Origin of the sequence: Streptosporangium sp. NPDC050855 (genome assembly GCF_044456585.1) — a bacterium.
In the GTDB taxonomy this organism is placed as follows: domain Bacteria; phylum Actinomycetota; class Actinomycetes; order Streptosporangiales; family Streptosporangiaceae; genus Streptosporangium; species Streptosporangium longisporum.
Genome location: NZ_JBITFY010000005.1, coordinates 113,662 through 171,332, shown reverse-complemented (window position 1 = coordinate 171,332; position 57,671 = coordinate 113,662). Strand labels below are relative to the sequence as shown.

Here is a 57,671-nt window from a genome sequence, read left to right as displayed (position 1 = left end):
GTACGACGGTGTCTTCTCATCGGCCACGGACCCCACCTTAGATCGTCCGCGCCGCCTCCCCGCCCGTCCCACCGCCCGGTACGGCTGGCAGAATGCCCGGATGAGCGTTCGTGACGCGACCCTCGACGACATTCCCGAGCTGGTGCGGCTGCGTCAGATCCTGGCCGACAGGATGGCCCTGGACGGGAGCCTCCCGATCGAGGAGGACTGGCGACCGGCCTACGCGGAGAGCCTCGCGGAGCGGCTCGGTAGCGCCGACACCGCCGTCTACGTGGTGGACGCGCCCGGCAAGAGGCTGGCGGCCTGCGGGATCGGCCTGATCTTCGAGCGCATGCCCGGCCCCAGCCTCCCCGACGGGCGCTACGGCTACATCCAGGGCATGGCCACCGACCCCGGCCACCGGCGCAGGGGCCACGGCCGGGCCGTCGTCAACGCCCTGATGGAGTGGTACCGGCGGACCGGGGTCCGCCGGGTCGACCTGCACGCCACCTCCGACGCCGAGGCCCTCTACCGGGAGTTCGGGTTCATCGACGACGGCTACCCCTCGCTCACGTGGTGGAATCGCTCCTGACCGTCACCCGGTCGTCGGAGAAGCGCACCGTGAGCTCGTCGCCCGGGGAGATCTCGCTCGCCAGCCGTACGACGTCGCCCGAGGGGCGCTGCACGATCGCGTAGCCGCGCTCCAGCGTGGCGGCCGGGGAGAGCGAGACCAGGCGGGCGCGCAGGTGCTCCAGCGAGTCCTGGGCGCGGTCCAGGGAACCGGTGAGGGAACGCCTCGCCCGGTCCCTGAGCTGCTCGGCCTGCTCGGCCCTGCGCTCGACCTCGCGTACCGGATCGGCGAGGGCGGGGCGCGAACGGGCCGCGGCCAGCCAGGCCGTCTCGCGGTCCAGCCAGCCCTTGGCCACCCTGCGCCCCCGGTCACGGAGCTGGCGGACCAGCGTGAGCTGCTCGCCGACGTCCGGCACGACCTTCTTCGCCGCGTCCGTGGGCGTGGACGCGCGCACGTCGGCGACCAGGTCGAGCAGCGGGTTGTCCTGCTCGTGCCCGATCGCGCTGACCACCGGGGTACGGCACGCCGCGACCGCCCGCACCAGGGCCTCGTCGGAGAAGGGCAGCAGGTCCTCCATCGACCCGCCGCCCCGCGCGATCACGATCACGTCCACGTCGGTGTCGGCGTCCAGCCTGCGCAGCGCCTCGATGACCTCGCCGACCGCGTACGGTCCCTGCACGGCCACCGGTTCCACCGTGAACCGGACCGCGGGCCAGCGGCGCCGCGAGTTCTCCAGCACGTCGCGCTCGGCGGCCGAGTCACGGCCGCAGATCAGCCCGACCGTACCGGGCAGGAACGGCAGCCGCCGCTTCCTGTCCACCCCGAAGAGACCCTCGGAGGCGAGCAGCCGGCGCAGGCGCTCCAGCCGTGCCAGCAGCTCACCGACCCCGACCGGCCGCATCTCCAGCGCGGTGAACGCGAAAGAACCCTTGTTGACCCAGAAGTCGGGCTTGAGATGCGTCACGATCCGGGCGCCGTCGACCGGCCGGGGGACGGTGGCCTCGTAGACGCCGCGCGGGCAGGTGACCCGGGCCGAGATGTTGGCCACCGGGTCGCGCAGCGTCAGGAACACCGTGCCGCCGCGGGCGGTCAGCTCGGTGATCTGCCCTTCGACCCAGACGGTGCCGAGCTTGCCGATCCAGCCGCCGACCATCTGCAACACCGTGCGGACCGGAAGGGGCTGCTCAGGAGTGGACTTCGAGCTCATGGGCGGGAGCCTACGCGCCGGACGCGACTATTCCCCGGCCTCCAGCTTGGCCAGACGGTTCTCGTACATCCGCACGACGGCCTCGCGGGCGGAGGTGGCCCGCTCGTAGGCGATCAGTTCCCTGATCTGCTCGGCCGTCCTGCCGCGCATGCGCGCCCGCAGCGACGCCACCGTCAGGTCCGCGTAACCGGGCAGTGGTTCGGCCGGTACCGCACCGGCCGCGGCGACCACGTCGGCGGTCGGCGCGGTGACGGACCCGGCCGTCTCCGGGGGAGCGACCCGGGTGCCGGTCACCTCGACCAGCGCGGCGTCCTGGGTCTCCGGCTTCGCCACCTTGACCTCGGCGAGCTCGACCTTCGTCGCAGGGGGCGTCTCGACCACGGCGTCCACCGGGACGGGAGTGGCGTCCCCGGCGTCCCCGGCCTCCCTGACGTCTCCGGTGTTCCCGGTGACCTCGGAGGCGGTCTTCGCGTTCGCGGGAGCGGCCTTGGGGGCCTTGCGGGTCCTGGGGGTGGACGTGGCCGCCGTGGCGGGCTTCGCGGTGGCCCTCGTGCCGGTCCTCCGGGTGGCGGGCTTCGCGGTGGTGGCCTCGGACTCGGGCCGCGGGCTCAGGGTCTCGGCGGTCCCGTTCTCGACGGTCTCGGTCTCGACGTTCCCTGGCTCGACGTTCCCGGTCTCGGCGGTGCCGGTCTCGGGAGTCTCGGTGGCGGCGGGGGTGGCCGGGGTGGCCGACGTGGTCGGGGCCTGCGCCGATTCCTTGACGGCCTTGGTCGCCTTGGTGGTCCTGGGCTTCTTCGCCGCGGGCGTCGTGGTGGCGGTGGCCGCCTCGGTCTCGTCGACCTTGCTCTTGCCGGCCTTCGTGCCCCGGGTCTTCGCGCTTTCGGCCTTGGTCTCGTCGGCCTTGGTCTCGTCGGCCTTGGTCTCGCCGGTCTTCGTGCTCTCGGCCTTCGTGGGAGCGGCCTCCTCGGCGGGGGCGGCCTTCGCGGCCTTCGCCGTCTTCGCGGCCTTGACGGGCTTGGCGGCCTTGGGCTTCGCGGCGGGGGCCTCGGTGACGGAGGTCCCTGTGACGGAAGTCTCTGTGACAGAGGTCTCGGTGTCCGGAGTGTCGGCGACCGGAGCCTCGTCGGTCCGGGTCTTCTCGGCCGAGGTCTTGGCGGCCGGAGTCTCGGTGACCGGGGGCTCGGTGACCGGGGCCGCGGAAGCCGCGGCGGCCTTGGCGGGCTCGGCGGCCGGGGTCTCGGGCGTGGCGGCGGGGGTCTCGGCCACGGTCTCGGGAGCGGCGGTCTCGGGGGTGGCGGGCTTGGGGGCGGCGGGCTTGGGGGCGGCGGGCTTGGCGGGGCTGAAGATGACCGGCTCGTGGGAGGTCCCGGTGCCGTTGCTCTCGGCGGCGGGTGCCTTCTCAGTGATCTTGGACGGTCGCGGTGCGAAGATGACCGGCTCTCGGCGGGCGGGCTTCTCGGCCTCCTCCACCTTCCCGGCGGCGCTCTCGGCCGGTGCCTCGTCCGCGCTCCTGGAGGGACGCGGTGCGAAGATGACCGGCTCTCGGCGGGCGGGCTTCCCGGTCTCCTCCACCTGCTCGACGGCGCTCTCCTCGACGTCCACCGGCACGTCGGCGGTCGCCTCCCGGGACTCGTCGAGGTCGTCCTCACGGCCGGAGGAGCCCTTGATCTTGTTCCGGACCCGGTCGCCGAGGAGCAGAGCCTGGCCGACCCCGCTCAGGGCGGTCTGCAGCATGTGCAGGGGAAGATCTTTTGCTTTCTGTGTGACACTGCGGATCATGTCGGGGACTGACATGGCGTCTCCCTGGAGGTCTGTGTCGGGAAGGACAGATGTGACAAGTACGGGCCTGCGGGATGTTGCGCCGGGCTCATGGGACGTATGGGCCGTCTCGCGGACGCGTCCACGTAGCATAAGAGCATGACTTCCATGACCCCTGCGAACCGACGCGTACTGGTGGCGAAGCCCCGTGGCTACTGTGCGGGGGTCGACCGTGCGGTCCAGGCCGTGGAGAAGGCGCTGGAGCAGTACGGTGCGCCGATCTACGTCCGCAAGCAGATCGTCCACAACACCCACGTCGTCAGGACGCTGGAGGAGCGCGGCGCGATCTTCGTCGACGAGACCGAGCAGGTGCCCGAGGGGGCCATCGTGGTCTTCTCCGCCCACGGCGTCTCCCCGGAGGTCCACCGCGAGGCCGCCCGGCGCAGCCTGAGGACGATCGACGCCACCTGCCCCCTGGTGACCAAGGTGCACAACGAGGCCAAGCGTTTCGCCTCCCAGGACTACGACATCCTCCTCATCGGGCACGAGGGCCACGAGGAGGTCGAGGGCACCGCGGGCGAGGCCCCCGACCACATCCAGCTCGTCGACGGGCTGGAGTCGGTCGGCACGGTGCAGGTCAGGGATCCCGAGCGGCTGGTCTGGCTCTCGCAGACCACGCTCTCGGTGGACGAGACGGTCGAGACGGTCTCCCGCCTCAAGGAGCGCTTCCCCAACCTGATCGACCCGCCCAGCGACGACATCTGCTACGCCACCCAGAACCGTCAGGTCGCGGTCAAGGAGATCGCCGCCCAGGCCGAGCTGGTGATCGTCGTCGGCTCGGAGAACTCCTCCAACTCCAAGCGGCTGGTCGAGGTCGCCCTCGACCACGGGGCCGACGCCTCCTACCTGGTCGACGACGCCTCGCTCATCCAGGACGCCTGGCTCGAAGGCGTCACCACGGTCGGTGTGACGAGCGGCGCCTCGGTGCCCGAGGAGCTCGTCGCCGGGGTCCTCGCCCGCCTCGCCCGCAACGGGTTCGAGGACGTGCAGGAGGTCGAGTCCGTCGAGGAGAACGTGCGGTTCGCGCTCCCGCACGAGCTGCGTAAGAACCTGCGCGTCACGGCGGTCTGACCGGTCGTCCCGCGTCCCGGCCTCCGGGCCGGGGCGGGCCGGTGACCACCACCCGGTCCGAGGGCCCCGCCCGCGACGGCGGCCGGCCGGGGCCGCAGGGACGGGTCAGCGTTCGTCGCGCGGCGTCCCGTAGACCTTGGGCTCGAAGTACCCCTCGGGTTCGGGGGCGAAGGCGGTCTCCCCGCTTCTCGGGCGGGGCACGGACGCCTTGGTCGCCTTGAGCTCGTCGCGCAGCTCGCGGACGCAGCGGGTCAGCCCGCGACGCCAGGCGATCACCAGCACCAGGAGCGAGCCGCCGAACAGCCAGGGGGCGCCCTGGGACAGCGCGGTGTACATGCCCAGCCCGAAGGCCTGCAGCGGGGTGGCCGCGAACAGGGAGCGGACCGCCTCGATGAGCACGGTGGTCACGAAGAAGACCAGGGGCGGGGAGACCACCAGAGAGAGCAGCTCCCTCGGGTTGACCAGCGCCGTCGCACCCGCGCAGCCGATCACGAACGCCACGCCGGTCAGCGCGGACAGCCCCGACAGGGCCTGCAGCACACCTCCCAGCAGCGTGGCCACCAGCACGAGGGCCAGCGCGCCCCGGACGGTCAGCCGGATGCCGCCGGGCCGGTCAAGCTCACTCATGCGATCACCCCGCCGGGCGGCTGCACGCCGCCTCGCTCGTCCACCACTCGTCCCCTTGACCTCGGCCCCCGCGTCATCGGTCCCGTCGCCTCCAGTGTCCGGCCGCAGGCGTCCACAGGGATAGGTCTCAGGGCAGGTCGTTGGTCAACCTACCGTTCAGGCGGGACACGAGAGACGGGCTTGGCTCCTCTTCCGCGAGCAGTTCGGGTGAGGTCAGGGCGCGCGGCAGGTCCTCCAGAGGCTGCGGCCCCTCCAGTTTCTCCTCGACCAGGCCCAGGTCGTTGAGCTTGCGGGCGCTCACCAGCACCCGCGTCTCCAGCGAGCCGACCGTCCTGTTGTACGACTCCACCGCCCGGCTCAGCGAACGTCCCAGGGACTCGACGTTGCGGCCCATGCTGCTCAGCCGCTCGTACAGCTCCTTGCCGACCTCGAAGATCGCCCGCGCGTTCTCGCTGAGCGCGGCCTGCTGCCAGGCGTACTGCGCGGTGCGGAGCATGGTGATCAGCGTGGTGGGGGTGGCGATGTGGACCCGCCGCCGCATGGCGTACTCCAGCAGGGCGGGGTCGCGTTCCAGGGCCGGGGCGAGGAACGCCTCGCCGGGGATGAACAGCACCATGAACTCCGGTGCCGGGCTGAACGCCTGCCAGTAGGACTTGGAGGCGAGCCGGTCCACGTGCTCGCGCACGTGCCGGGAGTGGGAGTCGAGCCGGGCCGACTGGTGGTCCGGATCGGTCGACTCGGCGGCCTCCAGGTAGGCGGCCAGCGAGACCTTGGAGTCGACCACGATGTTCTTGCCCCCGGCCAGGCGCACCACCATGTCGGGCCGCAGGACGCCGTCCGGAGTGGTGACGCTGACCTGCTCGTCGAAGTCGCAGAAACGCTGCATCCCGGCGATCTCGGCCACCCTGCGGAGCTGGAGCTCCCCCCACCGCCCCCGGGCCTCCGGGCGTTGCAGGGCCCGTACCAGCGTGCTCGTCTGGGCGCGGAGCTGCTCGTTGCTCTCGCGGACGACGTCGATGTGCTTGGCCAGCTCGGCGTGGGCGGCCCGCTGGCCCGCCTGCGTGTCGCGCAGCTGCGTCTCGACGCGCGACAGGGTGTCCTTGAGCGGCTCGATCAGGTGCTCGACGGCCTGCTTGCGCTGTTCCAGCTCCCCGGCGGCCTCGGCCCGGCCCGCGGCGAGCCTCGTCTCGGCCAGTTCCAGAAAGCGCAGGTTGTTGACGTCGAGCGCGCGCGTGGACAGGGCCTGGAACCGGTCGGCGAGCTGTCCCTCGACGTAGGCGAGCTTCTCTTCCGCGATCTTCGCGCGGGCCTCGGCGTCGGCCAGGCGCGCGGCCATGTCGGTGGCTCCGGAGGCGGCCCGTGCCCGCCCCAGCAGGAACCCGATCGCGAGTCCCGCGGCGAGGCCCACCGCCAGCTGGAAGGAGAGCGCCATGACGTCCACCCCGGCATGATTCCAGGCCCGGCCCCTCCTGGCGCGCCGACACGCCTCCGAAATCGGGCCGATCGCCCCCCGTGACGGGTTCGTGTCGACCGGCTGACGGGTCCGTGGCGACCGGCACCGGGTCATTCCGCGTAAACTCGGCTCACGTGAGCCTGAGCATCGGCATCGTCGGATTGCCCAACGTCGGCAAGTCAACGCTTTTCAACGCGCTGACGAAGACCGCCAACGCCCTGGCGGCGAACTATCCGTTCGCCACCATCGAACCCAACGTGGGCATCGTCGGCGTCCCCGACCCGCGTCTTGAGAAGCTGGCCGAGATCTTCGGGTCGGCGAAGATCCTGCCGGCGAAGGTCGAGTTCGTCGACATCGCCGGGCTGGTCCGCGGCGCCTCGGAAGGGCAGGGACGGGGCAACCAGTTCCTCGCCAACATCCGCGACACCGACGCGATCTGCCAGGTCATCCGGGTCTTCGACGACCCGGACGTGACCCATGTGGACGGCGGGGTCTCTCCCGGACGCGACATCGAGACGATCAACACCGAGCTGATCCTCGCGGACCTGCAGACGCTGGAGAAGGCGATCCCCCGCCTGCAGAAGGAGTCCAGGACCAACAAGGACCGCAAGTCCGCGCTGGACGCGGCCGAGGCGGCCTTCAAGCTCCTCGACGGCGGCACCACCCTGTACGCCGGGGCCAAGGGCGCCGGGATCGACCCCGCGGACCTGCGCGAGCTGCACCTGCTGACCGCCAAGCCGTTCCTGTACGTCTTCAACCTCGACGCCGACGAACTGGTGGACGACGCGCTCCGCGCCAGGCTGTCGGAGCTGGTCGCCCCGGCCGAGGCCGTCTTCCTGGACGCCGAGATCGAGTCCGAGCTCGTCGAGCTCGACGAGGAGGAGGCGCTGGAGCTGCTGCAGTCCGTCGGGCAGCAGGAGTCGGGCCTGACCCAGCTGGCCAGGGTGGGCTTCGAGACCCTGGGCCTGCAGACCTACCTGACCGCCGGTCCCAAGGAGACCCGGGCCTGGACGATCCGCAAGGGCGCCACCGCTCCCGAGGCGGCCGGGGTCATCCACACCGACTTCCAGCGGGGCTTCATCAAGGCCGAGATCGTCTCCTACGACGAGCTGGTCGAGGCCGGTTCCATCGCCGCGGCCCGCCAGGCGGGCAAGGCCCGGATCGAGGGCAAGGACTACGTCATGCGCGACGGCGACGTGGTGGAGTTCCGCTTCAACGTCTGACGGAGGTCCGACGTCCGGCTCAGATCCGACGTCCGGCGAAGATCCCGCGTCCGACGAAGATCCTTGTCCGGCGAGGGGCCCGCGTCCGGCGAGGACCGAGAACACGCTCCGGCCCGGTCCGGCTCCACGCGAGCCGGGCCGGGCCGTTTCGGTCCCGGGAGCCCGCGCACGACTCGGCCCCCTGGAACAGGGTTTTTGTCGTTTGTGACACTGGGTGACGTATTTCGCGTTAAATGCGCAGGTCGCGACAGTCCGCGAACCGTCCAGTTAGCAATGGGTGGCGTTTGGGTAATCGACCCGCGCCCTGGCCAGGGGTAATACACATTCGGTCGGGCATCTGCGGCATCGGCGGCCTCGCCGGGGTTCCAGACCCGGTTTGCTCAGTCATCACGATGCCTGCAGCATAGGCGTGGCTTTCCTGGAAGAATCGGCGGGGCGGCTAGAGTAAGTGCGTCACCCTGGCCAACGGGATCGGCGGCAATACGACACCGCACCGGCCGGAAGTGACGCGAGCGGAGGCGTGATGGCTCGAAGGTCGACGGTCCAGCGTGATCCCCGGATCGCTGGCGACCCCGAGCTGTCGGCATACCCGGATTTTCCCGACGATCCCGACCTCGACCGTGTTCCGGCACGCCGCAGGGGCACGCCCCGCAACCGCTGGTCCGGCGGCGGAGGCCGCTGGCTGGTGTGGGCCGGCCGCGCCGTGCTCTGGGCACTGATCATCGTCATCGTGGTGAACGGGGTGCGCGCCCCCTTCGAGCGCTTCACCCAGCCGAACGCCCCCACCGGCACGGCCCCCGTCGCGGGGGAGGGCTTCCCCACCGTCCAGGGCTCGGCCTTCGCGGCCCAGTTCGCCGAGGTCTACCTGAACTTCGACGGGGCACGCCTGGAGGAGCGGGAGTCCAGGCTGGCCCCCTACCTGCCCGAAGGCGTCGAGTCGCAGTTCGGCTGGGACGGTCTCGGCCGGATGAGCGCTGGAGCGGTGCAACCGTACGGGATCGAGGTCGTCGACGCCGAGAACGCCGTCGTCACCGTCGCCTACCAGTCCGAGGACCGCCGCCAGCTGCTGTCGGTGCCCATCTACCACGACCGGTCGGCCAAGAGGTTCGTCGTCGCGGGACGGCCGGGCATCCTGCCCGCGCCCGGCGCGGCCGACCTGCCGCCCAAGCCCGCGCCCGACCGCGACCGCGCCGCCGAACAGGAACTGCGCCCCTCGCTGGAGGGCTTCTTCAAGGCGTACGCGGCGAGCGACACCGCCTCCCTGCGGCTCTACGCCGACGCCGGCACCACCCTGGAGGGTTTCTCCGGAGCCCTGACCTTCCTGCAGCTCAAGGACCTCTCGGTGCCCCTCCCCGCGGGCAGCACCCGCCAGGTGACCGCGACGGTCTCGTGGGGCGTCCCGGCGAAGACCACGACGTCCGACGAGCCGGAGCCCGCGGACCCCGGCCAAATGGGAGGCAAGCTCGAACAGGCGTACCTGCTCACCATGGTCAAGCAGGGCGACAAATGGTTCGTCAAGGACATCCGCGGCGCGTACCGATCCGTGGCGGGATGACTCATGATCGAATGGTGCCGGTCCATGGTGAGCAGACCCCCCCTGATCGACGATCCACCGGTCCGGGCCCCGGCGCGTACGCGTCGCGGGCCCGTCATCACCCGGCGGGCGCGATCGTGAGTACGGAGGACAAGAAGTGATTCTCAAGACCATGTTGCTGAGCGTCGTGGAGCTCGCTCAGCCCACAGCTCCTCCCGCAGGCGTCAACACCGAGGGCCTCGCCGACTTCCTCCGCAGCTTCTTCGCCCCCCTCTTCCTGGTCATCGTCTCGGTGGTGGCCCTCTTCTTCCTCTTCACCCGTGAGATCACCAGGTTCGTCCAGTTCATCATCCTGGCGATCGCCATCGGAGTGATCTTCTACGTGCCGAACATCATCGAGGTGACGGCCAAGGCGATCGCGGGCGCGCTGGGCATCTCGGGGGGTTGAGACCGCGCCCGAACGGTCACACAAGGAGAGGCGGAGAGGAGGATCACGTGGATCTGCCCACGTACACCAATATCTGGAGGATCGAGAAGCGGCTCTACAAGCTGTACGACCTACGGCTGCCGATGCCGCTCCCGATCGTCTGGATCGGTGGGTTCGTGGGAGTGCTGGCCCCGTGGTCGCTCCTGCTCTACCTGCTCGGTCTCCCCTTCGCGGCTCCCTGGCACGTCATCTACCTGGTGCCGCCCGGCATCGTCACCTGGCTCTCCACCCGGCCGGTGATCGAGAGCAAGAGGCTCACCGAGCTGCTCCAGTCGCAGCTGCGCTACGTGGGCGAGCCGCGTACCTGGTGCCGGATGGCACCCGTCTCCGAGCCCGCCGAGGTCGCGCTGAACGGCCGGGTCTGGCGTGCCTCGCCGCAGTACGGATCGGTCAAGGTCAAGGCGTCCCGCAAGGTCCGCCAGGCACAGGCCAAGCGCGCCGCGGCCCGCGAGGTGCGTCCGGCCGTGGCCGCCGCGGCCGCGGCGGCGGCCACCGCCCCGGTCGCCCGCGAGCGGATCACCTGGAGCCAGAGCCGCGCCCAGCGCCAGGGGGTCGCCCCGGCACTCGGCCAGGCCACGGCCGTCGAGACGGCGCCGGCCGTGCTTCCGGTCGCGATGCCGGTCACCGTGCCGTCGATGCCACCGATGCCTCCGCTGCCCGTCTCCGCGGCGGAACCGGCCGGGGGATCGGCCGCGGGGTCGGCCGGGGGACCCGTCGTGTCGGGTACGCGTCCCGAAGGTGTGGGCCGGGCGGGTTCCGGTCGTGCGGGATCGTCCTCCTCGTCCTCCTCGTCGTCCGTGAAGCGGACCGGTGAGGAGGAGCGCGCCCCGGCCGTGACCGCGTCCGCCGGGAACGACATCGCCGCCCTGGACGACACCGTCGAGGCGATGGGTGCCGGCCGGGCCGGGAGGGGCTTCGGCAGGACCGTCGAGGCGAAGGGCACGAAGCCGGAAGACAGGACGAAGGGCACGGACAACGCCAGGGAGGCCGAGGACTCCGGAGTCGCCGAGGGCTCCGGGACGGCCGGGGGGACGAAGGGTTCCGCGAGGGCCGGGGAGCGGGTCTCCGCGTCCTCGCCGTCCTCGCCGTCCCCGTCGTCCTCCGCGTCCCCGTTCCCGGTCGCCCCCGCGTCCCCGGTGTCCTCCGAGACGCCGGGGGCGTCCGGGAGGCCGTCGCCGTCCGAGGCGCCGGTGGCCGCCGGGGGGCCGGTGGCGTCCGAGGCCTCACCGGCTCCGTCCGCCCCCATCGGCACCGAGGCGCTGCGCCGCCTGCGCAGGCTGGCCGCCTCCGCCGACGCCCAGCGCGCCGCGGCGGCCCCGCAGGTCCCGCCGGCTCCGGTGCCGCCCCTGACCGATCCGCCCGCGTCGATCCCGCCCGCGTCGATCCCGCCCGTGTCGATCCCGTCCACGCCCGTCCCGTCCGCCTCCGTTCCGCCCGCCGTGCCGACCGCTCCCGCCGAGCGACCCGAGCGACCCGAGCCGACCGGCACACCGAAGCGACCCAAGGGGTCCGAGCAGACCGGCACACCGAAGCGGTCCGAGCGTCCTGAACGGCCCGAGCCGGCCGGGACACCCGGGCGGCCCGCCGTCTCCGATCCCGTGCGCGACCCCGCCGACCCGGCCGTCGCGCCCTTCGTGCCGAGGTTCGTCGGCCCGGCCCCGGCCGGGTGGCGGACCGCGGGGGCGACCGGGCTCCCCACCGACGAGACGAACACGACCGGCGAGACGAACACGACCGGCAGGACGCACGCGACCGGCGCGGCGAGCGCGGCCGACCCCGCGGACACCACGGATACCAAGAACACCGTGGACGCGATGGACGCAGAGGAGAGCGCGCGACGCCGGCACCGCAGGGGCCGTCCCGCCCCCATCGGCCGCCCGGCCGACACCCCGGGCACCTCGAGCACCCCGGGCACCCCGGGCACTCCAGGCTCCGCAGGCTCCGCAGGCTCCGCGGGCTCCGCGGGCTCCGCGCGGGCCTGGCCTCCCGAGCGGCTCGCGGGCGCGCAGACGGGTCCGGCCGACCCGAGCGGTGCCCAGCCGGGCGCCGGGATGTCGATCCGTGCCGTCCCCACCGGGGCGGCCAAGGCCGATCCGGTGACCCCCGCGCCTCCCGTGCCCGCCTCCTCGTACGGCGAGGCCGAGACCAGGGTCCGCAGGGTGGAGTCGGTGGTCGGCCGGGACTCCTCCGGCGGCTGGCGACGCCTGGCCCAGGTGGTGATCGGACCCGGCGGCGGTGGCCGTACGGACGGCTCGGAGATCGACGAGGCGCGGGCCAGGGCGGTCTTCAGCGGCGCGCGCCGGGTGGTGGTGCTGGGATGCACCGGCGGCGCCGGGCAGACCACGACCGCGCTCATGCTCGGTCACACGCTGGCCCGCTACCGGGAGGACCGGATCCTCGCGGTCGACGCCAGCACCGGCTCGCACGCGCTGTCCGGCAGGATCCAGGGGGAGTCGCCCGAGACGCTGAGCTCCCTGCTCGCCGGGCTCGACGGCGTCCAGGGCTACCTGGGGATGCGTGCCTACACCAGCCGCTGCGCCTCGGGACTGGAGGTCGTCGCCGGGGACAGCGACGCCGACGCCGAGAAGCGCCTGGCCGACCGCACGCTCTTCTCCGACCGGCGCCTCGGCCAGACGATGGACATGCTCGACCGGTACTACAAGATGATCGTCGTGGACCCGGCGGCGGCCCTGGCCGCCCGCGTCCTGCCCTACGCCGACCAGCTCGTCCTCGTCGTCCCGGCCAGCGAGGACGGGCCGGACGCGGTGGCCATGACCTACGAGTGGCTCGACGGGCACGGCTGCGCCGACCTCCGCCAGCGGGCCGTCATGGTGGTCAACGGGGTGAGCCGCCGCAGCATGGAGGACGTGGAGCACGCCGAGGCGGTCGCGCGGGGCAGGTGCCGGGCGATCGTCCGGATCCCCTGGGAGGACGCGCTGGCCCCCGGCAGGGACGACCGGGTGGAACCGTCCCACCTGAGGGCGCCGGGCCGCCGGGCGTACCTGGCCCTGGCCGGCGTCGTGGTGGCGGGCTTCGGAACGGTGCAGTCGAGCCGACCCAGCGAGGAGGAAATAGCCCAGTGATCCCCCGGGCACGAGGAGATGTGGTGAACGGGCTGGACCGGACGCGGGTGAGCGGGCCGTGCCGGCGCAGGGCGGGCGGCCCGGCCGAGGGCCGTCCGGGTACGGCCGCGAGCGGTGCGGGCACGGCCGGACGGTCGGCGGGGGAGGGACGGTGAGCCGCGCCTCCCGGGCGCGCAGCCGCCTCGCCGTCCGGTACTTCGACGACCGGATCCTGCTGACCGACTCGTCGGTCTGGGCCTACTTCAGGCTTCCCACCGTGAGTTACGAGTTCATCACCCCGGAGGAGCGGGAGGCGCTGGCCACGAACATCACGATCGCGCTGGCCGCGATCCGGATGCCCGACGCCGAGGTCCACCTGCGGGTGGCGCACCGCACCTACCCGGCCGCCGAGTGGGCGATGGCGCTGAACGCCACCTCCGACGAGGGACCCGGCTGGCGCGACTACCTGGAGGACATGTACCGGCACGTCTGGGCCAAGGACTTCTGGACCAAGGAGGTCTACCTCGGCGTGCGGCTCGGCCAGCGCGGGCGCCAGCTCGGGGCCGGGGTGCTCTCCCAGCTCTTCGGCTTCTACCAGCGCAGCGAGAAGGTCCTGGGCATCGAGGACGACCACGTCCCCAAGGCGGAGATCGCCAAGTGGTCCGAGCAGGCCGAGCGGCTGGGCAGGGCGCTCGCGGCCAGCTCCCTGTACGCCAGGCACGCCACCTCCGTCGAGCTCGCCTGGCTCTTCCAGCACGCCGCGACCGGCTCCCTGGGGGATCCGCCCGCCTCGGCGAGCCCCAAGCGCAGGTGGGGGCAGGGGGAGATCGAGTCCCTGGTCGAGGGGCAGATCCACAACGGCAGGGCGCTGCTGAGGATCGAGCAGCCGCACGGCGACTCGTACGTGGCGCACATGTCCTTCGCCCGGTTCCCCGACCTGATGCCGTTCCCCGACGGCGAGCCCTGGATGCACTTCGCCGACCAGCTCCCCTTCCCGGTGGAGATCAGCTCCAGGATGCGGCTGATCCCGCCGGTCAAGGCCAGCAAGGACGTGGCGCGCCAGCTCGCGCACGCCCGCGACATGGACATCCACATCCGGGAGGCCGGGGCGGAGGCACCGCTGGCGCTGGCCGAGCAGATCGACGCGGCCCGGATGCTGGAGCACGGCATCACCAAGGAGCGCCTGCCGTTCGTCTACGGCTGGCACCGCCTGATCGTGTCGGCCCCGACCGAGGAGATCTGCGTGCAGCGGGTCGAGGCGGTCGTGGAGCACTACCGCGACATGGGCATCGACATCGTCAACTCCACCGGCGACCAGTTCTCGCTGTTCTGCGAGACGCTGCCGGGCGAGAAGGTCCGGGTCAACGCCTACGCGCAGCGGCAGCCGCTGCGCACGATCGCGGGCGGCATGGCCACCGCCACCGTCGACCTGGGCGACCGGACCGACGAGAACGGTTCGGGCTGGATGGGCCCGTACATCGGGGAGACCCTGGGGCGGGCCCGCAGCATCGTGCACTTCGACCCGCTGGTGGCGGCGACGCGCAACCGGCCGACGGCCATCGCCATCACCGGCGAGCCCGGCGGCGGCAAGACCACGCTGGCACTGCTGATGATCTACCAGATGGCGCTGCGCGGGGTGACGGTCGCGGTCATTGACCCCAAGGGCGACGCCGACTCCCTGGTACGGCTGCTGCAGCAGCGCGGCAGGAAGGCGCGGATCATCCCGCTCGGCTCGGCGGCGCCGGGCCTGCTCGACCCGTTCTCGTTCGGCGACGACCTCGCGGCCAAGAAGACGATGGCCACCGAGACCCTCCGCCTGCTGCTGCCGCGCATGTCGGAGGAGCGCGAGTCGGCGATGATCCAGGCGGTCGCGGCGGTCTCCAACGCCGACGACCCCTCGCTGGGCAAGGTCGTCGACTTCCTGGAGCGGACCGACGACGCCGCCTCCAAGAACCTGGGCGCGGTGCTGCGCTCCATGTCGGACATGCATCTGGCCCGGCTCTGCTTCGACCCCTCCGGTGGCGACCAGATCGACACCGAGGGCTGGACCACGGTCTTCACCCTGGGCGGCCTGACGCTGCCCGACGCCTCCACCGGCCGCGACGACTACTCCTACGAGCAGCGCCTGTCGGTGGCGCTGCTCTACCTCGTCGCGCAGTTCGCGCGGGGCCTGATGAACGGCCTGGACCGCCGGTCGCCCAAGGCGATCTTCCTGGACGAGGCGTGGGCGATCACCTCCACGCCCGAGGGCGCCAAGCTGGTGCCCGAGGTCAGCAGGATGGGCCGCTCCCGGAACACGGCGCTGGTCCTGGTCTCCCAGAACGCCGGCGACCTGCTGAGCGAGCAGGTGACGAACTGCCTGTCGTCGGTGTTCGCGTTCCGCTCCACCGAACGGGTCGAGGTGGAGCACGTGATGGCGCTGCTCGGGGTCGAGCCGTCCGAGGAGCACAAGGCCGTGCTCCGCTCGCTCGGCAACGGCGAGTGCGTCTTCCGGGACCTGGACGGCCGGGCGGGCCGTATCGGGGTGGACCTGGTCTCGGACGAGCTGCTGCGCTGGCTGGACACGAATCCCACCCGAGACAGACCCGACGAGAAAGTGCATGATCTTCCTGGGGGCGGCAGAGTCGACGGTCCGGGGGCTGCGGCGCTGGAGGTGCGGTCATGAAAGGCTCCCTCAGGGGAATCACGGGCACGCGCGGGCGGGACCCGGGCGGGCAGGGCTCCACCCGCGGGCCCGGCTCACGGACGAGGCGCGTCCCCCGCAAATCAGGCGGATCTCACGGGCGGTTCCTGCGGCGCGGCGGCGAGGGCCGCGTCCGCGGGGGACGGCTCGGCAGGCGGATCGCCGTCGGGCTGGTGATGCTGGCCGCCTTCCTGGCCCTGCCGCTGGTCCTGCCCTCGGACACGTCCACGGCCGTGGCGGCGGCGCCCTGCGACATGTCCCCGGACCTGTCGCCGGACATCGTCGCGGGCGGCGTGGACGGGCTGATCAAACCGCCGGTCGCCGACCCCGCGCCGGGCACCCTGCCGGCGCAGGCCCTCGGCACGCAGAGCAACTACGCGACCTACGGCATGAGCGGCCAGTTCTGGCACACCCACCTGCTCGGCTGCGACGACATCGCGGCGGTGATGGGCAACGCCATGGCCAACACGGTCTTCCTGTGGGCCAAGGCGCTGGACCGGCTGACCATCACGACCTACCAGGCGGCGGCCACCGAGGGCCCGCTGGAAGCGATCAAGAACGTCGTCGACGACATCGTGATCCGGCTCGCCGACGCCATGTACTGGCCGTACCTGCGGCCGATCGTCATCCTCGGCGCCATCTGGCTGGCCTGGTACGGGCTGATCCGCAAGCGCGCCACCACCACCGCCGAGGGCGTCATCTGGATGGTCCTCGCGGTCACCGTGGCGGTCTGGTTCTTCAGCCGTCCCGGCGACCTGACCGGGGTCGGGAAGGTCGTCACCGACAAGACCGGAGAAGTGATCAACTCGGCCTTCTCCGGGCTGCCCGGGGCCGGTGGGACGTCCTGCCTACCGCGGCCGGGAGAGGCCGCCCCGCAGGCCCAGGGCGGCGGGTACGGCCAGAGCGGCGTGCCCGGTGTCGAGCAGAACGCCGACGCGCTCTGGTCCACCCTGGTCTGCAAGCCGTGGCTGATGGGACAGTTCGGCACGGCCGACGCCGACGCCCCGATCATCAAGCTGTTCGGCGCCAGGCTGCTGGAGATCCAGACGATCGACGCGGCCGAGATCAAGAGCGCCGAGATGCCCGAGGCCGGCTCCCACCAGGAACGGTACGAGACGGAGATCGCCGACAAGCTGCAGAACGCGCCCGTCTTCCCGCTCTTCCAGGGCAAGGACTGGACGAACCGGCTGGGGGTCGCGATCGGCGCCTTCATGGCCGCGGTGGTCGCCGGGTTGCTGATCTTCCTGGTGGCGGTCTCGCTGCTGGTGCTCAAGGTCGGGTTCCTGTTGCTGCTGATCCTCGCCCCGGTCTTCCTGCTGATCGGCGTCCATCCGGGATCGGGTCGGATCATCGCCATGCGCTGGGTGGAGATGCTGATCGGCACCCTGCTCAGACAGGCGGTGCTGGCCCTGGTCCTGGGCGTGCTCGTGTACGGCTACGCGCTGATTATCTCCACGGCGATGCCGTGGGGCCTTCAGGTCATGTTCATGGCGATCCTGACGATCGCGGTGTTCTTCTACCGGCGGCCGTTCCAGCACCTGTTCGCCTCCATGGACGGGCACACCCTCACCACTCGGATGCTGGGCGACGCGGCCACCGCGCCGACCCTGCAGCGGGCCGCGTCCGCGCTGCCGCCGGTGGCGGCGGCCAGGGTCGGACGGTGGGGCATGCGCAAGGCGGAACCGATGCTGCAGGCGGCCGCGATGGCGAGTGGGGCCTCGGTCGGCGCGGCGGCGGCCGCGGTCGCCCAGGGCAGGGTCCGCGGCGAGGAGGGCGGTGCCACACCGGCCACCCCGTCGGGCACCCGGGTCCCGGCCGGCGCGCAACCGGCCCCGCTCGACACCGACGCCCAGGCGGCCGGCCGTCGCAGGGGCACGGGCCGCCCGGTCACCACGACACGCCCCGGCGCCGCACCACCGCTCAACCTCTCCGGCACGGGTACGGGAGGCGGCACGCCCCCGGCCAGGTCCGGCGGCTCCTCGGCGCGGAACTCCGGGGGCTGGTTCGGCGGCCGTTCCGGCGGCTGGGCGCCGCAGGGCGGCTCCGGGTCCGCCCCGGCCGGTCGTTCCTCGGGCGGGCCCTCCTCCACGGGCAGGTCGTCCGGTTCCCCGTCGGTCAGGCCCTCGGCACCCCCGGCGGGCAGGCCCCCGGCGCCCTCCTCGGGTTCCACGGGCGGTGGCAGGCAGGGCGGGAGCATCTTCGGCGGCTCCTCCCGCGGCTCCTCCGGGTCCTCGGGCGGGTCCTCGTCCGGTTCCTCGCGGGGCGGCTCCTCCGGGTCCTCCTCGCGGGGCGGGTCGTCGGGCGGGAGCATCTTCGGCGGCGGCGGCGGCGGAGGCGGCGGTGGCGGCAGGAGCGGCGGCGGTCCCGCGGGCTCCGGCGGCCCGCGCAGTTCCTCGGGCGGCTCGCGGAGCTCCGGTTCCGGGGGCAGGTCCTCCGAGGCGCCCCCGCTGTGGATCACCAGGCGGTCGGAGCGCAACGGGGAGTCCGGTGAGGCGGCGCCACCGTTCTGGCTCCGCCCGTCGAAGCCCGGCAGGGACTGAGGCAGGGACTGACCATGACCGAGCTGGGCAACCGGCGGGGAGTCGTCTTCGCGGTGCTGGTCGCGCTGCTCGCCGCGGTGGGCGTCTACCTGACCATGGGGTCCGACCCCGGCGCGGGACCGGGGGGCCGGCCGGACCCGGCCGGTGCCACCCGCGGCGTGGCCGGGACGGAGGGGCAGGGCGACGCCGAGCCGGCGCGCCCGGCCGCGACGGCCAGCGACGCCCCGTTCGACGTCTACTCCTACCTGCCCATGACCAGGCAGGAGCTGGCCGCCGCCGCGGACTACGCGCGGCGTTTCACCGCCGAGTACGGCACCTTCGGCCACGACGAGGACCCGGCGGTCTACGGCGACCGCCTCAAGGGCTACACCACGGCCGAGTTCTCGGGCGTGCTGCTGCGGACCGTGACCTCACCGGGCACGATCGAGGCGAACAAGGCCGACGAGATCGTCTCGGTCGGGACGGCGCGGGTGAAGGAGATCCGGCAGATCGACAGCGCCTCGGTGGTGTTCGTGGTCGTCGGCACCCAGAACGTCACGGCCAAGAGCGGGAGCAGCCGGCGGACCGCGGAGTACGCCGTCACGCTCATCCAGGCCGGTGCGGAATGGCGGGTCCACGACCTCCAGCCGGCCGACTCCGGCCAGGAGGGAGACGACCAGCCCCTCGAGACCGGTCAGACCGGCGAGGCCGGATGAACGGCGAGGCCGGTGAACGGCGGGCCCGGACGAGCGGCGAGGGCGGATGAACCGCGGGACCATGAACCGCGGGACCATGAACGGCGGGGTCGGATGAGCGGCGGGAGCCGATGAGACAGAACAGGCACCTTCGTCTCGGGCTGATCCTCGGCGTCGCCGCAATCTGCATGATCACGCTCATCATGGCGCCGATGATGATGATCAGTGGTTTCCCCTCGTTCCCGTCCGTCAGCGGCCCGGAGGCCCAGGCCGCCTGCGAACCGGGCGCGCGGACCGTGGGCGAGGAGTCGGAGACGGCCACCTCGGACATCCCCGAGAAGTACCTGAAGCTCTACCGCGAGCACGGTGAGGAGATCGGCGTCCAGTGGAACGTGCTCGCCGGGGTCGGCAAGCGCGAGACCGACCACGGGCGCTCCAAGCTCCCCGGCGTGCAGAGCGGCGTCAACTACGCCGGTGCCGCCGGGCCGATGCAGTTCCTCATCAGCACCTGGGGCGGCAAGGCGAAGATCAAGATCCCGTCCACGTTCAACGGCTACGCCTCCGACGGCGACGGAGACGGCTGGGCCGACGTGTACAACCCGGCGGACGCCATCCTAGGCGCCGCGAAGATGCTGAAGCGGAACGGCGCGCCGGAGGACGTGCGCCGCGCGCTGTTCGTCTACAACCGGGCCTGGTGGTACGTCGACCAGGTCATGGAGATCGCCGGGAAGTACGCCAAGGACGGCGAGGTCACCACGCCGCCGGAGGCCGACGAGAGCTGCGACGAGCCCCTGCTGGAGGCCGCGCCGTCCGACACGGTGGCCGCGATCCTCGAGTACGCCATGGCCCAGCGGGGCAAGCCCTACATCTGGGGCGGCACCGGACCCGCGGGGTACGACTGCTCCGGCATCATCTACATGGCCTACCGGAGCGTCGGCCTGACCATCCCGCGCACCACGTTCGGGCAGTGGCCGTTCGGGGTGCGGGTGCCCGCGGGCGAGGAACAGGCGGGCGACCTCGTCTTCTTCAACTCCGGCCCCGGCACCGGCCCGGACCGTCCCGGACACGTGGGCATGGTGGTCTCGCCGGGGAAGATGGTCGAGGCGAGATGCCGGCTGTGCGGGCCGATCAAGGTCACCACCTACCGGGACCGCACCGGAATCGTGGGATACACCCGGCCGCTGCAAAACCCCCAGATTCTCGAGCAACTGAGATTGAAGGAGCAGGGCTGACAGAATCGGGCCCCATGGAAAAAGTCGTTGTGGGCGCCGCCATCGTCGACGGCGCGGGGAGACTGCTCGCCGCCCAGCGCGCGGACCCTCCCGAGCTGGCAGGGGGCTGGGAACTTCCGGGAGGGAAGGTCGATCCCGGTGAGAGCGAGCACGCGGCCCTGGTCAGGGAGTGCCAGGAGGAACTGGGCGTCCTGATCGAGGTGGGCGAGCGGGTCGGCGGGGACTGGGCGCTGGCCGGTGGCTACGTCCTGCGGGTCTGGCTCGCGGTCATCGCCCAGGGCAGGCCGGAGGCCAGGGAGCACCTGGACCTGCGCTGGCTGGGCGCGGACGAACTCGACGACGTCGCCTGGCTCCCGGCGGACCTGCCCATCGTCCGCGCGGTACAAGGTCGCCTCAACGATGGGCAAGATCGGTTCAATAAGGATTGATCGACTCCGTGACGTGACATAACTGCTACTGGACGTGGCGATGTCGCGCGCCCGCACTCGGGGGAACGGAGATATACGGTGACCGGTTGGTGTCGTGGTATTCGGATCATGTCAGCAGTGGGAGCGGGGGTGCTCGTCCTCGGCGGTGCCACGGGTGCGTACGCCGTCCAGGGGGACGACCCGGTCCGGCCGCCCTTCGACCTGGCCGCGGCCGTCGACTCCCTCACCGGGTCGGAGGCGAATCGCAGCAACGAGCTGGTCTCCTTCCGGATCCGGCTCGAAGGGCCGGGCACCGGCGTCCGGCTGGCGGTCGCGACGGCTCCGCACTGGGTGCTCAGGGGCGTGCTGTGCCCGATGAGGACCGAGTCGCCGGCCTCGCTTCCCAGGGGGATGGCGGTGTGCCGGGTCGGTGACCTGCCCGCCAGGGGCGGCTCGGTCGACGTCCTGCTCAGCGTGCCCGTGCACGCGCGGGACATGATCCTGACCGCGGTGGCCCGGATGCGCGCGGCCGACGGCACGATGGTGACGCAGCAGGCGCGGGGCGTCATCAGGCGTCCGATGACGCAGGCGGGGGCGGTCCAGGCGGGCCAGGGACAACCGCGGGGACAGGGCGCGGGAGAGCCCAGCAGGGTCGACGTCTCCCGCCCGGTGGGAGAGCTCCGGCTCGTCATGTCCGGACCCGCCGACGGCACGACCCCCGGCACCTCCGGTACGCCGACGGCACCGGGAACGCCGGGGACGCCCGCGCAGGCGGCTCCCGGAACCCAGGGGGGTCAGGGCGGTGCTCCCGGAACCGGGGCCGCCTCCGCCCAGGGGGCGAACCAGGGGGCGAACACCACCCCGCAACCAGGACGCGCGGACGCGGGCACCGGTACGCCCGGTGCAGGTATGCCAGGTGCCGCCAGGCCCGGTGCCGGTGCCCCCGCTACGGGCGGTGCCCCCGCTACGGGCGGTGCCCCCGCTACGGGCGGTGCCCCCGCTACGGGCGGTGCCCCCGCTACGGGCGGTGCTCCCGCTACGGGCGGTGCCGCTGCAGGCACGCCCGGCGTCGCCGGATCCGGTGCGGGTACACCCGGGATGGGCGGTCCCGGCGCCGGTACGTCGAATGCCGCCAGGCCCGGCACGGGCGCGTCCGGAACCGGCACGCCCGACGCCGCCAGGCCCGGTGCCGACGGTACCCCCGGTACGGGCGGTCCCGCTGTCGCCAGGCCCGGCACGGGCGCGTCCGGAACCGGCACGCCCGGTGTCGCCAGGCCCGGCGTCGGTACGCCGGATGCCTCCAGGCCCGGTGTCGGCACGCCCGGTGGGGTGGGTTCGGTTCCCGAGCCCCCTCAGCCGGCAGGACAGGTCGCCACGCCCCGGTGGGACGTGATGGTGGTGAAGCCGGGTGAGGCCGACCAGCGCACCCTGGTGGCCATGCTCGACGCCCTGGGGGAACGGCCCGCGATCATCGCGCGTGGTCCGGTGGCCGGGACGGGGGGCGCAGGACAGGCGCCCGGCCAGGGGGCGAACCCCGACCAGGGGACGAGTTCCGGCACGGGGACGAACCCCGGCATAGGGACGAACCCCGGCGCGGGGACGAACCTCGGCGCCGTCGGCGGCACCCCCGCGGGAACGGGCATCCCCGCGACGGGCACCCCCGCCACCGGGACGGGCACCGGGACGATCCCGGTGAACCCGGTACCGGGTGCGGGGAACGCCGGCCCGGACACGATGGGTGCACGGCCCTCCGTGGGCACCGTCGTTCCGGGTGGTGCGGCACAGACGCAGCACGGTTCGCACGGCGCGGCGCACGCACCGGGTGGCGTGCCCTCCGGTGCGCTCGGCATGATCTCCGGCAGGCCCGGCGTGCTCGGACAGCCCTCCGGACCCGGCGCGACGGGGACCACCCTGGGGCAGCCCTCCGGAGCGGGTACGACCGGGATCGCTCCCGGCGGACCGGGCGCGGGATCGGGAGCGGGAGCGGCCGTCGCCGGAGCCCCCGGGACGTCCGGGACGGTCACCGGCGGGCCCGGTGCGCAGGGAACGGCCGGTGTTCCCACGGCCCCGTCCGTCGGGAGGCAGGCGGCGGCACCGGTCGCCCCCGCCCCCCAGGGCGGCATGGACCAGGCGGCCCTGAGCCCCGAGGCGGGTGGCGGGGTCACCGGCCGTGAGGCCGGGCAGGGGACGACCGGCCGGGCCGGAGCGGGCCGTCAGGGCACGGACGGATCCGTACCCGGTGCGACAGGGGCCGGGCGGCAGGAAGGCGCCAAGAAGGCGGCAGGCCGGGCCGGGACGCGCCGGGCACAGGCCGGGCCGGCGGTCGGTCAGCACCCGAACATCGGCCAGCACCCGAACATCGGCCAGCAACCGAACATCGGCCAGTATCCGGCCGTCGGTCAGTACCCGGGCGCGGGCCGGCAGCCCGTCGGGCGCCCGCTCTTCCCCGGCCAGGGGGCGACGGGCCCCGGCATGCCGCAGAACATGATCGGGCAGATCGGGGCGATTCCGCAGGGGCCGGTCGTCGCACCCGGCCGGCGGGCGGACGGGCCGAAGCGGGGAGCGGCGAACCACCAGGCGGGCGGACCCGTGGGCGGACCCGCGGGCGGGGCCATGAGCGGCCCGATGGGACCGGGCCACCTGACGATGGTCCAGCCCGGTGTCGGTCAGCCCGGTGTCGGCCAGCCCGGCTTCGGTCAGGGCGGGGCGGGTCAGCAGGGCGGGACGCAGATGCCGGGTGCGCAGGTGCCGGGCATGCCCCCTCAGGGCCCCCAGGGACAGATGCCGCCGTTCTCCATGGGGATGGCGGGGACGCTCCAGATGCCCGGTACCGCGAACGGCTCCCAGCTCCGGCTGCCGCCCGCGGGTCCCTTCCCCGCCGGCGCGCAGGGCTCCGTACAGGCCTCCGCGCCGCAGGGCGCACCCCTCCCGCAGGACCTGGACGCCCCGGCCGGACAGGCCCGGCCGATGGCGGAGTCGGGTCCGTTGCTGACAGGGATGGGCGGTCTGCCGGTGGTCGCGCTGGCGGTGGCGTCGCTGCTGGGCCTACTCTGGCTGCAGAGGCGGATCCAGCAACGTCGTCGGTCCCGTTCCGTTTTGTAAAACACGGTTTACTGTTACTTTTGCCCGACTAGTATTTCCTTGACGTGTTCATGGTTGATTGCGTGGAGGACACCGGTGACGCGAGTGCGGCGTAGAGCAGCTGTCTCCGCCGTTGTGATGTCCTTGGGACTCAGCGGTGTCGTCCTGCTCGGTGTGGCACCGCTCGCCGGTTCTCCGGCGGCCGGTGCGACGACGGTCAGGGCGCTGGTCGCCGACCCGTCGCAGATCCCCGGGTGTGACGTGGACCCGGCCGCGCCCTGCGAGGAGCCCCAGCCGATCGTCACCGTCACGGTCACCCAGGACCCGCCGCCGGAGGACCCGCCCCAGGATCCCGCCGAGCCGCAGAAGACCGTGACCACCACGGTGACCGTCCCGCCCAAGTCGACGAAGGTGCCGAAGGCGCCGAAGACCACGGCACCGGCGGCGCCCCCGCAGAACACCGCTCCGGCGACCCAGCCTCCCGCGCAGGAGACGGCCCCGGTCGTTCCGCCGCCCACGATGCCGACGGACACCGCCCCGGCCACTCAGCCGACACAGGAGCCGGACGTCCAGTTCCCCCCGAACGAGACCCCGCCGACCACCCCGCTCCCGTCCGCCGCGCCGACCGAGACCGCCACGTTCGACGACGGGGCCTCCGGCTCGGTGTACGAGATCCGCAACGCGGGCTCGGAGTTCGACGGGGCCACGCTGAGCCGCCAGCTCGGCATCCCGGCGCTGATCCTGGTGCTGCTGGTGCTGTTCGCCGTCCTCATCTTCGAGGGCAGGCTGCGCCGCCTGGCCCATGCCGCCGCGGTCCGCCGGGCCGGTCCCCGCATGGCGGGTCCCCGCGGGGAGCCGGTGGACCCGATGATGTATCAGGCCGGGTCGGCGTTCGTCCCCGCCCACTACCAGTCCGGCACGGCGTACGCGCCGATCATCAGCCTCGTCCCCATGCAGATGTACGGCCCGGCCTATCCGGAGGGCTACGCCCCCGAGCAGTACCCCCGCGGGTACGAGCAGACCACGGCCTACATGCCGGGGCCCGGCTACGAGCAGCCCGGTGGACACGTCGATCCGTACGGGCGGCCCGTCCCCGGCCCGGCGGGTCCGGTGGGCCCGATCGGGCCGCTCGGCCACGACGGCTCGACGGTCGCCTTCAGGGAGCCCCGGGAGACCACGGCTCCCAGGCCCGAGGCCGACGAGAAGGGCTTCCCGCCGGGAGCCGTGGCCGAGTACCCGGGGGCGCCGTTCCCGCAGGAGCCGCCCCGCGGCGGCACCGACTTCGACGGCCCGCGCTTCCAGAGCGGCCCGCGCGACGACGTCCGGCCCCTCGGTCCTGAGCCGAAGGACCCCACCGGGAGCACGTTCGGTGCTCCCGAGGTCCTGGGCGCAGGCCCGGGTGCTCCCGGGGACCGGCCGGCCGGAGGCGAGCGGCCCGCGGCCGAGCCGACCCGGACGGCGGCCTACCCGACCCAGGGTCAGACCGGCGCGGAGCCCGGCACGGGCGAGGGCGGCGCGGAGCCCGGCAAGAAGAAGCGCGGCCTCTTCCGCCGCTCCTCCTGAGCCCGAGCCGAGTCCGGGCCGAACCCGGGTCCGAGCCCGGTTCAGCCCGTTCTCCCGAGCCCGGGCCGAACCTGAGTCCGAGCCCGGTTCCGCCGCTCCTCCCGAGCCCGGGCCGAGCCCGAGTCCGAGCCCGGGTGGTCGCCTCATGGAACTCCCGCGCCCCCGAACGGGCCGGTCGTCCGGCACGGTCTACGGCTCGGCCGGGGACGGGGCGGGGAGCAGGGGGCTCAGCAGCGCGGCCAGGACGAAGACGCCGACGTTGCACCACAGGGCCGTCGCGGTCGCCGCGCCGAACCGGTCCGCGAGGTCACCGGTTCCCGCGGTCACCAGGGCGAAGAAGACGGCCCCGACGACCGTGATCCCGGCGGCGGTGCCGAACTGGATACCGGTGTTGACGACACCGGAGCCGGCACCGGCGTCGTCGGGGGGGACGTCGCCGAGCACCACGCCGGTGAGGATCGGCACGCACAGTCCCATCCCGAGGCCGACGACCAGCTCGGCGGCGGCGACGTGCGGCCAGGCCAGGCCCGCTCCCAGGACCCGTACACAGGCGATCATGACGAGGGTGCCCGCGGCCATGGTGAGCGCGCCCGCGCCGATGAGGCGGCGGCCGTGGGCCGCGCCGTGGCGCAGCGCGAGATGGGTGGTGGCGGTGATGCCGACGGGCCAGGCCAGCGTCACCAGCGCCGTGCGCAGCGGCGTCCACCCCAGGCCGGACTGGAGCTGGTAGGTCAGCACCAGGAAGAACGACGTCACGCCGGAGAAGACCAGCAGCACCACGACCACCCCGGCCGTGAAGGATCTCCGCCGGAACAGCGTGGGCGGTACGAGCGCGGAGCCGTCCCGGCGGTGGCGCCGCCGTTGCTGGACGACGAACAGCCCCAGGACCGCGACGCCCCCGGCCGTCACGGCGAACGTCCAGGCGGGCAGGCCCTCGGCCGGTCCCTGCACAAGGGGGTACATGATCCCCAGCGTGGCCAGCGTGACCAGGGCCACCCCGGTCAGGTCCAGCCGCAGCGGCCGGTCGGAGCGGGTCTCGGGCATGAACCGCAGCGCCGCGCAGAAGGCGAGGATCCCGACGGGCACGTTCACGTAGAAGATCGCGCGCCAGCCGGTGCCCAGCACGTCGTACTCGGTCAGCAGCCCGCCCAGCAGCGGGGCGCTGACGCTGCCCGCGCTGAGGACGGCGCCCAGCAGCGAGAACGCCAGGGTCCGCTCGGCGGGGGCGAACATGGTGACGATGACCGACATGACCTGGGGCACCATCAGCGCGGCCATCGCGCCCTGTGCCAGGCGACCGGCGACGAGGGCCTCCGGCGTCATGGCGGCGCCGCACGCGACGGAGGCGGCGGTGAACCCGGCGACGCCGATCAGGAAGAGGCGCCTGCGGCCGAAGATGTCACCGAGCCGTCCACCGGTGATCAGCAGCAGGGCGAACGCCAGGGCGTACCCGGCCAGGCTCCACTGCGCGGCGGTGTGGCCGGCGCCGAGGTCGCGCTGGATGCGGGGCAGCGCGATGCCGAGGATGGTCGCGTCGACGTTGTCCATGAAGGCGGCGCTGAGCACGACGCCGAGGGCGATCCAGCGTCGCCGGGACAGGGGCGGGCCGGTCGGGGGAGCGGATACGGGCATGGCCTCTTCCGGGGGGATCGACTAGGGTTGTTGAACCAAAATAGAGACTCTCGCATTTAGAGCATCTCTATTTTAGAGAGAATAGGAAGAGGAGGCCGACGTGTCAACGGAGCCGGGGAGCCGCACGGAGATGATCATGGCCGTGTCCGACCAGGGGCGCCTGACGGCCATGCGGGCGGCGCTGTTCCACGTCGGCATCGCCGGGCGGGCCGGGATCAACGTGACCGACTTCAACTGCCTGGCCCTCCTCGACAAGGAAGGGCCCCTGACGCCCCACGACCTCGCCCTGCGGATCGGGCTGACGCGCGGCGGCGCCATCACCGCGGTCGTGGACCGGCTGCAGAAGGCGGGCTACGTGCGCCGCGAGCGGGACGCCGCGGACCGGCGCCGCGTCCTGGTCGAGCTGGTACGCGAGGGCCCCTACCGCGCGTTGCAGGAGATCCTGGCGGACGTCAACCGGGCCTACGCCGAGCTCGCCGGGCGCTACAGCGACGCGGAGCTGGCGGTCATCCACGACTTCGCCGTCCGCGCAAACGACGTCATGCGGGAACAGACCCGCAGGCTGTGGCGGGACTGAGGGCGGAAACGCGACGGCGCCGCCCGGGAGGTCCCGTGGCGGCGCCGTCGCGCGAGGGGTGGGTCAGGACTTCGAGTTCGGACGCCTGAAGATCTTGTTGCCCAGCCACACCAGCGGGTCGTACCTGCGGTCGACGACGCGCTCCTTCATGGGGATGAGCGCGTTGTCGGTGATCTTGATGTGCTCGGGGCAGACCTCGGTGCAGCACTTGGTGATGTTGCAGTAGCCCAGGCCGTGGTCCTCCTGGGCGGAGTCCTTGCGGTCGGCCACGTCGTAGGGGTGCATGTCCAGCTCGGCGATCCGCATCAGGAAGCGCGGACCGGCGAAGCCGGGCTTGTTCTCCTCGTGGTCACGGATGACGTGACAGACGTTGTTGCACATGAAGCACTCGATGCACTTGCGGAACTCCTGGGACCGCTCGACGTCGATCTGCTGCATGCGGTACTCGCCCGGCTTCACGTCGGACGGAGGGGTGAAGGACGGGATCTCCCTGGCCTTCTGGTAGTTGAACGACACGTCCGTGACCAGGTCCTTGATCACCGGGAACGTCCGCATGGGCGTGACGGTGATCGTCTCGTCCTCGGTGAAGGTGGACATCCGGGTCATGCAGCCGAGCTTCGGCTTGCCGTTGATCTCCATCGAGCAGGAGCCGCACTTGCCGGCCTTGCAGTTCCACCGGACGGCGAGGTCGGGAGCCTGGGTGGCCTGGAGCCGGTGGATGATGTCGAGGACGACCTCGCCCTCGTTCACCTCGACCGTGAAGTCCTCGAGCTTGCCCTCCCCGCCCTCGCCTCGCCAGACGCGGAACTTCGCCTTGTAACTCATGGTTACTCCTTGGCCAGCGCGTCGAAGGCGGCCAGCTCTTCCTGGGTGATGTACTTCTTCAGCTCGTCGCGGTCGAACAGCGCGATGAGGTCGTCCCGCATCGGGGTCTGGACCTGCTCCTCGACCGTGACGGAGGAGCCGTCCGGCGTGAGGCCGCAACGCAGGATCTTGGTACGCCACTCGGCCGACATGGAGGGGAAGTCGTCGCGGGTGTGGCCGCCACGGCTCTCCTCGCGCAGCAGCGCGGCCTTGGCCACGCACTCCGAGACCAGGAGCATGTTGCGCAGGTCGAGCGAGAGGTGCCAGCCCGGGTTGTAGATCCGGTTCCCGGCCGCGCCCACGCCCTGGGCCCGCTCCTTGAGCTTCTCGACCCCTTCGAGCGCCTCGGTGACCTCCTCGGCCTTGCGGATGATGCCGACCAGCTCGTTCATCGTCCGCTGCAGCTCGTGGTGGACCTCGTAGGGGTTCTCGCCCGACCGCTCCAGCGGGGCCAGCGCCTCCGCGGTCGCGGTCGCCACGCTCTCCTCGGAGATCCTCGGGCGGGCCGCCAGGGCGTCCACGTACGCCGCCGCTCCCGCGCCCGCGCGCCGCCCGAACACCAGCAGGTCGGACAGGGAGTTGCCGCCCAGCCGGTTGGAGCCGTGCATGCCGCCGGAGACCTCACCGGCCGCGAACAGCCCGGGGACCGCCGCGGCGCCGGTGTCGGCGTCCACCTCGACCCCGCCCATGATGTAGTGGCAGGTCGGGCCGACCTGCATGGGCTCCTTCGTGATGTCGACGTCGGCCAGTTCCTTGAACTGGTGGTGCATCGACGGCAGCCGCCTGACGATCTCCGCGGCCGGCAGGCGGGTGGAGACGTCCAGGTAGACGCCGCCCTGCGGTGACCCGCGGCCCGCCTTGACCTCGGAGTTGATCGCCCGCGCGACCTCGTCGCGGGGCAGCAGCTCCGGGGGACGGCGGTTGTTGGCCTGGTCGTTGTACCAGCGGTCGGCCTCCTCCTCGGAGGTGGCGTACTTGTCCTTGAACACCTCGGGGATGTAGTCGAACATGAACCGCTTGCCCTCGGAGTTCCTCAGCACGCCGCCGTCGCCGCGGACGGACTCGGTGACCAGGATGCCGCGGACCGAGGGGGGCCAGACCATCCCGGTGGGGTGGAACTGGATGAACTCCATGTTGATCAGCTTCGCCCCGGCCAGCAGGGCCAGCGCGTGACCGTCGCCGGTGTACTCCCAGGAGTTGGACGTGACCACGTAGGACTTGCCGATCCCGCCGGTGGCCAGCACGACCGCGGGGGCGTCGAACAGGACGAGCCTGCCGTTCTCCCGCCAGTAGCCGAAGGCGCCCGAGATCGCGCCGCCCTCGCCGGGGGCGACGCCCGTGTCCTTGAGCAGGCGGGTGACCGTGCACTCCTGGAAGACCTTGATGTACGCCTCGGCGTCGCCGTGCAGCCGCTCGTCCTCCTGCTGGAGCGCGACCACGCGCTGCTGCAGGGTGCGGATCAGTTCCAGGCCGGTGCGGTCACCGACGTGGGCCAGCCGCGGGTACTCGTGCCCGCCGAAGTTACGCTGGCTGATCTTGCCGTCCTTGGTGCGGTCGAACAGCGCGCCCCAGGCCTCCAGCTCCCAGACCCGGTCCGGGGCCTCCTTGGCGTGCAGCTCGGCCATCCTCCAGTTGTTGAGGAACTTGCCGCCGCGCATGGTGTCGCGGAAGTGCACCATCCAGTTGTCGTCGCTGTTGACGTTGCCCATGGCGGCTGCGGCGCCGCCCTCGGCCATGACCGTGTGCGCCTTGCCGAACAGCGACTTGCAGACGATGGCCGTCCGCTTGCCCTGCTGACGGGCCTCGATGGCCGCCCGCAGGCCCGCACCGCCGGCGCCGATGACGACGACGTCGTATTCGTGACGCTCGATTTCCACAGGTGATCCTTATGCGAACGAAAAGGCGATGATGCCCTTGGCGACCAGGCGGACGTAGAGGTCGGCGCCCATGACGGAGAACATGGAGATCAGCGCGAGCTGCGAGTGCCTGGCGTTGAGCTTGGAGACGAAGCCCCAGGCCCGGTAGCGGATCGGGTGCTTGGAGAAGTGGTTCAGGCGCCCGGCCGTGATGTGCCGGCAGGAGTGGCACGAGAGGGTGTAGAGGTTGATCAGGATCGCGTTGGCGATCAGGATCCAGGTGCCCAGGCCGCCCGGCCGCTCGATCAGCGCCTTCACCGCGTCGTAGGCCAGGATGAGGCCGATGACGATGGCCGCGTAGAAGAAGTAGCGGTGCACGTTCTGCAGGATCAGCGGGAAGCGCGACTCACCGGTGTACTTCTTGTGCGGCTCGTTGACCGCGCACGCCGGCGGGGAGAGCCAGAACCCGCGGTAGTAGGCCTTGCGGTAGTAGTAACAGGTGAAGCGGAAGCCCGCGGGGAGGCCCAGGATCAGCAGCCCCGGGGGCAGGGTGTACCAGTCGCCGAAGGGCGCGAGACCGAACAGCCGCGACTCCGGCGGGCAGCTCGTCGCCAGACAGGGCGACGCGAAGGGCGCGTGGTACGGCGATACGAAGTAGCTCTTATCGAAGATCGCCCATGTGGCGTAGACGATGAATGCCGTGAAGATGAGGAATGTGACCAGTGGATAGCGCCACCACTGGTCCGTTCGCAGGGTGCGCTCCTTGATCTGCGCACGCTGTCTTCTGGCCGGGCTCTCGGCCGTTGTCTGGGTCATCGAGACCTCTCCACCTCCCACGGACCCCGCTCGCCCAGGGGTCCGGGTCGTTTCAGTTCTGCCACGTGTCGGGCCATGGTCGCGCCGGCTCACACGTGCGCGCGCATATTGGTGGGGGATACGTTACGACGGAGCCCGGGGCTTGTGTCAGAGGGGTCACTCACAATTTCACTGACCCGGTGTGATTCCTGTCACGTTGGCGGGGCAGGGCTCCTCGCCTGCGGGTTCTCAAGGGGTGGATGATCACAGGGAGGTCTCGGAGGCCGGGGAGACCGCTGTGCCGGCCCCTCACGAGGACCGGACGAGAACCGGACGAGGACCGGGCGGGAGCCGGGTGAGGATCGCGTGGAGATCGCCCGGTACGACCCGTGCCCCCGGTCCCCGCCGCGGGGACCGGGAGGCAGGGGTGTGACGCCGGAGCCCGCGTCAGTAGTGCTGGTTGGAGCTGGGCAGCTTGACCACGGTGACGAAGAAGTCGTCGATCCGCCGCACCACGCTGATGAACTGGTCGAAGTCCACCGGCTTGGAGACGTAGGCGTTGGCGTGCAGGTTGTAGCTGCGCAGGATGTCCTCCTCGGACTCCGACGTGGTCAGCACGACCACCGGGATCCCGCGGAGCCGCTCGTCGGCCTTTATGTCCTGCAGCACCTCCCGCCCGTCCTTTCGGGGCAGGTTGAGGTCCAGCAGGATCAGGTCGGGCCGGGGCGCGTCCTCGTACCCCTCCTCCTTGCGCAGGAAGGCCATGGCCTGCTCGCCGTCGTTGACCACGTGCAGCTTGTTGCGGACCTTGTTGAGCTCGAACGCCTCCCGCGTCAGCAGGACGTCACCCGGGTCGTCCTCGACCAGGAGAACGTCTATCCAGCGCAGGTCATTCATCGGGGTCTCCAGTGGGAAGGGTCCAGCGGAAGGTCGTGCCGGGCCGGTCGGGCCTGTCGGTGTCCAGCCAGATGCGGCCGCCGTGATATTCGACGATCTTCTTGCAGAGCGCCAGCCCGATGCCGGTGCCGGCGTAGGCGTCCCGGCCGTGCAGGCGCTGGAAAATCAGGAAGATGCGGTCAGTGTATTTACTGTCGATGCCGATGCCGTTGTCGGTGCAGGAGAACTCCCACATGTCCCCTTCGCGGCGCACCCCGATGTGGATCTGCGGCGGGTCCTGGCCGCGGAACTTGATCGCGTTGCCGATGAGGTTCTGGAACAGCTGGGTGAGCTGGGCGCGGTTGCCGTGCACCTCGGGCAGCTCGTCGTGGGTCACCGTCGCCCCGGCGTCCTCGATCGGCGCGTCCAGGTTGTGCATCGCGGCCTTGAACGGCACCGCGGAGTCGATCATGACGCGCTCGCCGCCGGCCCTGCCGACCCGGGAGAAGTCGAGCAGGTCGTTGATCAGCAGCTGCATGCGCTTGGCGCCGTCGACCGAGAAGGAGATGTACTGCTTGGCGCGCTCGTCCAGCTGGTCGCCGTAGCGCTGCTCCAGCATCCGGGTGAAGCTGGCCACCTTGCGCAGCGGCTCCTGAAGGTCGTGGCTGGCCACGTAGGCGAACTGCTCCAGCTCGGCGTTGGAGCGCTTGAGCTCGGTGGCCTGGTCCTCCAGCTTGCGCTGCGTCTCGGAGGCCCGGCGCCACTCCGACAGGATGCGGCGGCGCATGGCGTCGACGTGGCCGGAGAGCTCGGCCAGCTCGGCCGGTCGTTCCACCGCGAGCCGGTGGTCGAAGTCGCCCTGCGACACCGCGCGGACCTGGTCGGTCAGCTCGGCCAGCGGGCGCAGCACGGCGTGGCGCACGATGAGCACCGCGGCGATCCCGGCGACCAGCAGCGCCACCGCCACCCCGATGAGCGCGATGTAGAGGGCCTGCCAGCCGGCGTCGAACCGGGCGGTGGCGTTGTCGTGCAGCCGGTTCAGGTGCTCCTGCAGGGTCGTCAGACAGGCGCGGACCTCGTTGAACCGGGCGGCGTTGACGGCGGCGTTCTCCCGGGCGGCCTCGGTCTTCAGGACGGGCACCGCGGCGACGACCCGCTCGGCGTAGTCGCGCCGCCAGTCCTGCCCGGCGGTCCTGAGGCGGTCCACCTCGACGCCGACCGTCTCGCGTTCCGGCATCCGGGGGACCAGCGCGGCCAGCGCGCCCAGCGCCACGTTCTCCGCGGCGATGGCGTCCCGGTAGGCCGCCAGGGAGGCGTCGTCGTTGGTCCTGCCGTACGCCCGCACCGAGCTCTCCTGGGAGGTCAGCGCGTTGGAGATCTCCAGGGTGCGCAGCGCCGCCGGGTCGACGACGTCGACCAGGGCCTCCCTGGCCTGGCGCGTCTCCTCGATCGCGTTGATCGTGACGGCGGACGAGATCATGAAGACCAGCGCGATGCCGATCCCGCTGAGCAGGAACCAGCGCCGTACCGGCAACCGGCCGAACCTTCCGGGAGGGCCGGAGTCGGGGACGGAGAGCGGGCGGGGGCTGGCGTCGCCGGAACGGCCGGTCACCGCCGCGTGCTCCGGGAGATGAGGACGGTCGCCAGGTCGTCGCTGAGCGCGTCACGGTTCAGCTCGATGACCCGCTGGATCAGGCGGTCGAGCTCGATGCCGCCCTCCTCCTGGACGAGCCTGAGCAGGCCCTCGGTGCCGAGCAGGTCGGGCCCGCCGCCCACGGTGGCCTCGATCAGGCCGTCGGTGTAGAGCAACAGGGACCAGTCCTGCCCGAGCGGTACGTCGATCGCCGACCACTCGATGCCCTGGAAGATGCCCAGCGGGGGCCCCGAGGGGGTGCCGGGCACCACGCCGATCTCCCCGTCGCGGATCAGCAACGGTGGCGGGTGGCCGACCACGTGCATCCGCGCGTGGTCGAGCGCGGGGTCGATCGTGACGATGCACAGCGTGGTGAAGATCTCCGCGGACTTGCGCTCCAGGCGGAGCACCGACTCCAGCGTGGCCAGCAGGTCGTTGCCGGTGTGCCCGGCCAGCACCAGGGTCCGCCAGGCGATCCTGAGCGCGACCCCCAGGGCGGCCTCGTCGGGGCCGTGCCCGCACACGTCGCCGACCACCACGTGCACGGCGCCGTCGGGGCTCTGCACGGTGTCCCAGAAGTCACCGGCCAGCAAGGCGCGCCTGCGTCCGGGCAGGTAGCGGGCCTGATGCTCCAGCCCGTCCGAGGTCAGCAGCGGAACGGGGAGCAGGCCGCGTTCCAGGCGGGAGTTCTCCTTGGTCAGCAGCTCGGCCTCGACCAGCCTGCGCTGGGCCAGGTCGGCGCGCTTGCGCTCTATGGAGTAGCGGATGGCCCGCGCCAGCAGCCGGGCCTCCACGTCCTGCTTGACCAGGAAGTCCTGGGCGCCCGCGGCGACGGCCTCCACGCCGACGTGGGTGTCGTTCAGCCCGGTGAGCACGAGCACGGCGGCGTGCGGCGCCATCGACAGCACCTGCTCCAGCGCCTCCAGGCCGGTCGCGTCGGGCAGCGAGAGGTCGACGAGCACGCACTGCACGTCGTCGGTCAGCCGCTCCCGGCTCTCGGCCATGGTCCGCACCCAGATGATCTTGGGTGGCTGCTCCGCCTCGCTGAGCAGCTCCTCCACGAGGAAGGCGTCGCCCGCGTCGTCCTCGATGAGAAGCAGCGTGAGCGTTTCGTTGGCGGGGGCGGTCACTGACGCCTCTTCGTGGGATCGGAGAACCTATCGACGCTACGTAGAATAGTGCGATGGTCCGGTAACTGAGGATGCCCGTGTGAGACGTTCCACATCTTGCCAGATGTCGGGAACGATACGCCGGACCCGGCCGATCTCGATGAGGTCACCGTCGTCACCCCGGGGAGCGCCCGCGGGACCCGCGGCCCCGCCGCTCACGGGCCGGCGACCGCGCCGATCATGTGCCGGTGCCCGTGTCGGTGATCAGGTCGAGGCCCTCGGGCAGGTCGCCGTCGCGGGCGGCGTCGGTGAGGAACAGCAGCAGGGTCGCCCGGAACGCCTGGGCCGCGCGGGTGGGCTCGACGTCCTTGCGGTGCGCGATGGCGACCGTGCGGCGCAGCCCGGGAGGGGCCAGCGGCGTCCCGGTCAGCCCCGGGCGGCCGTCCAGGACCATCGAGGGCACCAGCGCGACCCCCAGCCCGGCCTCCACGAAGCGGAGCACCGCGTCCATCTCGCCCCCCTCCACCGCGAACCTGGGCTCGAACCCGGCCTGCCGGCAGGCGGTCAGCGTGGCCTCGCGCAGGTCGTAGCCGCGCCGGAACATCACCATCGGCCGGCGCCGCAGCTCCTCGATGCGCGCGTACGGCCTGCGGGTGTGCCCGGCCGAGGGGGATGCGACGACCAGGTTCTCGCTCAGGACCTCCTCGGTGACCAGGGCGGGGTCGTCGCTGTGCAGCGGCATGATGATCAGCGCCAGGTCGAGCTGGCCGCGGGCGAGCGTGCGGACCAGGTCGCGGGAGCCGCCCTCCTCCACGAACAGCTCGATGCCCGGGTAGGTCCGGTGGAACCTGGCCAGCACGTCGGCGAGCAGCCCGGCGCACAGCGAGGGCGTGGCGCCGAGCCGGACCCGGCCGCGGCGCAGCCCGGCCAGCTCGCCCACCTCGCTCCTGGCGGTCTCGGCGTCGGCCAGCATCCGGCGGGCCAGCGGCAGCAGCGCCTCACCGGCGGGGGTGAGGGTGACGTTCCCCCGGGCGCGGCTGAACAGCGGCGCGCCGAGCTCGGCCTCCAGGGCCCTGATCTGCTTGCTCAGCGAGGGCTGGGCGACGCGCATCCGCTCGGCGGCCTGGGTGAAGTGCCGGGTCTCGGCGACCGCCACGAAGTAGGCCAGCTGCTGGAACTGCACGTTCTCCAGCGTAGGGGGTCGGTCCCGCGGAGCCCCGGGCCCCATAGCGCACCGGGTGGCCGGGGGCGGATCCGGGGCGGGCGGCAGGGCCCGGGAGGATGTGAGATTGCTCGCACCCCGCGGGCGGGCACGGCGCCGAACAGGCGACAAAGCACCGCTGATAGCCACAGGCTATGGAAACCACATCCATGATGACTTGGACGGGGGTAAAGGCTCCTACCTAGCGTCACGTGTGTGACTGCCACTGTTGAGCGCGGATCCGCCACCGCGCAGGTGACCCCCTCGAAGGGCACCGCGAAGAGCCCCGGGGGAGCCCGCCCCGCCCCGCCCGCGCGCAAGGGCGGCTTCCTGGCCTCCACCAACGGCCGCAAGGTTGTGATGGCCGTCACGGGTGCCGTGATGGTGCTCTTCCTCGTCGGGCACATGGCCGGGAACCTCAAGAGCTTCCTCGGCGCCGACTCCTTCAACGAGTACGCGGACTTCCTGCGGACCATGGGCGAGCCGCTGCTGCCGAGCCGCGTCCTGCTGACGATCGTCGAGGTGGGCCTGGTCGTCGCGGTGGCGCTGCACATGTGGGCGGCGGTCTCCCTGGCCCGGCGGGCGCGCAGGGCCCGGCCGGTCAGGTACGCGGTCAGGCGGAGGTCCCGCTCGAACGGGTACGCGGTCCACACCATGCGCTACGGCGGCGTCGTCATCGTGCTGTTCCTGATCTACCACCTGCTGGACCTGACGTTCGGCACGGCCAACCCCGCCGGGACCGCCTCCACCCCGTACGAGCGCCTGGTGGAGGGCTTCGCCCCGTCGCGCTGGTGGGTGACGTCGTTCTACGTGCTCGCGGTCGTCATGGTCGGCCTGCACCTGCGCCACGGCCTGTGGAGCGCCTTCCAGACGCTCGGCCTGGCGAGCCGCCGCAGCTACCGGACGCTGAGGGCCTCGGCCACCGGCCTGTCGGTGCTGCTGGTGGTCGGTTTCCTGGCGGTCCCGGCCGCCGTCGTGATCGGAGTGATCAAGTGAACGGACCGGTCGGAAGGTACACCGAGGGCGAGCCCATCCGCGACACCAAGGCGCCGGACGGCCCGATCGAGGACCGCTGGGAGAAGCGCAAGTTCAGCGCCAAGCTGGTCAACCCGGCCAACAAGCGCAAGCTCGACGTCATCGTGGTGGGCACCGGCCTGGCGGGCGGCTCGGCGGCCGCGACGCTCGGCGAGCTCGGCTACAACGTCACCTCGTTCTGCTACCAGGACTCGCCCCGGCGCGCGCACTCCATCGCCGCCCAGGGCGGCATCAACGCGGCCAAGAACTACCGCGGCGACGGCGACTCGATCTACCGGCTGTTCTACGACACGGTCAAGGGCGGCGACTTCCGCGCCCGCGAGTCCAACGTCTACCGGCTGGCCCAGGTCAGCGTGAACATCATCGACCAGGCCGTGGCCCAGGGCGTGCCGTTCGCCCGCGAGTACGGCGGCCTGCTCGACACCCGCTCCTTCGGCGGCGCCCAGGTCTCGCGGACCTTCTACGCCCGGGGCCAGACCGGCCAGCAGCTCCTGCTCGGCGCCTACCAGGCGCTGGAGCGGCAGATCGCGGCGGGCACCGTCACCATGCACACCCGCCACGAGATGCTCGACCTGATCGTCTCCGACGGCCGGGCGCGCGGCGTCATCGTCCGCGACATGGTCACCGGCGAGATCGAGCGGCACCTGGCCGACGCGGTCGTGCTGGCCACCGGCGGCTACGGGAACGTGTTCTTCCTGTCCACCAACGCCAAGGGCTGCAACACCACGGCGATCTGGCGGGCGCACCGGCGCGGCGCGATGTTCGCCAACCCCTGCTACACCCAGATCCACCCGACCTGCATCCCGGTCAGCGGCGAGTACCAGTCGAAGCTGACCCTGATGTCGGAGTCGCTGCGCAACGACGGCCGGGTGTGGGTGCCGCTGGAGCGGGGCGACGCCCGCCCGCCCGCGGAGATCCCCGAGGCCGAGCGCGACTACTACCTGGAGCGCATCTACCCGGCGTTCGGCAACCTGGTCCCGCGTGACATCGCCTCCCGCGCCGCCAAGAACGTCTGCGACGAGGGGCGCGGCGTCGGCCCCGGCGGCCTGGGCGTCTACCTCGACTTCGCCGACGCGATCGGCCGCCTGGGCCGCGCCGCCGTGGAGAAGAAGTACGGCAACCTCTTCGAGATGTACGAGCGCATCACCGGCGAGGACCCCTACGCCCAGCCGATGCGCATCTACCCGGCCGTCCACTACACGATGGGCGGACTGTGGGTGGACTACGACCTGCAGTCCACGATCCCGGGCCTGTTCGTGATCGGCGAGGCCAACTTCTCCGACCACGGCGCCAACCGCCTCGGCGCGTCCGCGCTGATGCAGGGCCTGGCCGACGGCTACTTCGTGCTGCCGACCACGATCGGCGACTACCTGGCGAACGGCCCCTACGGGGAGGTCGACGAGGAGGCCGTGGCCGAGGCCGAGATCGGGGTGCGCCGGCGGATCGACGCCCTGCTGACCAACGACGGCGACCGTACCGCCGACTCCTACCACCGCGAGCTCGGCAAGCTCATGTGGGACTACTGCGGCATGGAGCGCACCGAGGAGTCGCTGCGCAAGGCCCTGGAGCGCATCCCCGAGCTGCGCGAGGAGTTCTGGAGGAACGTCAAGGTCTCCGGCGAGGCGGGCGAGCTCAACCAGGCGCTGGAGCGGGCCGGCCGGGTGGCCGACTTCTTCGACCTGGCCGAGCTGATGTGCGTCGACGCGCTGCACCGCACCGAGTCGTGCGGCGGCCACTTCCGCGCGGAGTCGCAGGACGCCGACGGCGAGGCCCTGCGCGACGACGAGCACTTCGCCTACGTCGCCGCCTGGGAGCACTCCGAGAACGGCCCGGTCCTGCACAAGGAAGATCTCGACTACGAGTACGTCACGATGAGCCAGCGGAGCTACAAGTGAACCTCACCCTGAAGGTCTGGCGGCAGAAGAACCCCGACGACACCGGGCGGATGGTCACCTACCGGGTCCAGGACGTGTCCCCGGACATGTCCTTCCTGGAGATGCTCGACGTCCTCAACGAGCGGCTCATCCTGGAGGGCGACGACCCGATCGCCTTCGACCACGACTGCCGCGAGGGCATCTGCGGCATGTGCGGGATGGTCATCAACGGCGTCGCGCACGGCGAGCAGGTGGCCACCACCACCTGCCAACTGCACATGCGGCACTTCGAGGACGAGGCCGTCATCACCATCGAGCCGTGGCGCGCCGCGCCCTTCCCGGTGGTGAAGGACCTGGTCGTGGACCGCTCGGCGTTCGACCGGATCATCCAGGCGGGCGGCTTCATCTCCGTCCCGGCCGGGTCGGCCCCGGACGCGCACAGCGTCCCGGTCAGGAAGGACGACGCCGACGCGGCGTTCGACGCCGCCACCTGCATCTCCTGCGGCGCCTGCGTCGCGGCCTGCCCGAACGGCTCGGCCTCGCTCTTCACCGCCGCGAAGATCACCCACCTGAGCCTGCTGCCGCAGGGCCAGCCCGAGCGCGACTCCCGCGCCAGGGCCATGGTCGAGCAGATGGACGCCGAGGGCTTCGGCGGCTGCACCAACACCGGGGAGTGCACGGCGGTCTGCCCCAAGGGCATCCCGCTGGACACCATCGCCCAGATGAACCACGACTACCTGCGGGCCTCCCGGTAGGCCCGTCACGCCCGCCCGGCCCCGGCCGGTCCCTCCGATGGCTCCTCCGGGCGGCCGGGGGCGCGGCAGGGCCGACGGGATCTCAGCCCAGCTCGGCGACGACCTCCCGCCGCAGGGCCGCGGCGTCCACGCCCGCGTCCTTCAGGACGCGGGCGGCCAGGCCCTCGCCCTCGCGCAGGATGCCGAGCAGGATGTGGCCGTCGCCGATGTAGTTGTGCTTGAGGTGCACGGCCTCGCGCAGCGACAGCTCCAGGGTCTTCTTGGCGCGGGGGCTGAAGGGGATGTGCGACCCGCCGAGCAGCCGGCCGCGCCGGGGGGCGGGCTCGCGGTCCAGGGCACCGGGGCCGAAGGCGGCCTCGACCTTCTCCCTGATGGCCGCCAGGTCGATGCCGATCGTCTCCAGCGCCTCGGCGTCCAGGGCCGCGCCCGGCCTGCGCGGGGACAGGCGGGCGACGGCCCGGAAGGCCGCGTCGTGGTCGAGGCCGTGACGGACCAGCACCCGGGCCGACAGGCTGCCCGGCAGCCCGAGCAGCCCGAGCAGGATGTGCTCGGTGCCGATGATCTCGTGCCGCAGGCGGCGTGCGTTCTCCTGCGCGAGGGTCACCGCCTGGCGGGCCTCGTGATGGAATCTCTCGAACATGGTCATCTGTCCCTTCTCAGCAGCCCTCGGCCGCCCGCGTACTTCTTGTGGACCGCCTGCCTGGTGACCTCCAGGCAGTGGGCGATCTCCTGCCAGGACCAGCCCTGTTCCCTCGCGTTCTCCACCTGGAGTGCCTCCAGCCGGTCGACCAGTGTCCGCAGCGCCCGCACGGCCCTGAGGCCCACGGCCGGATCGCGGCTGCCGGCGTCGGAGGCCAGCTGTGCCGTATCGCTCATGGTGTCAATCTAAGTTGACGTCGCCCCGATGTCAACCGTGATTGACGCGCTCGCTGTCAGTAAATGGTTTGCCTGACGAGGGCGGACTTTGTCAGGCTGGCAGGGCCATGCGCTCCCTACCCGTCGCCGATCCCGGCGTTCCCGACGCCCGCAGCCCGATCGGTTACCTGCGGTGGATCGCCCGTACCCAGAGAAGGTCGCTGCTCCTCGGCACCCTGTACGCGACCCTGTGGTGGCTCACCATGGCGCTCGTCCCCGCCGCCGTGGGCAACGGTATCGACGCCCTCCGGGCCGGGGACCCGCACGGCCTGCTCACCTGGGGCGGGGTCGTGCTCGCGCTCGGCGTCGCGCAGGCCGTCACCGGCGTCCTGCGCCACCGGATGGCCGTCCTGAACTGGCTGAGCGCCGCCTACCGGACCGTCCAGGTCACCGTCAGGCAGTCCACCCGGCTGGGCGCGACCCTGCCCAGGCGGATGTCCACCGGCGAGGTGGTCAGCGTCGGCAACTCCGACATCGCCCACATCGGCAACGCGATGGACATCCTGCTCCGCGGCGTCGGCGCGGTCGTCGCCATCGCCGCGGTGACCGTGATCCTGATCAGGACCTCGCCGACGCTCGGCCTGACGGTCCTGGTCGGCCTGCCCCTGATGGCCGGCGCGGTCGCCCCCCTGCTCAAGCCGCTGCACCGGCGCCAGAACGCCCACCGCGACCTGCAGGGCGACCTGTCCACCCGCGCCGCCGACATCGTCGCGGGCCTGCGGGTGCTGCGCGGCATCGGCGGCGAGCGGGTCTTCGCCGACCGCTACGGCACCGAGTCCCAGCGGGTGCGCCACGCCGGCGTGCGGGTGGCCGCGGTGGAGTCGGTGCTGGAGGGGGCGCAGGTCCTGCTGCCCGGCCTGCTGATCGCCGGGGTGACCTGGCTCGGCGCGTCCTTCGCGCAGCGCGGCGAGATCAGCGTCGGCCAGCTCGTCGCCTTCTACGGCTACGCCACCTTCCTGATCGGCCCCATGCGGACCCTCACCGAGACCGCCGACAAGCTGACCAAGGGCCATGTCGCGGCCCGCAGGGTGGTGCGGATCCTCTCGCTGCGGCCCGAGATCGAGGGCGGCACCGGCCGGTCCGAGGGCGGCCTGCTGCGCGACGTGGCCTCCGGGGTCGCCGTACGCCCCGGCATGCTCACCGCCCTGGCCGCGGCCGTCCCCGAGGAGGCCGCGGCCATCGCCGACCGCCTCGGCCGCTACGACGACGGCGACGTCGACTTCGGCGACGTGTCCCTGGACGGCCTGCCCGTCTCGGAGGTACGGCGCCGGATCCTGGTCGCCGACAACGACGCCCTGCTCTTCGCCGGCGTGCTGCGGGACGAGCTGGACGTCACCGGCACGGCCTCGGCCGAGGAGATCTCCCAGGCCCTGTGGGCGGCGTGCGCCACCGACATCGTCGAGGCGCTGCCCGGCGGCCTGGAGGGGCGCGTCGCCGAGGCGGGCCGGGAGTTCTCCGGCGGCCAGCGGCAGCGGCTCAGGCTCGCCAGGGCGCTCGTCCTCGACCCCGAGGTGCTCGTCCTCGTCGAACCCACCAGCGCGGTCGACGCCCACAGCGAGGCGCGCATCGCCGACCGGCTGGCCAAGGCCCGCGCCGGCCGGACCACCCTGGTCTGCACGACCAGCCCGCTGGTGCTGGACCGCGCCGACCACGTCGTCTACGTCGAGGGCGGCGTCGTGCGCGCCCAGGGCTCACACCGGGACCTGCTTGCCGCCCACCCCGGATACACCGCCGTCGTCACCCGGGGAGAGACACCATGAGCAGGCAGGTCCTGCCCGTCGCCGACCGCGCGCAGGTGCGGGCCTACGCCCGCAGGCTCGCCCTGAAGTACCCGCGCGAGCTGCTCGGCGCGCTGGCCCTGCACGGCCTGGCCGCGGTCGCCGGGCTGGCGGTGCCGTGGCTGCTCGGCGGCCTCGTGCAGGGGCTCCACAGCGGCGCCGGCGTCGACGTCACCGCGGTCTCGCTGGGCATCGGCGCCTTCCTGATCGCCCAGGCGGTGCTGATCAGGTTCGCGGTGTACGCCTCCTCCCGGCTCGGCGAGAAGGTCCTCGCCGAGCTGCGCGAGGAGTTCGTCGACCGGGTGCTCGGCCTGCCGCTCTCCACGGTCGAGCGCGCCGGGTCCGGCGACCTGATCTCGCGGACCTCACGCGACGTCGACGCGCTCTCGCGCACCGTGCGGCACGCCGTGCCCGAGACGCTGATCGCGCTGGTCACCTGCGTGATCACCATCGGTGCCCTGGCCGTCGTCGGGCCGCTGCTCCTGCTGCCCTCGCTGCTCGCCGTCCCCCTGCTGTGGATCTCCACCCGCTGGTACCTCAAGCGCGCCAGGGACGGGTACCTGCGCGAGAGCGCGGCGTACGCCGACATGACCGACGGGCTGGCCGAGACCGTCACCGGCGCCCGCGCCGTGGAGGCGCTGGGCCTGCAGGAGCGCAGGCACCGGCGCACCGACACCGACATCGCCCGGTCCTGGGCGGCCGAGCGCTACACGATGAGGCTGCGCACGGTCTGGTTCCCCGCGGTCGAGCTCGGCTACGTGATCCCGGTCGTGGCGACGCTCGTCGTCGGCGGCCTGTTCTACATCCGGGGCTGGGCCTCGCTGGAGCAGGTCACCACGGCCACCCTCTACGTCCAGCAGCTCATCGACCCGCTCGACCGGCTGCTCATGTGGATCGACGAGCTCCAGGTGGGCGGCGCCTCCATGGCCCGCCTGCTGGGCGTCTCCGAGGTGCCCGACGACCGCGAGCCCGGCTCGGCCAGGCCCGAGGGCAGCCGGTTGAGGGCCGACGGCGTCCGCTACGCCTACCGCGAGGGCCACGACGTGCTGCACGACATCGACCTGGTGGTCGAGCCGGGCGAGCGGCTGGCCATGGTCGGCCCGTCCGGGGCGGGCAAGTCCACGCTGGGCCGCCTGCTCGCGGGCGTCCACGGCCCCCGCACCGGCTCGGTCACGGTCGGCGGCGTCCCGCTGGTCGAGCTCCCCCTGGAGGACCTGCGCGGCCACGTCGCCCTGGTGACCCAGGAGCACCACATCTTCCGGGGCACCGTCCGGGACAACGTGCTGATCGCCCGCCCGGAGGCCGACGACACGCGGGTCCGCGAGGCCCTGGAGGCGGTCGAGGCCTGGGAGTGGGTCGAGACCCTGCCCGAGGGGCTCGACACGATCGTGGGCTCCGGCGGCGAGTCCGTCCCGCCCGCCCAGGCCCAGCAGCTCGCCCTGGCCCGGCTGGTGCTGGCCGACCCGCACACCCTGGTCCTGGACGAGGCCACCTCGCTGATCGACCCCCGCGCCGCCCGCCACCTGGAACGCTCGCTGGCCGCCGTGCTGGAGGGGCGTACGGTGATCGCGATCGCCCACCGCCTCTACACCGCCCACGACGCCGACCGGGTCGCGGTGGTGGAGGACGGCAGGATCAGCGAGCTGGGCTCCCACGACGAGCTGGTGGCGGCGGGCGGCTCGTACGCGGCCCTGTGGGGGAGCTGGCACGGCACGTCCGGTCACGGCGATGCCCCGGACCTGCGGGCCACCGCGGGGCCGAAGGTCCTCTGACGCCGGAAGCTACACTCTCGCCCCATGGGTATAGGCCGCATCCTCTATCTCACCTTCGGTTCCCTGATGCTGATCTTCGCCTTGATGTGGACGTTCGACGACGACGAACCCGCGAACATGCAACGGGCACAGGTCTTCGCGCTCGGGAGCATCGGGCTGATGGTCGCCGGAGCCGCCTGCGGAGCCGCCGAGCGCAGGACCACGTACGTTCCGCCGGCCGTCCCGCGGCCCCCGGTTCAGCAACCCCCCGCCCCGCAGCCTCCGGTTCACCAGGCGCCGGCTCAGCAGCCCTACCCCCCGCAGGGCCACGACCTCTGGCAGGGGCACGACCCCTGGCAGGGGCACGCCGCACCGCAGCCGTACGACCCCCGGCAGGGCCACACCCTCCCCCACCCTCCCGGTCGGAACCACTGACGCCGACCGTCCCCGCCCGCGAACGGGCGGGGACGTCCGGACGGTGACCTCACCGGGGAGGCGCGGGTCCTCCCCGGGAAAGGGCTGGTCATACCCGGGGAGGCGCGGATCCTTCCCGGGAAGGCCTCAGGACAGCGCCTTCTTCAGGAAGTCGACCTGGAGCAGCAGCAGGTTCTCGGCCACGACCTCCTGGGGGGTCATGTGGGTGACGCCCGAGAGCGGCAGCACGGTGTGCGGGCGGCCCGCCGCCAGCAGGGCTGAGGAGAGCCGCAGGGTGTGCGCGGCGACCACGTTGTCGTCGGCCAGGCCGTGGATCAGCAGCAGCGGGCGGTCCAGCTTCTCGGCGTCGCCGAACAGCGACGAGGAGTCGTAGTGGCCCTCGTCCGGGTGGCCCAGGTAGCGCTCGGTGTAGCAGGTGTCGTACAGCCGCCAGTCGGTCACTGGGGCACCGGCGACGGCCGCGTGGAACACGTCGGGGCGGCGGAGCACGGCCAGCGCGGCCAGGTAGCCGCCGAAGGACCACCCCCGGATGCCGACCCGCGACAGGTCCAGGTCGTCGGGGAACCGCGCGGCGGCGCCGTGCAGGGCGTCGATCTGGTCCTCCAGCACCGGCCCGGCCAGGTCGTGCAGGACGGCCCGCTCGAACTCCGGGCCCCGGCCCGGGGTGCCGCGGCCGTCCGCCACGACCACCGCGAACCCCTGGTCGGCGAACCACTGGCTGGTCAGGTGCGCCCCGGACGCGGCCAGCACGCGCTGGGCGTGCGGCCCGCCGTACGGGTCCATCAGGACCGGGAGCCGGGCCGAGCCGGGCACGTGGCCCGACGGCAGGAGCACGGCGGTGGACAGCTCGCGCTCGCCCGTCCTGATCAGGGAGACCCGCAGGTCCAGGCCGGGACGGTCGGCGTGCGAGGCGATGTGGCCGCGGGGCGTGCCGTTGTGCAGGACGCGGGTGACCGAGCCCTCGCCGGTCAGGGTCTGGCCGGTGAGCACCAGGGTGCCGCCCGCGGTGTGGCCGCTGTAGACGCCGCTCTCGGGCGGGCTGACGAGCGTGATCCGGCCGTTGCGGTAGGCCCACACGGCGATCTCGGTGGGCTCGCCGCTGGCCCGGAAGAGCACGGTCTCGCCGTCGACGTCGAGGATCTCGCGGACCTGCAGGGTGGGCGGCGTGACCGGCTCGTCGCCGACGATCAGGCGGTGACCGCCCTCGGAGTGGGCGGCCCAGACCAGGCGGCCGTCGGACAGGTGGCCCGGGACGCCGGTGACCACGTCGACCCAGGCGGGGTCGGTGTCCTCGCGCACCACGGTGGAGGCGCCGGTGGCCGGGTCGACGGCGAGCAGCCGCATCGTCCGCTGGTCGCGGGTCATGGTGACGATCGACAGGCCGTGGGCGTCCCAGACGGCGTTGACCAGGTACTCGTCGTCGAAGGGCACGGGGACGCGGGCCCCGGTCAGGGTGAGCACGAACAGCTCGACCGTGGCGTTGGCCGTCCCGGCCGAGGGGTAACGCTGCTCGACGGCCGGGCGGGCCGGGTTGGCCGGGTCGGCGATGTACCACCGCTGCACCGGGGACTCGTCGGCCCGCTCGACGAGCACGGCGTCGCCGGAGGGCGACCACCAGTACCCCCGCATCCGGTCCAGCTCCTCGGCGGCCACGAACTCGGCCAGGCCGTAGGTGACCTCCGCCGTCTCGGGACGGGCCAGCGCGTGGTCGACCCCGTCCCGCAGGTCCTGGATGTGGAACGCGCCGCCGGTGACGTAGCCGACGTGGGCGCCGGTGGGGGAGACGCGCGGGTCGATCACCGGCCCGGCGGTCTCCAGGTGGCGTACGCGCCCGCTCGCGAGGTCCGCCACGTACAGGCCGCCGACGAGCGCGAACGCCGCGACGGTGACCGCGGCGTCGGTGCCGTACCCGACGATGCCCCCGGCCTGCTCCCTGCTCCGCTCCCGGCGCGCCCGCTCCTCGGGCGGCAGGTCCTCGTCGCCCCCGGCCAGGTCGCGCGGGTCGACGACGAGCCGCTCCTCCCCGCTGAGCACGTCGTACTCCCACAGGCAGGTCACGGGGTCGGAACCGCCCCGGGTGCGCAGGAAGACGACGCGGTCGCCGCCCGGGGCGATCGTGAACCCCCGGGGCGCCCCGAGGGTGAAGCGGCGGGTTCTGGCGTGCAGGCGAGGGAAGGTCTCACTCATACGAGCCATCTTGCCAGCTCCGTCCCGCCCGGCTCGTGCTCTCGCGGCCACGGTACCGACCGGATCCCGATATGTCGGGTGAAATCGGCGTCGGTACCCTCGACCCATGACGGAGCGGCTGACGGATCGGCGCCTGATGCTCGTGCACGCCCACCCGGACGACGAGACGATCGGCACCGGGGCGACCATGGCCAGGTACGCCGCGGAGGGGGCGCACGTCACGCTGGTGACCTGCACCCTCGGCGAGGAGGGGGAGGTCATCCCCGCGGAGCTGGCCCACCTGGCCGCGGACCGGGACGACGCCCTGGGCCCGTACCGGGTGGGGGAGCTCGCCGCGGCCTGCGCGGCGCTCGGCGTCACCGACCACAGGTTCCTGGGCGGGGCGGGCCGCTGGCGCGACTCCGGCATGATGGGCGTCGCCTCCAACGACCGGGCGAACGCCTTCTGGCGGGCCGACCTGGACGAGGCCGCGGGCGAGCTGGCCGCGATCATCCGCGAGGTCCGGCCGCAGGTCCTGGTCACCTATGACGAGAACGGCTTCTACGGCCACCCCGACCACATCCAGGCCCACCGCGTCTCCCGGCGCGCCGTCGAGCTGGCCGCCGACCCGGCCTTCGTCCCGGCCCCCGCCTTCGATGAGCCACCCGCCTCCGACGGGGACCCCGCCTCCGACGGGAACCCCGCCTCCGACGGGAACCCCGCCTCCGGTGAAGTCGCGGCACCCGGCGGGACACCGGTGACCGGCGGGACGGGGCCGTGGCGGGTCGCCAAGTTCTACCACACCGCCGTCCCCCGGTCGGTGCTGCGCAGGAGCGCGGAGGCCCTGCGCGACAGCGACACGCCCTTCCTCGCCGAGGCGGTCGAGGACCTGCCGTTCGGCTGCGCGGACGAGGAGGTGACCACCGAGATCGACGCCCGCGCCCACCTCGGCCGGAAGATCGACGCGATGCGCGCGCACGCCACCCAGATCAGCGTGGTCCCGCCCTGGTACGCCCTGTCCAACGCCGTCGGCCAGGAGGTGCTGGGGGTGGAGCACTTCATCCTGGCCTCCGGCGTGCCGGGCCCCCCGGGAGCCGGAGCGCCGATCGAGACGGGAGGGCTCGGCGAGCCGTACGACCGCGAGGACGACCTCTTCGCCGGTATCCACTAGCCTCGGTGCTTGTGATGGAGCAGGTGCCGGTGGTGCGCAGCCCCTCGGAGACGGTCGTCACCGTGGCGGCCTGCGCGGTGCTCGCCGTGCTCGGGTTCCTGGTCGGCCTGCTCTGCGGTTTCCAGCACTCCTGGTCGGTCGGGGCCGTCCCCGTCCCCGTCTCCGCCCTCGGCTGCGTCGCCCTGCTGTTCGCGATCTCCTACGGGGCGGGCCGGATGGCGCGCGGCAAGTCGGTGTCCCTGGCGTTCGCGGCGGGCTGGACGCTGATCACCGTGATCTGGGCCGCCGGACGGCCCGAGGGCGACCTGGTCATCGCCGACGACGTGGCCGGTTACGTCTACCTCTACGGCGGCCTGGTCGCGATCACGGCCGGGGTGCTGCTGGCGCCGTCGGCCGGGGGCGGATCCTGGCTGCTCACCCAGCACGGGTACGGGCCCCGCCCGTCCGCCGCCCCCGGCGCGTCCACCCCGCCCCTGCCGCCCCCGCCGCCCCCGCCGCCCGCGCCCGCCCCGCCGGGCGCTCCCGCCGTCTCCTGAGCCGGGGAGGGCTCCGTGGCGCGACAGCGCTACCGCGGGGCATCCGGATGACGCACAATCCCGATATGCGGCGGTTCCACCGGGTACGGCGAACACTCAACTACATCAACCTGTCGACGCCCCTGGGGCTGCTGGTGGCGCGCCTCGGCCGCGCCCGGCCGGCCCCGGGACCGGACGGGCTGATCCTCGCGTACGGCTATCGCTTTCGGTTCCCGATCGCCTCGGCCTTCACCGTGGGGAACGTGGTGCTGACCCGGCACGAGGAGGGGTACCTCACCGAGGCCCTGCTGCGGCACGAGGACCGGCACGCCTCCCAGTACATGCTCTGCGTGGGCCTGCCGATGCTCCCGCTCTACCTCCTCGCGGTGGTCGTCTCCGTCCTGGTCTGCGGGAACCAGGCGTCCTGGAACGTCTTCGAGCGGCTGGCGAACCTGGAGGACGGCAACTACGTCCGCAGATCGCCCTGGTGGTCCCGGGGTTCGCGGAATGGACCCCCGCAAAAGGAATGAATTCCCGTGTGAGGGGATCAACAGAGGGTGAGCCGACGATGACCGAAGGGGGCCGCCCATGTCGCCGACATCCCACCCCGAGACCGCCTCACGCGTCGCCGAGGAGCCCGTCCTCCCGGGCGAGCCGCGCCGACGTTCCGGCTGGTCGGCCCGGTTCGCCGCGGGGCCGGTACGCGCCCTGAGACGGCTGGGCAGGGCCCCGGGAGAGCCGCGAGGTGATCGTGCCACCGGGTTCCCGGGGAACGGGCCCGGGACGCCCGTCGCGGTCCCCGCCCCGCGCACGCCCCCGGCCGCCGTGTCCCCGGTGTCCCCGGTGTCCCCGGTGTCCCCGGTGTCCCCGGTGTCCCCGGTGTCCCCGGTGTCCCCGGTGTTTCCGGCCTCCCCGGTCTCCTCGGTCTCCCCGACAGGCCCGGTGCGCCACGCGCCCGCGCCGCCTCCCACGTCTCCGCCACGCACCCGCCCGGCGCCCCCGCTGCGGCCGGGCCGGTCGCCCGCGCCGCAGCGGACCTGGCCGGGCGGCTTCAAGGACCGGCTGACCTTGCCGATCCCCACGTTCCAGGAACTGCTGGCGGTCGCCTGGCACGGCACGCTGCGGCCCGACGTCGGGGACGCCGACCTCATCCCGGTCCACCGGGACGGGCTTCCCCGCCCGGCCGGGACCGACGCGGTCGTCACCTGGGTGGGGCACGCGACGTACGTGGTACAGATCGGCGGGCTGACCGTCCTGACCGACCCGGTATGGGCGAGGAAGATCCCGGGCGTCCGCCCCCGCCTCACCCCGCCCGGCGTCGCCTGGGCGGACCTGCCCCGGATCGACGCCGTGGTGATCAGCCACAACCACTACGACCACCTGGACGCGCAGACCGTACGGAGGCTGCCTCGCGACACGCCCGTCCTGGTCCCGGCAGGGCTGAGGTCCTGGTTCACCAGGCGCGGGTTCCGCGACGTCACCGAGCTCGACTGGTGGGAGAGCGCCTGGGTCGGCGGCGTCCGGTTCGACTTCGTCCCGTCCCACCACTGGAGCCGCCGGTCGGTCTGGGACACCTGCCGGACGCTCTGGGGCGGCTGGGTGATCGCCTGCGACGACCGGACGATCTACTTCGCCGGGGACACCGCGTACGGCGAGCGCTTCGCCCAGATCGGGGCCCGCTACCCCGGCGGCATCGACCTGGCCCTGATGCCGGTGGGCGCGTTCGAGCCCCGCTGGTTCATGAAGGCCGCGCACGTCGACCCCGAGCAGGCCGTACGGGCGTGCACGGACGTGGGCGCGCGCCGGATGGCGACCATGCACTGGGGGACGTTCGTGCTGTCCGGCGAGCCGCTGCTCGCGCCGGTGCTGGAGGCCCGCGCGGCCTGGGAGGCGGCCGGGCGGGACCGCGCCGACCTGTGGGACCTGGCGATCGGCGAGTCCCGCGTGCTGACGACCTGAGCCGCGGAGCCCGGGCACCCCCGGCGGGGGCCCGGGCCCGCCCTCAGGGGGTCAGGACCAGCGTGTGGACGGCCGCCTTCTTGACCGACTCCGGGCGGGAGAGCATCGGGACGGTCCGCCCGTCCGCCCACAGCGGGGCCTGGTCCCAGTAGTTGTCGTGGAAGGCGTGCCCGGAGGCGCCGGTCAGGTTGATCCAGCGGGACCCGTCCAGGTCCGCCAGGTCCACGACCATCCGCATGGACGGCAGCCAGCCCACCGTGTAGTCCTCCTGCACGTCCCAGCCGGCGGCGTTGACCGCGTCGTCACCACCGGCCACCGGGAACGGCCCGCGGTTGAAGAGCCACTCGATCGGGCCGATCCCCGAGGTGCCGAAGGTCTGGTGGACGAGCTCCAGCGAGTGCAGGTCGCCCCAGCGCCAGTCCCCGGGGTCCGGGCCGAGCTCGGCGGTCAGCTCGTCGTAGGCCGCGGCCATCGCCCGGCGCAGCATGTCGTCGCGGGTCTCGGCGCGCGGGGTGGCCCGGTCGTCCCAGAACGCGTCGTCCGGCCGCTCCAGCATGACCCGTACGACCTCGAACCAGCGGTCGCCGCCGTCGGGCCGGGCACCCTCGGGCAGGTCGTCGTTGAAGGTCTCGATGAGCAGGTGGCGCCAGACGGCGTTGAAGTACATGGCCGGTGCCGAGCCCGCCCCCTGCGAGTGGTCCCACCCGCGCAGCAGCGCGAGGGCGTCCCGGACGGGCCCGGCCACCTCGACGGCCGTCAGCCTGGGCACCAGGAAGCGGGCGAAACCGTTGTGGTCGTCCTGCTGCAGCGCGCTCATCGCCGCGACGTCCACCTTGCCGTCCTTCACCGCCCGGCCCAGGCGGTCCAGGATGCGCCGGGAGCGGTACCCGTAGGCCCAGTCCCTGGTGAGATCGTGCGGGTAGCGGTCCGGGTCGACGACCGCGTTGTTCGCGGTCACGATGTAGCCCTGCGGCGGGTTGTAGACGCTGGGCAGCTCGTCGAAGGGGATCGTCGACCGCCAGGCGTACTCGCCGGTCCAGCCCGGCACCGGCCAGGTGCCGTCGCCGCGGGTCCGTACCGGGATGCGGCCCGGGGCCTGGTAGCCGATGTTGCCCGCGGTGTCGGCGTAGACCAGGTTCTGCGCGGGCACCTCGAACCCGCTCGCCGCCCTCCTGAACTGCTGCCAGTCCTGCGCGGTGTTCAGCGCGAAGATCGAGTCGGCGGTCCTGCCCGGTTCCAGGGCGGTCCACTGGAGCGCGACCGCGTCGGCCTCCTGCCCCAGGACCGCGCCCATGCCGGGCAGCGTGCCCTCGGCGTCCTTCATGACGTCGGAGATGATCGGCCCGTGCATGGTGTCGCGCACCGTGAGCCGGACGTCGGCGCCACCCGCCACCTTGATCGTCTCGACCCTGGTGGCCATCGGCTTCCAGTCGCCCATGAACAGGTAGGAGTCCTCCCTGGTCCGCTCCAGGTAGAGGTCGGCGACGTCGGGGCCGAGGTTGGTGAAGCCCCAGGCGACCCTGTCGTTGTGGCCGATGATCACCCCCGGCACGCCGGAGAAGGTGAATCCGGTGACGTCGAACGGGCACTCGGCGTTCTTGATCCGGCAGTGCAGCCCGGCCTGGTACCAGACCGAGGGCATCCCCGCCGACAGGTGGGGATCGTTGGCCAGCAGCGGCTTGCCGGACCTGGTGTGCCCGCCGCCGACCACCCAGGAGTTCGAGCCGATGCCGGAGCCGCCCGACGGGTCGCCCATCAGGCTCGGCACCGCGCGCACGGCCGCGGCCGCCCTGGCCAGGGCCCCGGCCCCCGTTGCGACCCGGCCGTCCGGTGGCCCGTCCGGCCGCAGGGTCGGTTCGGGGGCCCGCTCGACCGGACCCTGGGTCGGTTCCGGGGCCCGCTCGCCCGGACGCCGGGGAGGCTCGGTCGTCCTGGCCCCGGGCTCGGCGTCCTGGTCGAACCCGCGCTCGCCGAGCGAGCCCCGGGTGACGATCGGCGGGTTGGTGTCGTACGGGTAGTCGGGCCAGAGCTGTTCCACCCGCCCGCGCGGCAGCCTGCTCGCCGCGAGCGCGCGGCCGATCTCGCTGCTCATGTTGGAACGCAGGTCCCAGGCCATGGCCTTGAGCCAGGCCAGCGAGTCGACCGGGGTCCACGGCTCGGGGCGGTAGTCCGGGCTGGTCGTCCGCAGCAGCACGTACTCCAGGCTCCGGTCGGCGAAGCCGCCGCTCTGCCGCATCCAGGCGTTCACCCCGGCCGCGTAGGCGTTCAGGTAGCGCCTGGTCCGCTCGTCGAGCAGGGGCAGCTCCTTCTCGGCCACCCGCCGCCAGCCCATGGTCCGGATGACCCTGTCCTCGGTCAGCGTCGCCGCCCCGAACATCTCCGACAGCCGGCCGGCGGTCACGTGGCGGCGGAAGTCCATCTCGAAGAAACGGTCCTGCGCGTGCACGTATCCCTGGGCCATGAACAGGTCGTCGGGGGAGTCGGCGTAGATGTGCGGGATGCCGGTACCGTCGCGGTACACGGTGACCTTGGCGGTGAGGCCGTCCACGGTGAGCTCGCCACCGAGCTGCGGGAACGAGGCCCGCACGCCCCACACCCCGGCACCGGCGAGCGCCAGGCCCAGCACCAGGAGAACGGTGAGCACCCGCGCGGGCCACCTGAGCGCGCGGGGGAGCCGGGCATATGGGCGGAACCTCACGAAAACCTCCTAGACGGCATGGTCCCGCAAGTGTGGCACCACCTCCGCCGTCCCGGCATGATGATCATTGACGAAGATGCGGGCATGAGACTTTCTGCCGACGGCCTGGTCGACGCCCCGGCCGTCTCGAACGGCCGGTCCGGTGTCGTGGCCGACGGCGCCGTCCGTGACACCGTCGCCCTGGCCGGGCCGGACCTGGGGATCGAGGCCCTCGGGCCGAACCCGGCCAGGAGCGCCGAGAAGGGCGCCGCGCGGGGTGTTCGCGGCGGACGTCAGGCGGGGCCGATCCCCCAGCGGTGCACGGCACGGCCGCCGGGGGCCAGCCGGACGACGTCCTCGCCGGTGGCGAAGGCGTTCGGCGGGCAGCTCATCGGCTCCACCGCCAGCCCCTGCCTGCGGTGCTCCTCGGGCAGGGTGTCACCGGTGTAGAGCTGGAGCCATTCGATCCCCTCGCCCGCCCAGAGCTGGACCCCGCCGGTCCCGCCGGTTCCGTCGGTTCCGTCCGGGGAGGTCAGCCTGACCCGCACCAGCCCGTCGTCACCGCGCTCCAGGTCGGTGAACGCGGTGTCGAGCTCGGTCCCGCCGATCGGGCGGGCGGTCCGGAAGTCGTACTCGGTCCCCTTGACGTCCTTGCGGCCGGTGGGGATCTTCCGCTCGTTCACCGCGATCCACTGGGCGGCGGGCAGCTCCAGCACGGCCTCGTCGAGGGGGACGGAGGTGCCCGGGGCACCGAGGGTCAGATAGGGGTGGGCCCCGAAGCCGTACGGCGCGTCGGTGGCACCGACGTTCTCCGCCTCAATCTCCACCTCCAGCCCGGTGGCGCTCAGCGCGTACCGGATGGAGAGGTCCAGGATGTGCGGGTAGCCGAGCTGGGGGAACAGCCGCAGCCCCATCCGGATCGAGGACTCCTCATGGGACAGGACCCGCCAGGGGAACGTCCGGGAGAAGCCGTGGATCGCGTTGCCCGTCTTGGGCTCGCTCAGCGCGAGCTGCCGCTCCTCGCCGTCGAAGGTGTAGCGGCCGTCCTCGATCCTGTTCGGCCAGGGGAGCAGGGGCAGCCCCGCCCCGCCGACCGGGGGCCGGTCGGCGGGGAAGTCGACGACGAGCGGCCTGCCGTCCTGGGTGAGGCTCCTGAGGCCGGCCCCGAGCTCGGTGATGACGGCCTCGAAGCCGTCGGCCGCGATGGTGTGCTGGGTCCCGGTGGGCGCGATATTCGTCACCCGGTCATTGAACACCCATCGATCACGGTCGTATCGCCGCCCCGTCCCGCAACGCCGCCGACATCGGCCCGGGACCGTTCCGGGACCGCTCCAGGGCCTTTGCGGGACCTTTCCGGGACCGCCTACAGCACCGTCTCCAGGACCGTGGACTGCACCGCGAAACCGTTCCTCCGGTAGAAGCGGACGGCGCCCTCGTTGCTCGCGTAGGCCGTCACCCCGGCGTAGCGGGCGCCGTGCAGGCGGGCCCACCGCCTGAACTCCTCCACGAGCCTGGTGCCGATCCCGCGGTCCCGGTAGGGCGGCTGGACGTACATGCTGCCCAGGGTCGCGACGGTGACCGGCCGCATCGGGGTGGGCTCGGACAGCGCGCCGGTCAGGTGGCCGACGATCCGGTCGCCGTCCTCGGCGACCATCACCAGCCGGCTCGGGTCCTCCAGCGCGTCGGCGAAACGGGCCCGGCCGTGCTCCTTCGGCCAGTTCACGTTCAGGGCGGGATCGCGGGTGCCCGCGTCCTCGGCGAACAGCGCCGAACTGCAGGCGACGATCTCGTCCAGATCCGCGATCGTGCCGGGTCGTACGGCGACGGTGCTCTCACTCATGGGCCGGACGCTACCGGTCGCGACCGACATTACGAGTGATCTGCTGCTTTCCCCCCTTCCGGGCGGGGCGGCGCTCTTTCCAGGGAGGTGAGCCCCCTCCCGGGAGACGGGTGCCCCTTCCGCGAGAGCGGGACTCTCCCGGGGACGGCCCTCCTTCCCGGCGAGAACCCGGCCTTCCCCGGGACGGCCCGCCTTGTCGGCGGGAACGGGTCCCGCGGCCCCGGCACGGTCGTCCCGGGGCCGTCAGGCCGTCAGGACCAGGTCTGGCCCTCCGGGGTGTCGGTGACCCGCACGCCGAGGGCGGCCAGCTCGTCGCGGAGCCGGTCGGAGGCGGCCCAGTCCCTGGCGTCGCGGGCCCGCGAACGCTGCTCCAGCAGCTCGGCGGCGCCCGCCGGGAGGCTCCTGGTCCTGCCGATGTCGATGGACAGGTCCAGGGCGAGGATCTGGTCGAGGTGCAGGAACGCCTCGAAGCGGGAACCGGGGGCCACCGACCCGTCGCGCTCCAGCTCGCGCAGGAGCCGCAGCGCCAGCGGGGTGTCGAGATCGTCGTCGAAGGCGGCCTCGATCCGGGAGACCTGGTCGGCGGGCATCGGGCCGCTCGGGGACTCCGACCACTGGGCCACCAGGCCGCGCCAGCGCCGCAGGGTCCTGTCGGCGGCCCGCAGGGTGTCCCAGGTGAGGTTCATCTGCTGGCGGTGACGATGCTCCAGCAGCGCCAGCCGCACGGCCAGCGGGTCCAGCCCGGCCTCCGCCACGTCCTTGAGCAGGACCACGTTGCCGGTGGACTTCGACATCTTGCGCCCGTCGAAGAGCAGGTGCTCACCGTGCACCCAGTGCCGTACCACCTCGTGCCCGGCGGTGGCGTCGGACTGGGCGCGCTCGTCCTCGTGGTGCGGGAAGCGCAGGTCGATGCCGCCGGTGTGCACGTCGATGTGCTCGCCGAGGAAGCGCAGCGACATGGCCGAGCACTCGATGTGCCAGCCGGGGAAACCACGGCCCCACGGGGTCTCCCAGGTCGGCTCCCCCTCCGCGGGCTTCCACAGCGCCCAGTCGGCGTGGAACCGCTTGCGCGGGTCGACGCCCTCGATCCGGTGCGCGGGCCGCAGCTGGTCGAGCCGGTTGCCGGAGATCTCCCCGTACGTCGGGAAGGAGGTCGCGTCGAAGAAGACCGACCCGTCGGGCACCGCGTACGCGTGCCCCTTCTCGATCAGCTTGGCGATCATCTCGACCATCAGGTCGATGGTCTCGCTCGCCCGGGGCGAGTGGTCGGGCGGGCGGATGTTCAGCGCGGTCGTGTCCGCGAGGAAGGACTCCTCGTAGAACCGCGCGACCTCCAGGGGGCTGCGCCCCTCGGCCCGCGCCTGGGCGAGCACCTTGTCCTCGCCCGAGGAGTCGATCTCGGCGTCGTCGACCAGGTGACCGACGTCGGTGATGTTGCGGCAGGCCACCACCCGGACCCGCTGCCGCTCGCTGACCCGCCTGATCAGATCCGACAGCAGGTACGACCGGAGGTTGCCGACATGGGCCGACCTGTAGACGGTCGGGCCGCAGCTGTACATCCGCAGGGAACGGCTCCCCTCCGGCACGATCTGCTCGATCCGGCGATTCCGCGTGTCATACAGGCGCAACATGCGTCGAGCCTACGCCGCGACCCGACCCGGGCGCGGCCGTGCCTGGACCGAGGAGGGCGGGATCGTGAGGTACGAGCGATTTCGTCTGACGAGGGAAGGCATGGCCGTGTGGCGCCCGGGTCCGCGCTCGCGGAGCGGGCGCCATCAACACGGCTCACCCCTCGAGGAAGGTGAGGATGTCCCGGTCGCCGCGGTCGCGGAGGCGGGTGATGACCTCCTCGCGGGTGCAGCCGTCCGGCAGGCCGATGCGGGCGCCGATCAGGCGCAGGCCCTCGGCCTCGGAGGCCACCGGCGCGGTGTAGCCGATCAGGTGCAGCCCCCGGTTCAGGGCGGGCAGGGTCGGCGAGGCGGCCGGCAGGTAGCGGGTCAGCAGCTCGCCGCCGTCGGAGACCGTCAGGAACACGTGGTCGCCCTCGGAGGCGTTGGCGGCGACCAGGACGGGCCGGATGGAGCCCATGGTCGGCTGGTTGTGCCAGCTGATCACCACGTCGCCCGAGGGGGTGGAGGCGGTCAGCTGGCCGCCGGGGGCCATGCCGAGGTGGGCGGCGAAACCGGTCGGCAGCGGGGATCCCGAGCCGCGCAGGTGCTCGGCGTTGACGTCCACCCGGTGCCACCAGCGCCCGTCGCGGCTGCGGAAGCAGCGCCGGGTCTCCGAGACGTCGCGGCGCGGCTGGTACTCGGCCTGCTCGGCCCCGGCCACCCGGATCCAGCCCCGCTGCGTGCGCTCGAAGCCGGGGCCGCCCGCGTACGCGCGGACCGAGCTCTCGCTCACGTCGTAGCGGCCGGTGAGGCTGGTGACGATCGTGTTGACCGAGGCCTCGCCGTTGGACCGCTCGATCTCCCTGACGATCATCTCCCGGATGCCCAGGTACTGCTCGCCGCCCCAGCGCGTCAGCCCGTACTTGTTCCGGTCGACCCGCAGGAACCGGTCGTCGGCGGTGAGCTGGTTGCGGATGCCGACGAGGCTGTAGTCCTCGCCGATGCGCTCCTGGATCTCCTCGGGGCTCAGCGGGGCCCCCGCCACCGCGAGCACGGCCTCGGCCTTGTCGTTCACGCTGCGCGGCCAGGGCACCACGTGGCCGTCCAGCACCCGCAGCTGCGGGACCGCGATGAGCCAGCGCTCGGCCACGTCCTCGCGGATGCCGAGCTGGCTGGCCAGCGTGACGGCCTCGTCCAGCGGGCGGGGCCCGTCGGTGAACAGCTGCCGGGTCTTCTCCCTGAGCTCGTCGGCGCCCCCGGCGACCAGCCAGCCGTCCACCTGCTCGTAGCCGGACAGCAGGGTGCGGACGAACCGCCAGGCGGGGATGCCCAGGGTGGCGAGGTCACTGCGGTGCCAGGGCACCGCCGCGGCCAGGTCGTCGGCGGGCACGGCCGAGCCCAGCCGTCCCCGCAGCCAGGAGACGTGCCCGATCAG

The 57,671-nt window shown here is 72.5% G+C and carries 44 protein-coding genes and 2 pseudogenes (2 of these 46 only partly in view); 25 read left to right on the top strand and 21 right to left on the bottom strand.

Annotated features, from left to right (window positions below; translation table 11 throughout):
- Positions 1–27: the beginning of an exodeoxyribonuclease VII small subunit gene (locus ACIBCT_RS13330; protein ID WP_344902563.1), read on the bottom strand. Its footprint begins 204 nt before the window's first position; 27 of the gene's 231 nt are visible here — the first part of the coding sequence; it begins with the start codon at positions 25–27; its stop codon lies off the left edge, out of view.
- A gap of 73 nt (positions 28–100) precedes the next feature.
- Between ACIBCT_RS13330 and ACIBCT_RS13325 the strand changes: the two genes are divergently transcribed.
- A complete protein-coding gene (locus ACIBCT_RS13325; RefSeq protein ID WP_399188022.1) occupies positions 101–571 on the top strand; it encodes a GNAT family N-acetyltransferase in 471 nt (156 codons plus the stop codon).
- Here ACIBCT_RS13325 and xseA read toward each other — a convergent pair.
- Both xseA and ACIBCT_RS13315 read right to left on the bottom strand, forming a co-directional pair.
- On the bottom strand, positions 549–1,757 hold the full coding sequence (xseA, locus tag ACIBCT_RS13320) for an exodeoxyribonuclease VII large subunit (protein ID WP_399188020.1): 1,209 nt from the start codon (positions 1,755–1,757) through the stop codon (positions 549–551). The genes ACIBCT_RS13325 and xseA overlap by 23 nt on opposite strands.
- 27 nt (positions 1,758–1,784) lie before the next feature.
- Entirely contained in the window at positions 1,785–3,551 is a 1,767-nt protein-coding gene (locus tag ACIBCT_RS13315; protein WP_399188018.1) for a hypothetical protein, read from the bottom strand.
- A gap of 123 nt (positions 3,552–3,674) precedes the next feature.
- Here ACIBCT_RS13315 and ACIBCT_RS13310 point away from each other — a divergent pair, with 123 nt between their 5' ends.
- A complete protein-coding gene (locus ACIBCT_RS13310; protein WP_399188016.1) occupies positions 3,675–4,646 on the top strand; it encodes a 4-hydroxy-3-methylbut-2-enyl diphosphate reductase in 972 nt (323 codons plus the stop codon).
- A gap of 105 nt (positions 4,647–4,751) precedes the next feature.
- On the opposite strand, the gene ACIBCT_RS13305 is transcribed toward ACIBCT_RS13310, so the two are convergent.
- Together ACIBCT_RS13305 and ACIBCT_RS13300 are read right to left on the bottom strand one after the other, a co-directional pair.
- Positions 4,752–5,273 (bottom strand): DUF6542 domain-containing protein, encoded by a 522-nt coding sequence (locus ACIBCT_RS13305; protein ID WP_399188014.1) that lies wholly within the window; start codon positions 5,271–5,273, stop codon positions 4,752–4,754.
- A gap of 127 nt (positions 5,274–5,400) precedes the next feature.
- Positions 5,401–6,705 carry a DNA recombination protein RmuC gene (locus ACIBCT_RS13300; RefSeq protein ID WP_399188354.1) on the bottom strand — a complete coding sequence of 435 codons (1,305 nt, stop codon included), beginning with the start codon at positions 6,703–6,705 and terminating at the stop codon, positions 5,401–5,403.
- A gap of 155 nt (positions 6,706–6,860) precedes the next feature.
- Here ACIBCT_RS13300 and ychF point away from each other — a divergent pair, with 155 nt between their 5' ends.
- From ychF to ACIBCT_RS13245, 11 genes are all read left to right on the top strand, one after another.
- Positions 6,861–7,949 carry a redox-regulated ATPase YchF gene (gene ychF, locus ACIBCT_RS13295; RefSeq protein ID WP_399188012.1) on the top strand — a complete coding sequence of 363 codons (1,089 nt, stop codon included), beginning with the start codon at positions 6,861–6,863 and terminating at the stop codon, positions 7,947–7,949.
- A gap of 523 nt (positions 7,950–8,472) precedes the next feature.
- On the top strand, positions 8,473–9,504 hold the full coding sequence (locus ACIBCT_RS13290; RefSeq protein WP_399188010.1) for a conjugal transfer protein: 1,032 nt from the start codon (positions 8,473–8,475) through the stop codon (positions 9,502–9,504).
- A 151-nt stretch (positions 9,505–9,655) separates the two neighbouring features.
- Entirely contained in the window at positions 9,656–9,931 is a 276-nt protein-coding gene (locus ACIBCT_RS13285) for a hypothetical protein (protein WP_399188352.1), read from the top strand.
- Between the two features lie 47 nt (positions 9,932–9,978).
- The gene (locus ACIBCT_RS13280; RefSeq protein ID WP_399188008.1) at positions 9,979–13,053 is read left to right on the top strand and encodes a TcpE family conjugal transfer membrane protein; all 3,075 of its coding nucleotides are present in this window, start codon (positions 9,979–9,981) and stop codon (positions 13,051–13,053) included.
- 151 nt (positions 13,054–13,204) lie between these two features.
- Positions 13,205–15,697 carry an ATP-binding protein gene (locus tag ACIBCT_RS13275; RefSeq protein WP_399188006.1) on the top strand — a complete coding sequence of 831 codons (2,493 nt, stop codon included), beginning with the start codon at positions 13,205–13,207 and terminating at the stop codon, positions 15,695–15,697.
- Complete coding sequence (locus ACIBCT_RS13270) at positions 15,694–18,255, top strand: type IV secretion system protein (RefSeq protein ID WP_399188004.1); 2,562 nt, start codon at positions 15,694–15,696, stop codon at positions 18,253–18,255. Before ACIBCT_RS13275 ends, ACIBCT_RS13270 begins: the two co-directional genes overlap by 4 nt.
- A 14-nt stretch (positions 18,256–18,269) precedes the next feature.
- On the top strand, positions 18,270–18,950 hold the full coding sequence (locus ACIBCT_RS13265) for a hypothetical protein (RefSeq protein WP_399188002.1): 681 nt from the start codon (positions 18,270–18,272) through the stop codon (positions 18,948–18,950).
- A gap of 110 nt (positions 18,951–19,060) precedes the next feature.
- Positions 19,061–20,161: a C40 family peptidase gene (locus ACIBCT_RS13260; RefSeq protein ID WP_399188000.1), complete on the top strand. Its 1,101-nt coding sequence runs from the start codon at positions 19,061–19,063 to the stop codon at positions 20,159–20,161.
- 14 nt (positions 20,162–20,175) lie between these two features.
- Positions 20,176–20,589, top strand: a complete 414-nt coding sequence (locus ACIBCT_RS13255) for a (deoxy)nucleoside triphosphate pyrophosphohydrolase (protein WP_399187998.1) — start codon at positions 20,176–20,178, stop codon at positions 20,587–20,589.
- Between the two features lie 108 nt (positions 20,590–20,697).
- Positions 20,698–23,670 (top strand): hypothetical protein, encoded by a 2,973-nt coding sequence (locus tag ACIBCT_RS13250; RefSeq protein ID WP_399187996.1) that lies wholly within the window; start codon positions 20,698–20,700, stop codon positions 23,668–23,670.
- 117 nt (positions 23,671–23,787) lie between these two features.
- Positions 23,788–25,212, top strand: coding sequence for a hypothetical protein (locus ACIBCT_RS13245; RefSeq protein ID WP_399187994.1), 1,425 nt, complete (start codon positions 23,788–23,790; stop codon positions 25,210–25,212).
- A 189-nt stretch (positions 25,213–25,401) separates the two neighbouring features.
- On the opposite strand, the gene ACIBCT_RS13240 is transcribed toward ACIBCT_RS13245, so the two are convergent.
- The gene (locus tag ACIBCT_RS13240; protein ID WP_399187992.1) at positions 25,402–26,844 is read right to left on the bottom strand and encodes an MFS transporter; all 1,443 of its coding nucleotides are present in this window, start codon (positions 26,842–26,844) and stop codon (positions 25,402–25,404) included.
- Between the two features lie 100 nt (positions 26,845–26,944).
- On the opposite strand from ACIBCT_RS13240, the gene ACIBCT_RS13235 reads away from it, so the two are divergent.
- A complete protein-coding gene (locus tag ACIBCT_RS13235; protein WP_399187990.1) occupies positions 26,945–27,421 on the top strand; it encodes a MarR family transcriptional regulator in 477 nt (158 codons plus the stop codon).
- 63 nt (positions 27,422–27,484) lie between these two features.
- Here ACIBCT_RS13235 and ACIBCT_RS13230 read toward each other — a convergent pair whose 3' ends face one another.
- From ACIBCT_RS13230 to ACIBCT_RS13200, 7 genes are all read right to left on the bottom strand, one after another.
- Positions 27,485–28,246, bottom strand: coding sequence for a succinate dehydrogenase/fumarate reductase iron-sulfur subunit (locus ACIBCT_RS13230; RefSeq protein WP_399187988.1), 762 nt, complete (start codon positions 28,244–28,246; stop codon positions 27,485–27,487).
- Positions 28,247–28,248: 2 nt separating this feature from the next.
- Positions 28,249–30,162 (bottom strand): fumarate reductase/succinate dehydrogenase flavoprotein subunit, encoded by a 1,914-nt coding sequence (locus ACIBCT_RS13225; protein ID WP_399187986.1) that lies wholly within the window; start codon positions 30,160–30,162, stop codon positions 28,249–28,251.
- A 9-nt stretch (positions 30,163–30,171) separates the two neighbouring features.
- Entirely contained in the window at positions 30,172–30,957 is a 786-nt protein-coding gene (locus ACIBCT_RS13220) for a hypothetical protein (RefSeq protein ID WP_399187984.1), read from the bottom strand.
- Positions 30,958–31,383: 426 nt separating this feature from the next.
- Entirely contained in the window at positions 31,384–31,833 is a 450-nt protein-coding gene (locus ACIBCT_RS13215) for a response regulator (protein ID WP_344902498.1), read from the bottom strand.
- Positions 31,826–33,424: an ATP-binding protein gene (locus ACIBCT_RS13210; protein ID WP_399187982.1), complete on the bottom strand. Its 1,599-nt coding sequence runs from the start codon at positions 33,422–33,424 to the stop codon at positions 31,826–31,828. The genes ACIBCT_RS13215 and ACIBCT_RS13210 overlap by 8 nt, the downstream gene beginning before the upstream one ends.
- On the bottom strand, positions 33,421–34,575 hold the full coding sequence (locus ACIBCT_RS13205) for a PP2C family protein-serine/threonine phosphatase (RefSeq protein WP_399187980.1): 1,155 nt from the start codon (positions 34,573–34,575) through the stop codon (positions 33,421–33,423). Before ACIBCT_RS13205 ends, ACIBCT_RS13210 begins: the two co-directional genes overlap by 4 nt.
- A 217-nt stretch (positions 34,576–34,792) precedes the next feature.
- Positions 34,793–35,737, bottom strand: a complete 945-nt coding sequence (locus tag ACIBCT_RS13200) for a LysR family transcriptional regulator (RefSeq protein WP_399187978.1) — start codon at positions 35,735–35,737, stop codon at positions 34,793–34,795.
- Positions 35,738–35,971: 234 nt separating this feature from the next.
- Here ACIBCT_RS13200 and ACIBCT_RS13195 point away from each other — a divergent pair, with 234 nt between their 5' ends.
- The 3 genes from ACIBCT_RS13195 to ACIBCT_RS13185 are packed head-to-tail and all read left to right on the top strand — an operon-like array spanning position 35,972 to position 39,419.
- Positions 35,972–36,751, top strand: coding sequence for a succinate dehydrogenase cytochrome b subunit (locus tag ACIBCT_RS13195; protein ID WP_399187976.1), 780 nt, complete (start codon positions 35,972–35,974; stop codon positions 36,749–36,751).
- Complete coding sequence (locus ACIBCT_RS13190) at positions 36,748–38,685, top strand: fumarate reductase/succinate dehydrogenase flavoprotein subunit (RefSeq protein WP_399187974.1); 1,938 nt, start codon at positions 36,748–36,750, stop codon at positions 38,683–38,685. The genes ACIBCT_RS13195 and ACIBCT_RS13190 overlap by 4 nt, the downstream gene beginning before the upstream one ends.
- The gene (locus ACIBCT_RS13185) at positions 38,682–39,419 is read left to right on the top strand and encodes a succinate dehydrogenase/fumarate reductase iron-sulfur subunit (RefSeq protein ID WP_399187972.1); all 738 of its coding nucleotides are present in this window, start codon (positions 38,682–38,684) and stop codon (positions 39,417–39,419) included. The genes ACIBCT_RS13190 and ACIBCT_RS13185 overlap by 4 nt, the downstream gene beginning before the upstream one ends.
- Before the next feature lie 82 nt (positions 39,420–39,501).
- Here ACIBCT_RS13185 and ACIBCT_RS13180 read toward each other — a convergent pair whose 3' ends face one another.
- Positions 39,502–40,059: a Clp protease N-terminal domain-containing protein gene (locus tag ACIBCT_RS13180; RefSeq protein WP_399187970.1), complete on the bottom strand. Its 558-nt coding sequence runs from the start codon at positions 40,057–40,059 to the stop codon at positions 39,502–39,504.
- Positions 40,060–40,061: 2 nt separating this feature from the next.
- The gene (locus ACIBCT_RS13175) at positions 40,062–40,295 is read right to left on the bottom strand and encodes an RNA polymerase subunit sigma-70 (RefSeq protein ID WP_344902477.1); all 234 of its coding nucleotides are present in this window, start codon (positions 40,293–40,295) and stop codon (positions 40,062–40,064) included.
- 107 nt (positions 40,296–40,402) lie between these two features.
- Here ACIBCT_RS13175 and ACIBCT_RS13170 point away from each other — a divergent pair, with 107 nt between their 5' ends.
- The 3 genes from ACIBCT_RS13170 to ACIBCT_RS13160 are packed head-to-tail and all read left to right on the top strand — an operon-like array spanning position 40,403 to position 44,298.
- Complete coding sequence (locus tag ACIBCT_RS13170; RefSeq protein WP_399187968.1) at positions 40,403–42,094, top strand: ABC transporter transmembrane domain-containing protein; 1,692 nt, start codon at positions 40,403–40,405, stop codon at positions 42,092–42,094.
- The gene (locus ACIBCT_RS13165) at positions 42,091–43,884 is read left to right on the top strand and encodes an ABC transporter ATP-binding protein (RefSeq protein WP_399187966.1); all 1,794 of its coding nucleotides are present in this window, start codon (positions 42,091–42,093) and stop codon (positions 43,882–43,884) included. Before ACIBCT_RS13170 ends, ACIBCT_RS13165 begins: the two co-directional genes overlap by 4 nt.
- Before the next feature lie 24 nt (positions 43,885–43,908).
- On the top strand, positions 43,909–44,298 hold the full coding sequence (locus ACIBCT_RS13160) for a hypothetical protein (RefSeq protein WP_399187964.1): 390 nt from the start codon (positions 43,909–43,911) through the stop codon (positions 44,296–44,298).
- Between the two features lie 126 nt (positions 44,299–44,424).
- Here ACIBCT_RS13160 and ACIBCT_RS13155 read toward each other — a convergent pair whose 3' ends face one another.
- A complete protein-coding gene (locus tag ACIBCT_RS13155) occupies positions 44,425–46,485 on the bottom strand; it encodes a prolyl oligopeptidase family serine peptidase (RefSeq protein WP_399187962.1) in 2,061 nt (686 codons plus the stop codon).
- Positions 46,486–46,603: 118 nt separating this feature from the next.
- Here ACIBCT_RS13155 and mshB point away from each other — a divergent pair.
- The 4 genes and pseudogenes from mshB to ACIBCT_RS13135 form a co-directional block, all read left to right on the top strand.
- Positions 46,604–47,101 (top strand): annotated as a pseudogene (gene mshB, locus ACIBCT_RS13150) (N-acetyl-1-D-myo-inositol-2-amino-2-deoxy-alpha-D-glucopyranoside deacetylase); the annotation flags it as partial.
- Positions 47,102–47,649: 548 nt separating this feature from the next.
- Entirely contained in the window at positions 47,650–48,171 is a 522-nt protein-coding gene (locus ACIBCT_RS13145; RefSeq protein ID WP_399188351.1) for a DUF6113 family protein, read from the top strand.
- 65 nt (positions 48,172–48,236) lie between these two features.
- Complete coding sequence (locus ACIBCT_RS13140; protein WP_399187960.1) at positions 48,237–48,680, top strand: hypothetical protein; 444 nt, start codon at positions 48,237–48,239, stop codon at positions 48,678–48,680.
- A gap of 538 nt (positions 48,681–49,218) precedes the next feature.
- Positions 49,219–50,109, top strand: a complete 891-nt coding sequence (locus ACIBCT_RS13135; RefSeq protein WP_399187958.1) for an MBL fold metallo-hydrolase — start codon at positions 49,219–49,221, stop codon at positions 50,107–50,109.
- 43 nt (positions 50,110–50,152) lie between these two features.
- Here the strand turns inward: ACIBCT_RS13135 and ACIBCT_RS13130 are convergent, their stop codons facing one another.
- Positions 50,153–52,807 (bottom strand): penicillin acylase family protein, encoded by a 2,655-nt coding sequence (locus ACIBCT_RS13130; protein WP_399187956.1) that lies wholly within the window; start codon positions 52,805–52,807, stop codon positions 50,153–50,155.
- Between the two features lie 18 nt (positions 52,808–52,825).
- Here ACIBCT_RS13130 and ACIBCT_RS13125 point away from each other — a divergent pair.
- Positions 52,826–53,041, top strand: a pseudogene (locus ACIBCT_RS13125) (S-adenosylmethionine--2-demethylmenaquinone methyltransferase); the annotation flags it as partial.
- A 38-nt stretch (positions 53,042–53,079) separates the two neighbouring features.
- Here the strand turns inward: ACIBCT_RS13125 and ACIBCT_RS13120 are convergent.
- The 4 genes from ACIBCT_RS13120 to ACIBCT_RS13105 all read right to left on the bottom strand — a co-directional run.
- Positions 53,080–54,027, bottom strand: coding sequence for an aldose 1-epimerase family protein (locus ACIBCT_RS13120; protein WP_399187954.1), 948 nt, complete (start codon positions 54,025–54,027; stop codon positions 53,080–53,082).
- Between the two features lie 122 nt (positions 54,028–54,149).
- Positions 54,150–54,626, bottom strand: a complete 477-nt coding sequence (locus ACIBCT_RS13115; RefSeq protein ID WP_399187952.1) for a GNAT family N-acetyltransferase — start codon at positions 54,624–54,626, stop codon at positions 54,150–54,152.
- Between the two features lie 251 nt (positions 54,627–54,877).
- Positions 54,878–56,257: a cysteine--tRNA ligase gene (cysS, locus tag ACIBCT_RS13110; protein WP_399187950.1), complete on the bottom strand. Its 1,380-nt coding sequence runs from the start codon at positions 56,255–56,257 to the stop codon at positions 54,878–54,880.
- A gap of 154 nt (positions 56,258–56,411) precedes the next feature.
- Positions 56,412–57,671 carry the 3' portion of a sigma factor-like helix-turn-helix DNA-binding protein gene (locus ACIBCT_RS13105; RefSeq protein ID WP_344902441.1) on the bottom strand. Its footprint extends 582 nt past the window's final position, so the window shows 1,260 of its 1,842 coding nt (coding positions 583–1,842); its start codon lies off the right edge, out of view; the stop codon is at positions 56,412–56,414.

Coding starts and splice junctions, on each gene's coding strand:
- ACIBCT_RS13325 (WP_399188022.1), top strand. CDS start 101: ATGAGCGTTCGTGACGCGACCCTCGACGACATTCCCGAGCTGGTGCGG.
- xseA (WP_399188020.1), bottom strand. CDS start 1,757: ATGAGCTCGAAGTCCACTCCTGAGCAGCCCCTTCCGGTCCGCACGGTG.
- ACIBCT_RS13315 (WP_399188018.1), bottom strand. CDS start 3,551: ATGTCAGTCCCCGACATGATCCGCAGTGTCACACAGAAAGCAAAAGAT.
- ACIBCT_RS13310 (WP_399188016.1), top strand. CDS start 3,675: ATGACTTCCATGACCCCTGCGAACCGACGCGTACTGGTGGCGAAGCCC.
- ACIBCT_RS13305 (WP_399188014.1), bottom strand. CDS start 5,273: ATGAGTGAGCTTGACCGGCCCGGCGGCATCCGGCTGACCGTCCGGGGC.
- ACIBCT_RS13300 (WP_399188354.1), bottom strand. CDS start 6,705: ATGGCGCTCTCCTTCCAGCTGGCGGTGGGCCTCGCCGCGGGACTCGCG.
- ACIBCT_RS13290 (WP_399188010.1), top strand. CDS start 8,473: ATGGCTCGAAGGTCGACGGTCCAGCGTGATCCCCGGATCGCTGGCGAC.
- ACIBCT_RS13285 (WP_399188352.1), top strand. CDS start 9,656: ATGTTGCTGAGCGTCGTGGAGCTCGCTCAGCCCACAGCTCCTCCCGCA.
- ACIBCT_RS13270 (WP_399188004.1), top strand. CDS start 15,694: ATGAAAGGCTCCCTCAGGGGAATCACGGGCACGCGCGGGCGGGACCCG.
- ACIBCT_RS13265 (WP_399188002.1), top strand. CDS start 18,270: ATGACCGAGCTGGGCAACCGGCGGGGAGTCGTCTTCGCGGTGCTGGTC.
- ACIBCT_RS13260 (WP_399188000.1), top strand. CDS start 19,061: ATGAGACAGAACAGGCACCTTCGTCTCGGGCTGATCCTCGGCGTCGCC.
- ACIBCT_RS13255 (WP_399187998.1), top strand. CDS start 20,176: ATGGAAAAAGTCGTTGTGGGCGCCGCCATCGTCGACGGCGCGGGGAGA.
- ACIBCT_RS13250 (WP_399187996.1), top strand. CDS start 20,698: ATGTCAGCAGTGGGAGCGGGGGTGCTCGTCCTCGGCGGTGCCACGGGT.
- ACIBCT_RS13245 (WP_399187994.1), top strand. CDS start 23,788: ATGTCCTTGGGACTCAGCGGTGTCGTCCTGCTCGGTGTGGCACCGCTC.
- ACIBCT_RS13240 (WP_399187992.1), bottom strand. CDS start 26,844: ATGCCCGTATCCGCTCCCCCGACCGGCCCGCCCCTGTCCCGGCGACGC.
- ACIBCT_RS13230 (WP_399187988.1), bottom strand. CDS start 28,246: ATGAGTTACAAGGCGAAGTTCCGCGTCTGGCGAGGCGAGGGCGGGGAG.
- ACIBCT_RS13220 (WP_399187984.1), bottom strand. CDS start 30,957: ATGACCCAGACAACGGCCGAGAGCCCGGCCAGAAGACAGCGTGCGCAG.
- ACIBCT_RS13215 (WP_344902498.1), bottom strand. CDS start 31,833: ATGAATGACCTGCGCTGGATAGACGTTCTCCTGGTCGAGGACGACCCG.
- ACIBCT_RS13180 (WP_399187970.1), bottom strand. CDS start 40,059: ATGTTCGAGAGATTCCATCACGAGGCCCGCCAGGCGGTGACCCTCGCG.
- ACIBCT_RS13175 (WP_344902477.1), bottom strand. CDS start 40,295: ATGAGCGATACGGCACAGCTGGCCTCCGACGCCGGCAGCCGCGATCCG.
- ACIBCT_RS13170 (WP_399187968.1), top strand. CDS start 40,403: ATGCGCTCCCTACCCGTCGCCGATCCCGGCGTTCCCGACGCCCGCAGC.
- ACIBCT_RS13165 (WP_399187966.1), top strand. CDS start 42,091: ATGAGCAGGCAGGTCCTGCCCGTCGCCGACCGCGCGCAGGTGCGGGCC.
- ACIBCT_RS13160 (WP_399187964.1), top strand. CDS start 43,909: ATGGGTATAGGCCGCATCCTCTATCTCACCTTCGGTTCCCTGATGCTG.
- ACIBCT_RS13155 (WP_399187962.1), bottom strand. CDS start 46,485: ATGAGTGAGACCTTCCCTCGCCTGCACGCCAGAACCCGCCGCTTCACC.
- ACIBCT_RS13145 (WP_399188351.1), top strand. CDS start 47,650: ATGGAGCAGGTGCCGGTGGTGCGCAGCCCCTCGGAGACGGTCGTCACC.
- ACIBCT_RS13140 (WP_399187960.1), top strand. CDS start 48,237: ATGCGGCGGTTCCACCGGGTACGGCGAACACTCAACTACATCAACCTG.
- ACIBCT_RS13115 (WP_399187952.1), bottom strand. CDS start 54,626: ATGAGTGAGAGCACCGTCGCCGTACGACCCGGCACGATCGCGGATCTG.
- cysS (WP_399187950.1), bottom strand. CDS start 56,257: ATGTTGCGCCTGTATGACACGCGGAATCGCCGGATCGAGCAGATCGTG.